This is a genomic window from Wolbachia endosymbiont (group A) of Pogonocherus hispidulus, assembly GCF_964028195.1.
Classification (GTDB): domain Bacteria; phylum Pseudomonadota; class Alphaproteobacteria; order Rickettsiales; family Anaplasmataceae; genus Wolbachia.
The window spans coordinates 922741-980411 of the sequence record NZ_OZ034750.1; the positions used below are offsets into that span (position 1 = coordinate 922741).

General features: G+C 35.4%; 51 protein-coding genes, 3 tRNA genes and 2 pseudogenes (1 of these 56 running past the window's edge). 20 read left to right on the forward strand and 36 right to left on the reverse strand.

Annotated features, from left to right (window positions below):
• Positions 1-54 precede the first annotated feature (54 nt).
• The 3 genes from iscX to rpsD form a co-directional block, all read right to left on the reverse strand.
• Positions 55-249, reverse strand: a complete 195-nt coding sequence (gene iscX, locus ABWU58_RS04360) for a Fe-S cluster assembly protein IscX (RefSeq protein ID WP_265025516.1) — start codon at positions 247-249, stop codon at positions 55-57.
• Positions 250-279: 30 nt separating this feature from the next.
• Positions 280-366 (reverse strand) — tRNA-Leu (locus ABWU58_RS04365).
• Positions 367-375: 9 nt separating this feature from the next.
• Complete coding sequence (rpsD, locus tag ABWU58_RS04370) at positions 376-990, reverse strand: 30S ribosomal protein S4 (protein WP_353282675.1); 615 nt, start codon at positions 988-990, stop codon at positions 376-378.
• A 105-nt stretch (positions 991-1095) separates the two neighbouring features.
• Between rpsD and tkt the strand changes: the two genes are divergently transcribed.
• The gene (gene tkt / locus ABWU58_RS04375; RefSeq protein ID WP_353282676.1) at positions 1096-3168 is read left to right on the forward strand and encodes a transketolase; all 2073 of its coding nucleotides are present in this window, start codon (positions 1096-1098) and stop codon (positions 3166-3168) included.
• A gap of 711 nt (positions 3169-3879) precedes the next feature.
• Here the strand turns inward: tkt and ABWU58_RS04380 are convergent.
• The gene (locus ABWU58_RS04380; RefSeq protein WP_353282677.1) at positions 3880-5499 is read right to left on the reverse strand and encodes a recombinase family protein; all 1620 of its coding nucleotides are present in this window, start codon (positions 5497-5499) and stop codon (positions 3880-3882) included.
• A gap of 312 nt (positions 5500-5811) precedes the next feature.
• Between ABWU58_RS04380 and ABWU58_RS04385 the strand changes: the two genes are divergently transcribed.
• Together ABWU58_RS04385 and ABWU58_RS04390 are read left to right on the forward strand one after the other, a co-directional pair.
• Entirely contained in the window at positions 5812-7008 is a 1197-nt protein-coding gene (locus ABWU58_RS04385; protein ID WP_353282678.1) for a hypothetical protein, read from the forward strand.
• On the forward strand, positions 6974-7660 hold the full coding sequence (locus ABWU58_RS04390) for a hypothetical protein (protein ID WP_353282679.1): 687 nt from the start codon (positions 6974-6976) through the stop codon (positions 7658-7660). Before ABWU58_RS04385 ends, ABWU58_RS04390 begins: the two co-directional genes overlap by 35 nt.
• 119 nt (positions 7661-7779) lie before the next feature.
• On the opposite strand, the gene ABWU58_RS04395 is transcribed toward ABWU58_RS04390, so the two are convergent.
• Positions 7780-8751, reverse strand: coding sequence for an IS110 family transposase (locus ABWU58_RS04395; protein ID WP_353282680.1), 972 nt, complete (start codon positions 8749-8751; stop codon positions 7780-7782).
• A gap of 251 nt (positions 8752-9002) precedes the next feature.
• On the opposite strand from ABWU58_RS04395, the gene ABWU58_RS04400 reads away from it, so the two are divergent.
• A complete protein-coding gene (locus ABWU58_RS04400) occupies positions 9003-9446 on the forward strand; it encodes a hypothetical protein (RefSeq protein WP_353282681.1) in 444 nt (147 codons plus the stop codon).
• 12 nt (positions 9447-9458) lie between these two features.
• Here the strand turns inward: ABWU58_RS04400 and ABWU58_RS04405 are convergent, their stop codons facing one another.
• From ABWU58_RS04405 to ABWU58_RS04415, 3 genes are all read right to left on the reverse strand, one after another.
• Complete coding sequence (locus tag ABWU58_RS04405) at positions 9459-11465, reverse strand: AAA family ATPase (protein ID WP_353282682.1); 2007 nt, start codon at positions 11463-11465, stop codon at positions 9459-9461.
• Positions 11466-11480: 15 nt separating this feature from the next.
• Positions 11481-12530 carry an AAA family ATPase gene (locus ABWU58_RS04410; protein WP_353282683.1) on the reverse strand — a complete coding sequence of 350 codons (1050 nt, stop codon included), beginning with the start codon at positions 12528-12530 and terminating at the stop codon, positions 11481-11483.
• A gap of 302 nt (positions 12531-12832) precedes the next feature.
• Complete coding sequence (locus ABWU58_RS04415) at positions 12833-13777, reverse strand: IS110 family transposase (RefSeq protein WP_264336326.1); 945 nt, start codon at positions 13775-13777, stop codon at positions 12833-12835.
• 221 nt (positions 13778-13998) lie between these two features.
• Between ABWU58_RS04415 and ABWU58_RS04420 the strand changes: the two are divergent.
• From ABWU58_RS04420 to ABWU58_RS04440, 5 genes and pseudogenes are all read left to right on the forward strand, one after another.
• Positions 13999-14373: pseudogene (locus tag ABWU58_RS04420) on the forward strand (phage tail protein); the annotation flags it as partial.
• 168 nt (positions 14374-14541) lie between these two features.
• Positions 14542-15261 carry an ankyrin repeat domain-containing protein gene (locus ABWU58_RS04425; protein WP_353282684.1) on the forward strand — a complete coding sequence of 240 codons (720 nt, stop codon included), beginning with the start codon at positions 14542-14544 and terminating at the stop codon, positions 15259-15261.
• Between the two features lie 25 nt (positions 15262-15286).
• Positions 15287-15775, forward strand: coding sequence for an ankyrin repeat domain-containing protein (locus tag ABWU58_RS04430; protein WP_353282685.1), 489 nt, complete (start codon positions 15287-15289; stop codon positions 15773-15775).
• Between the two features lie 155 nt (positions 15776-15930).
• On the forward strand, positions 15931-16164 hold the full coding sequence (locus ABWU58_RS04435; RefSeq protein WP_353282686.1) for a hypothetical protein: 234 nt from the start codon (positions 15931-15933) through the stop codon (positions 16162-16164).
• Entirely contained in the window at positions 16079-17701 is a 1623-nt protein-coding gene (locus tag ABWU58_RS04440) for a recombinase family protein (RefSeq protein ID WP_353282687.1), read from the forward strand. Before ABWU58_RS04435 ends, ABWU58_RS04440 begins: the two co-directional genes overlap by 86 nt.
• Positions 17702-18391: 690 nt before the next feature.
• Here ABWU58_RS04440 and ABWU58_RS04445 read toward each other — a convergent pair.
• From ABWU58_RS04445 to ABWU58_RS04455, 3 genes are all read right to left on the reverse strand, one after another.
• Complete coding sequence (locus ABWU58_RS04445) at positions 18392-19150, reverse strand: cytochrome c1 (RefSeq protein ID WP_353283721.1); 759 nt, start codon at positions 19148-19150, stop codon at positions 18392-18394.
• A 278-nt stretch (positions 19151-19428) separates the two neighbouring features.
• The gene (locus ABWU58_RS04450; RefSeq protein WP_353282688.1) at positions 19429-20652 is read right to left on the reverse strand and encodes a cytochrome b; all 1224 of its coding nucleotides are present in this window, start codon (positions 20650-20652) and stop codon (positions 19429-19431) included.
• Between the two features lie 87 nt (positions 20653-20739).
• A complete protein-coding gene (locus ABWU58_RS04455) occupies positions 20740-20964 on the reverse strand; it encodes a DnaJ domain-containing protein (RefSeq protein WP_265015797.1) in 225 nt (74 codons plus the stop codon).
• Positions 20965-21160: 196 nt separating this feature from the next.
• On the opposite strand from ABWU58_RS04455, the gene ABWU58_RS04460 reads away from it, so the two are divergent.
• Together ABWU58_RS04460 and hisS are read left to right on the forward strand one after the other, a co-directional pair.
• The gene (locus ABWU58_RS04460) at positions 21161-21733 is read left to right on the forward strand and encodes a NifU family protein (RefSeq protein ID WP_264731225.1); all 573 of its coding nucleotides are present in this window, start codon (positions 21161-21163) and stop codon (positions 21731-21733) included.
• A complete protein-coding gene (hisS, locus tag ABWU58_RS04465; protein WP_353282689.1) occupies positions 21730-22956 on the forward strand; it encodes a histidine--tRNA ligase in 1227 nt (408 codons plus the stop codon). The genes ABWU58_RS04460 and hisS overlap by 4 nt, the downstream gene beginning before the upstream one ends.
• A gap of 20 nt (positions 22957-22976) precedes the next feature.
• On the opposite strand, the gene surE is transcribed toward hisS, so the two are convergent.
• The 8 genes from surE to rseP all read right to left on the reverse strand — a co-directional run bounded on the left by surE (position 22977) and on the right by rseP (position 35228).
• Positions 22977-23729 carry a 5'/3'-nucleotidase SurE gene (surE, locus tag ABWU58_RS04470; protein WP_353282690.1) on the reverse strand — a complete coding sequence of 251 codons (753 nt, stop codon included), beginning with the start codon at positions 23727-23729 and terminating at the stop codon, positions 22977-22979.
• Positions 23730-24704: 975 nt separating this feature from the next.
• Positions 24705-26048 carry a signal recognition particle protein gene (gene ffh / locus ABWU58_RS04480; protein WP_353282691.1) on the reverse strand — a complete coding sequence of 448 codons (1344 nt, stop codon included), beginning with the start codon at positions 26046-26048 and terminating at the stop codon, positions 24705-24707.
• Positions 26033-27592 (reverse strand): proton-conducting transporter membrane subunit, encoded by a 1560-nt coding sequence (locus ABWU58_RS04485; protein WP_353282692.1) that lies wholly within the window; start codon positions 27590-27592, stop codon positions 26033-26035. Before ABWU58_RS04485 ends, ffh begins: the two co-directional genes overlap by 16 nt.
• 303 nt (positions 27593-27895) lie before the next feature.
• Positions 27896-30739 carry an FAD-dependent oxidoreductase gene (locus ABWU58_RS04490; RefSeq protein WP_353282693.1) on the reverse strand — a complete coding sequence of 948 codons (2844 nt, stop codon included), beginning with the start codon at positions 30737-30739 and terminating at the stop codon, positions 27896-27898.
• 29 nt (positions 30740-30768) lie between these two features.
• On the reverse strand, positions 30769-31209 hold the full coding sequence (fabZ, locus tag ABWU58_RS04495; protein ID WP_064125117.1) for a 3-hydroxyacyl-ACP dehydratase FabZ: 441 nt from the start codon (positions 31207-31209) through the stop codon (positions 30769-30771).
• Between the two features lie 4 nt (positions 31210-31213).
• Complete coding sequence (locus ABWU58_RS04500) at positions 31214-31765, reverse strand: OmpH family outer membrane protein (RefSeq protein WP_353282694.1); 552 nt, start codon at positions 31763-31765, stop codon at positions 31214-31216.
• On the reverse strand, positions 31766-34102 hold the full coding sequence (bamA, locus tag ABWU58_RS04505) for an outer membrane protein assembly factor BamA (protein ID WP_353282695.1): 2337 nt from the start codon (positions 34100-34102) through the stop codon (positions 31766-31768).
• A gap of 7 nt (positions 34103-34109) precedes the next feature.
• Entirely contained in the window at positions 34110-35228 is a 1119-nt protein-coding gene (gene rseP / locus ABWU58_RS04510; RefSeq protein WP_353282696.1) for an RIP metalloprotease RseP, read from the reverse strand.
• A 100-nt stretch (positions 35229-35328) separates the two neighbouring features.
• Here rseP and ABWU58_RS04515 point away from each other — a divergent pair, with 100 nt between their 5' ends.
• The gene (locus tag ABWU58_RS04515; protein ID WP_182158663.1) at positions 35329-35607 is read left to right on the forward strand and encodes a succinate dehydrogenase assembly factor 2; all 279 of its coding nucleotides are present in this window, start codon (positions 35329-35331) and stop codon (positions 35605-35607) included.
• Here ABWU58_RS04515 and ABWU58_RS04520 read toward each other — a convergent pair.
• The 3 genes from ABWU58_RS04520 to ABWU58_RS04530 all read right to left on the reverse strand — a co-directional run bounded on the left by ABWU58_RS04520 (position 35582) and on the right by ABWU58_RS04530 (position 37941).
• On the reverse strand, positions 35582-35908 hold the full coding sequence (locus tag ABWU58_RS04520; protein ID WP_182183710.1) for a cell division protein ZapA: 327 nt from the start codon (positions 35906-35908) through the stop codon (positions 35582-35584). The two genes, ABWU58_RS04515 and ABWU58_RS04520, sit on opposite strands and share 26 nt — an antisense overlap.
• Before the next feature lie 72 nt (positions 35909-35980).
• Positions 35981-36259, reverse strand: a complete 279-nt coding sequence (locus ABWU58_RS04525) for an HU family DNA-binding protein (RefSeq protein ID WP_010963035.1) — start codon at positions 36257-36259, stop codon at positions 35981-35983.
• A gap of 29 nt (positions 36260-36288) precedes the next feature.
• Entirely contained in the window at positions 36289-37941 is a 1653-nt protein-coding gene (locus tag ABWU58_RS04530) for a 30S ribosomal protein S1 (protein WP_353282697.1), read from the reverse strand.
• A 139-nt stretch (positions 37942-38080) separates the two neighbouring features.
• Here ABWU58_RS04530 and trmB point away from each other — a divergent pair, with 139 nt between their 5' ends.
• Complete coding sequence (gene trmB / locus ABWU58_RS04535; RefSeq protein WP_353282698.1) at positions 38081-38746, forward strand: tRNA (guanosine(46)-N7)-methyltransferase TrmB; 666 nt, start codon at positions 38081-38083, stop codon at positions 38744-38746.
• Between the two features lie 163 nt (positions 38747-38909).
• Here the strand turns inward: trmB and ABWU58_RS04540 are convergent, their stop codons facing one another.
• The 9 genes from ABWU58_RS04540 to ABWU58_RS04580 all read right to left on the reverse strand — a co-directional run bounded on the left by ABWU58_RS04540 (position 38910) and on the right by ABWU58_RS04580 (position 44955).
• Positions 38910-39035, reverse strand: a complete 126-nt coding sequence (locus ABWU58_RS04540) for a hypothetical protein (RefSeq protein WP_353282699.1) — start codon at positions 39033-39035, stop codon at positions 38910-38912.
• Between the two features lie 976 nt (positions 39036-40011).
• Positions 40012-40740, reverse strand: a complete 729-nt coding sequence (locus ABWU58_RS04545) for a putative folate metabolism gamma-glutamate ligase (RefSeq protein WP_353282700.1) — start codon at positions 40738-40740, stop codon at positions 40012-40014.
• A gap of 76 nt (positions 40741-40816) precedes the next feature.
• Entirely contained in the window at positions 40817-41320 is a 504-nt protein-coding gene (locus ABWU58_RS04550) for a dihydrofolate reductase (RefSeq protein WP_353282701.1), read from the reverse strand.
• A complete protein-coding gene (gene folP, locus ABWU58_RS04555) occupies positions 41317-42597 on the reverse strand; it encodes a dihydropteroate synthase (RefSeq protein WP_353282702.1) in 1281 nt (426 codons plus the stop codon). The genes ABWU58_RS04550 and folP overlap by 4 nt, the downstream gene beginning before the upstream one ends.
• Positions 42597-42995: a dihydroneopterin aldolase gene (locus ABWU58_RS04560; RefSeq protein WP_353283723.1), complete on the reverse strand. Its 399-nt coding sequence runs from the start codon at positions 42993-42995 to the stop codon at positions 42597-42599. The genes folP and ABWU58_RS04560 overlap by 1 nt, the downstream gene beginning before the upstream one ends.
• A 47-nt stretch (positions 42996-43042) precedes the next feature.
• The gene (locus tag ABWU58_RS04565) at positions 43043-43699 is read right to left on the reverse strand and encodes a CADD family putative folate metabolism protein (RefSeq protein ID WP_353282703.1); all 657 of its coding nucleotides are present in this window, start codon (positions 43697-43699) and stop codon (positions 43043-43045) included.
• A gap of 78 nt (positions 43700-43777) precedes the next feature.
• Positions 43778-43854, reverse strand: a tRNA-Ile gene (locus ABWU58_RS04570).
• A 42-nt stretch (positions 43855-43896) separates the two neighbouring features.
• Positions 43897-44220 (reverse strand): thioredoxin, encoded by a 324-nt coding sequence (gene trxA / locus ABWU58_RS04575; protein ID WP_353282704.1) that lies wholly within the window; start codon positions 44218-44220, stop codon positions 43897-43899.
• Positions 44221-44334: 114 nt separating this feature from the next.
• On the reverse strand, positions 44335-44955 hold the full coding sequence (locus tag ABWU58_RS04580) for a ribonuclease D (RefSeq protein WP_353282705.1): 621 nt from the start codon (positions 44953-44955) through the stop codon (positions 44335-44337).
• Positions 44956-45126: 171 nt separating this feature from the next.
• Between ABWU58_RS04580 and ABWU58_RS04585 the strand changes: the two genes are divergently transcribed.
• From ABWU58_RS04585 to ABWU58_RS04600, 3 genes are all read left to right on the forward strand, one after another.
• Positions 45127-45199: transfer RNA gene (locus tag ABWU58_RS04585), tRNA-Gly, on the forward strand.
• 956 nt (positions 45200-46155) lie between these two features.
• The gene (era, locus tag ABWU58_RS04595; protein ID WP_353282707.1) at positions 46156-47040 is read left to right on the forward strand and encodes a GTPase Era; all 885 of its coding nucleotides are present in this window, start codon (positions 46156-46158) and stop codon (positions 47038-47040) included.
• Positions 47033-47860 (forward strand): 3'-5' exonuclease, encoded by an 828-nt coding sequence (locus ABWU58_RS04600; RefSeq protein WP_353282708.1) that lies wholly within the window; start codon positions 47033-47035, stop codon positions 47858-47860. The genes era and ABWU58_RS04600 overlap by 8 nt, the downstream gene beginning before the upstream one ends.
• Positions 47861-47903: 43 nt before the next feature.
• Here ABWU58_RS04600 and ABWU58_RS04605 read toward each other — a convergent pair whose 3' ends face one another.
• Positions 47904-49211 (reverse strand): lipase family protein, encoded by a 1308-nt coding sequence (locus tag ABWU58_RS04605; RefSeq protein WP_353282709.1) that lies wholly within the window; start codon positions 49209-49211, stop codon positions 47904-47906.
• Positions 49212-49577: 366 nt separating this feature from the next.
• On the opposite strand from ABWU58_RS04605, the gene ABWU58_RS04610 reads away from it, so the two are divergent.
• Together ABWU58_RS04610 and ABWU58_RS08110 are read left to right on the forward strand one after the other, a co-directional pair.
• A complete protein-coding gene (locus ABWU58_RS04610) occupies positions 49578-51590 on the forward strand; it encodes a porin (protein ID WP_353282710.1) in 2013 nt (670 codons plus the stop codon).
• A 133-nt stretch (positions 51591-51723) separates the two neighbouring features.
• A complete protein-coding gene (locus tag ABWU58_RS08110) occupies positions 51724-51900 on the forward strand; it encodes a GIY-YIG nuclease family protein (protein ID WP_410542034.1) in 177 nt (58 codons plus the stop codon).
• A 253-nt stretch (positions 51901-52153) separates the two neighbouring features.
• Here ABWU58_RS08110 and ABWU58_RS04620 read toward each other — a convergent pair.
• A pseudogene (locus ABWU58_RS04620) lies at positions 52154-52584 on the reverse strand (transposase).
• Between the two features lie 1147 nt (positions 52585-53731).
• On the reverse strand, positions 53732-54868 hold the full coding sequence (locus ABWU58_RS04625) for a cysteine desulfurase family protein (RefSeq protein WP_353282711.1): 1137 nt from the start codon (positions 54866-54868) through the stop codon (positions 53732-53734).
• 155 nt (positions 54869-55023) lie between these two features.
• On the opposite strand from ABWU58_RS04625, the gene ABWU58_RS04630 reads away from it, so the two are divergent.
• Positions 55024-55722 carry an alpha/beta hydrolase gene (locus ABWU58_RS04630; RefSeq protein ID WP_264687881.1) on the forward strand — a complete coding sequence of 233 codons (699 nt, stop codon included), beginning with the start codon at positions 55024-55026 and terminating at the stop codon, positions 55720-55722.
• Between the two features lie 246 nt (positions 55723-55968).
• Here ABWU58_RS04630 and ABWU58_RS04640 read toward each other — a convergent pair whose 3' ends face one another.
• Positions 55969-56643, reverse strand: a complete 675-nt coding sequence (locus ABWU58_RS04640) for an ABC transporter ATP-binding protein (protein ID WP_353282712.1) — start codon at positions 56641-56643, stop codon at positions 55969-55971.
• Positions 56644-56665: 22 nt separating this feature from the next.
• Positions 56666-57118, reverse strand: coding sequence for a HesB/IscA family protein (locus ABWU58_RS04645; RefSeq protein ID WP_353282713.1), 453 nt, complete (start codon positions 57116-57118; stop codon positions 56666-56668).
• A 47-nt stretch (positions 57119-57165) separates the two neighbouring features.
• On the opposite strand from ABWU58_RS04645, the gene ABWU58_RS04650 reads away from it, so the two are divergent.
• On the forward strand, positions 57166-57671 hold the 5' portion of the coding sequence (locus ABWU58_RS04650; RefSeq protein ID WP_353282714.1) for a deoxyguanosinetriphosphate triphosphohydrolase. 676 nt of this gene lie beyond the right edge of the window; only the first 506 of its 1182 coding nucleotides appear in the window; the start codon lies at positions 57166-57168; the stop codon falls past the right edge of the window.

Here is a 57671-nt window from a genome sequence, read left to right on the forward strand (position 1 = left end):
AGCCATTCCAGCGTCACGCGCTAACTTTTAATAGCGATAGTTATTTCTTATTTGTTAAGATCTTTCCTCAATCCAAGCTGCTTGAATGGCTTCGAGTATTTTCTCGTTACAGCGTTTTTCATCATCATCAAATTCCTCTAAACTCAAGACCTTTTTTTTAAGCTCAGTGAATCTGATACTAATTATATTCTCATCTGAAAATTTTTCCTCCAGAGCTTCTACAATATCTTCTATATCAAGCCATTTCATACTTTTTTGTATTTATCTGCTAAGTTAAATTGGTGCCCATGGGGAGACTTGAACTCCCAAGGTCGCAAAACCCACGGATTTTAAGTCCGCTGCGTCTACCGATTCCGCCACATGGGCTTTTTTTACCTATCTAGAGTAAAACTCTACTACTAAATTGACTTCCATGTCCGCTGAATAAGGAACCTCAGAATATTGAGGCGACCTCAAATATTTCACTGAATGCTCTTTACTATCTGTCTCCAAATAATCCGGAGCCTTGCGCTCTTGTTTTTGTTCAGCCTCTACTACTACAGGGATTTTTGCTGCCCTTTCTCTTATTTTTATTATATCACCTGGTTTCACTCGATAACTTGATATGTTAACCACCTTATCATTAACTGTAACGTGCTTATGAGATATGAGCTGCTTCGCTGCATAAATTGTTGGCACAAGACTAGAGTGGTATAAAACAGAACTTAATCTCGATTCTAAGATACCGATAAAATTATCAGCCGTATAACCCTTTCTGTTATAAGCATCTAAAAATGTACGTCTGAGCTGCTTACTTGAAATCGCATAGTAAAACTTAAATTTCTTATGCGCAGCAAACTGCTTACCAAAGTCGGATAACTTCTTGAATCCAAGAATACCATGTTGACCAGGAGGGTATTTCCTTTTGTTTACTGGGTCTTTAGCTCTACCCCATAAATTTACACCAAGTCTACGGCTAATCCTATACTTTCTAGTGATAACAGTTGTCATATAAAAACTCTCACGATTCAACTCTAGATTATTAAGGATTTTAGCACTCAGTGTCAACTTGTTTTTGCTGGTATAATCTTTTATACTTCATTTTTAAGTTTTTCTATGAATCATCTACCTTTGGAATCTATGGCAAACGCCATCCGTTTTTTATCAATTGATGCAGTACAAAAAGCAAACTCTGGACACCCAGGTATGCCACTTGGCATGGCAGATGTTGCAACTGTCTTGTTTGCTAAATATCTGAATCATAATCCTGATGATTCTAAATGGTTCAATAGAGATCGCTTTGTTTTATCAAACGGTCATGGGTCAATGTTACTATATTCAATATTATATTTGACAGGTTATATTAGCATAGATGAGCTAAAAAACTTCAGGCAAATGGGATCCAAGACCCCAGGTCATCCAGAGTTTGGCTTGACTTCCGGGGTAGAGGCAACGACAGGCCCGCTCGGTAAGGGGTTTGCCGCTGCTGTTGGCATGGCACTTGCTGAATCGATTCTTAAAGAACAATTTGGAGATAGCTTAATTAATCACTACACTTACGTGATGCTAGGGGATGGCTGTCTTATGGAAGGAATAAGCCATGAAGCAGCATCACTTGCTGGACATCTTAAATTGAATAAATTAATAGCCCTTTTTGATGATAATGATATCTCTATAGATGGCGCTACTTGCCTTTCCTGTTCTGATGATGTAGAGAAACGCTTCTTAGCGTATGGATGGAATGTTGACAAAATTGATGGCCATGATTTTGATGCCATATCCCTTGCAATAGAGCAAGCAAAAAAGTCTGATAAACCTACAATGATCTGCTGCAAAACCATTATCGGAAAATTTTCAAGTCGTGCTAGCACATCCTCTGCTCACAGTGGTGCTTTTTCGGAGGAAGACATCAAACAGATGAGAAAAAAATTGAATTGGAACTACGAGCCATTTCATGTGCCAGAAGATGTGAAAAATGCCTGGAAGAAAACTGTTGAGAGAGCAAAACAAAACTACACGATGTCATTCCAGCGCGTGACGCTGGAATCCAGGAAAGAAGAAAAAGAATGGATCCCAGTGTCAAGCACTGGGATGACAAGAGAGAGTACTGGGATGACAAAGAGTGGGACTGGGATGACAGAGGAGTTTCAAAGAAGACTCAATAAGCGTTTGCCGGATAATATCGCTGGTGTTTTAGCTGACCTGAAGAAACAAATATGTGAGCTAATGCCAAACGAAGCTACACGTTCTTCTTTCGGCATGGTAATGGAACTTTTAACACAACATATGCCGGAATTAATCGGCGGTTCTGCTGATCTTACTGGGTCAAATTGCACTAAATATAAGCACATGCAGGTAATAGATAGCAATAATTATAATGGCTCTTATGTCCACTATGGAGTGAGAGAACACGCTATGGCAGCATGTATGAATGGTATGGCACTTCACGGCGCGATTCTTCCTTATGGTGGCACTTTTTTGGTATTTTCCGACTACTGTCGTCCTGCTATACGTCTTTCAGCTCTGATGAAACAGCAGGTTATGTATGTCATGACTCACGACTCAATTGGAGTGGGAGAAGATGGCCCAACTCACCAACCAATAGAGCATTTAGCTTCTTTGCGTGCTATACCAAATCTATATGTTTTTAGACCAGCCGATGCAGTTGAAACTCTGGAGTGTGTTAGCATTGCACTCGAAAAGAAAGAATCTCCAGCACTGTTTGCGCTCTCAAGGCAAAACGTAAGTTACATGCATTCTGATATCGATCAATCTGCTAATCTATCGAAGTTTGGTGCATATATTTTGTGTGAATGTTCAAAAGAATTAAAAGTGACAATATTTGCTACCGGATCTGAAGTTGAAATTGCAGTTAAAGCAAGGGAGAAATTGCAGGAAAAAGGTATAGGTACAAGGGTTGTTTCTATGCCATGCTGGAGGCTTTTTGACGAGCAAAGTGATGAATATAAAGCGGCGATATTAAATAATGACAGCATTAAAGTTGCAATTGAAGCCGGAAGTGAAATGGGTTGGCATAAATACATAGGTTCAAACGGTATATTTATTGGCATGAAAAGCTTCGGAGAATCAGCACCTTATAAAGCACTCTATGAGCATTTTAATATCAGCGCTGATCATGTAGTAAAATGTGTGTGTGAATTTTATCATTCCACTGTATATATTCAATAGAAACCACTTGACAAACTCTGCCAGCCCCTTTATCATGATACTGAAGGTATTCAGTTATCTTCATCTGTGCAGATTAAACAGCAAGAAAACAACGTAGTTGGCGTCTTATTTTTAATTTTTTGCACTATGTGCACCTTATGTCTTCACAATACTTCTAGGTTTTTACCTATATAAGCTGAAACGCGCTTATAAGTCGTTTAAGACAGTATAGTACGCCAATTTGCAGGATTAGAGAGTGACAACTAGCTAACACGGGATTTCTTTGCCTTTTTTTCTGCTTAGTAAATTTCTTAAACACTTGCGGTGTAGGTTAGTTGCAAGTTAAAAGCAGCTAAATCGCTCTTAATCAAGCGTTTTAGAATAAAAAAAACGCCGATATTTTAGTACATAGTAAATAGCCAACCACCACGGGGCTTCTTTTGCCTTTTTTTTCATTTGGTAAATTTCTTAAATATTTATGGCTAAACGACAATCGTCATCCCGCTGCTTGTTATAAGCTCGTCATCCCGCTACTTGTTAGCGGGATCTAGAGATACCGCGAATGAATCGCGGTATGACGGTTCGCGGTGGCATGATCTCGTCATCCCGCTACTTGTTAGCGGCTAAGAGATACCGTGGCGGTATGACGTAGGACTGCTGTCATTCCAGTGCTCCTTTTTTTGTCATCCCAGTGCGTGACACTGGGATCTAGCCTTTATTATTTGGTTAAAATTAAGTCTTCTGGATCCCAGTGTCTGTACAACTAGTACAACATTGCATAATTCTATTATGGCTATTTTGATCAAAATTTGCAAGACTTTTTATGCGGAATACTATATACAAGTGATTGTGATTGATTTCAATTTGATGAATCAACATTCTAATAATATTTTGTTTAGTCTGCCAATCCACTTGATCAAGCTTTGATTCAACACTTGAGGAAAAGTTTTTCAAGCTATCTGTAACAAGGCTCAATTCTTGTTGTAATTTCTCTTGATCAAGTACTTTTTCTTTTTCCTCCTCAATTTCTTTCAAATGCTGTTTCATTGTTGTAATTCTTGGCTCAAATTCTTCTTGGCTTATAAACCCTTTGGCATAGCTATCAATAAATTTTTTGATACTTAATCTTAGCTTACTTTCTTGCTTTTCACGTGTTTGATTATGTAAAGGTTTTTTGCTCTCTGACAATCTGCGTTGATATTCATTTGCAATCCTATCTGGCTCTTTTAATATACTCTTAACTTCTTCCCATATAACTGTATCGAGTACATCAGTACGTATTGATTTATTGTCACATACTCTGTTGCCATTAAACCTGGAGCCAGAACACCGGTAGTAAGAATAACGTTGATTTCTACTATATGCACCACAATAAGTATATTGGCAGCGCTGACATACTGTTAAACTCCGCAACAAAAACGTTTCTTTTCTTTCCCGTACTCTTGCTCTTTGTCTATTTTCAGTTAGCTGTACTTGCACTGAATCAAATAAATTATCACTGATTATTTTTGGCACTGAAACATAAATCCAGTTCTCTTTATCATTACTAAAATGACCATTTTTGAGTTTACCACAAGTTCCTTTTTTTGATTTCCTTACTTGTGGCTTCGAGCATGCCTTAGTTTTACCATAAGCTGCTCGTCCTATATAAGCAGGATTTCTTAACATTTTCCAGATAGTACTTCTTTTCCAACGTTCTTTTCCTGTTTGTGTTATTACCGGTATCTCACTAAGTCTACGTACAACTTCATTGATGCTTACTCTTTCTTGACCAACCCAATTAAATATTTTGTGCACTACATCTGCTTCTTCTTGATTAATTTCAAACTGAGCACTTCCTTCACCTACATGTTTTGCTATGTAGCGATAACCATAAGGTGCATTACTCATTACGCTTATACGGCCAGTTTTAGCTGCATGGAGTTTTCCTCTGCGATTACGTTCCATAATCTTTGCACGTTCATACTCTGCTACTAATCCTTGAATTCCTAAAAACATATTAGATTCTGGGTTATCCTCAAATTTATGATTTAAGAAAATAACCTCTGACCCTGCTTTTCTAAACTCTTCGAGTAAGAGCGCTTGGTATGCAGATTTACGTGATAGCCGATCAGGTGAATGAATATATATCTTATCAATCCTACCTTCTGCTACTCTATCACGTAAATTTTCTAAGCCAGGACGTTCTAAGTTTGATCCACTGTAGCCATTATCAACAAACCTGTGCTCATCTAATAACTCATGTCCATCACTACCAATGCGACGCTCCAACTCTACAATCTGACTCTCTATTGTATTCTCCTGTGCCTGTTGTCTTGATGAAACTCTTGCATACAAGCTTACCGTTACCATTTTCTTCTACCTCCTTTATTTTATATTTCAATAATTGTTCATAAGCATTTGCCAAATATGTACCCGCCAATCTGTGAGGTTCATAACGGCAATAAATAGTTAAATCCCCTTTTTGCATGTTTTTCTTCCTGTGAATTTTTTTATAGGTTAGGAGACTTCTATTAAACTAAACCAATGCACACCTTATTTAAGAAAGCTATCTAGTTTACACAAATTCTCCCTAATTAAATATACAAGATTTGAAAAAATTATGTCCAAAAAATCTTTGCTTGAATTGTCATATTATGTATAATATAGCTTATTTTATGTAATATGAATGTTCATCCAAGCCATGAATTTTGGGAAAGCGATTTAGAAGTTCCTGTTAACCTTTTATTAGATCGTTTTCAGGATTCTAATATACGTCAATCTTGGTTAGATTCCCTTTCTGGTAAACAACTGAGCATCATTTTTCAGCATTGCTTTAAAAATCATTTAAATGGACACCTTTTTCAGGACGGAGATTATGACGATAGATCCACTCAACAAAAACGTAAGATACTTACCGGTTACTCTGACTCTCTTTTTAACTATTATCTCATTAGCCACTTTGATCGTACAAAACTTGAAGCTACAGTTAGTGAAGTAGCAAGATTTGCCCTCACTCAAGAGTTAATGAGATCGTACCTGATAAAAAATAATACTAAGTATGATAAAAGATCCTTATTGTTTTTACTGTTTCACATAAATTGTGAACTTCTAAAATCTGTCTATCACTTTGATAAAGTACAAAAGAAAGGTTTCGTATCATTTGCTCTACAGAAATCACCAAGACAAATAAATACTTCATTTAAGGAATTTATGTCACAAGAAGCCGTAGAGCAGATACTTAAGGATGATGACCAGTTGCAGGGTTTTTTCCATCATCAAGATCGGATATATATGTTTGTACGTCGAGGAAGTGACATGGATTTACTGCTTAATTCAAACAAAGTTGTTCATGGTCATAAACCTGAGTGGATGATTTTAGATTTTTTGCTTGATGGTACAAAGGTTAATCTCTGTGCTAAAAATACTAATAAAGCTGTGGAAATAGCAAATAGCATTGTAAGTTGCTATTTCGACTGCGAATGTACTTTTGTAAATATACAAGATAAGAACTTTCCACTACAAGTGCATAAATTTCTTCAAGCATGTATAGAGGGTTCTGACCCTAATATTTGTATATTTGAGTTAAATTTTAAGTCAGATTATTTTAAAAATAGTAATACATATCTTACTTTGAGTGTAAAGCCGTATGATCCTATTGCACCAGAATTACATATTTTAAAGCCATCTGTTGGCAATATACTACAATCTATTCAATCAGCTAAAGTAATGTTCCAAAACAAAAAGGTAACATTTTCTTTCAAAATAAGTGGGGAAGTTTATTATTCAGAGCATCCACTCAATAAAAAAGAAAGAGAGGACCTGAAGAAACATATGGAACAATCTTATGGTCTTAAAATCCTTTCACGAGCAAATTGCTGATCTTTTAAGTTCAAATAGTTCTTGGGTTAATCCAAGTCAAAATCACATTAAAGCAGCAAGATACTTATTTGATCTTGGATTGATAAAAATGCAAGAAAGGTACTATATTGTTTGCTCTCGTGAAGAAGATCATCTTGATTGGCCAAATGTAATTGATCCAAGTTGTAGCAATGAGATTTTTATTAATCCAGACTTTGATGAAGCATGTGATGATGCTATTTGTGAAAACTGTTCTCGTCATATTTTGCCTAATACTTATAAAAAACAGAGATTTCATCTCTTATCCATATACTTAAATATAGAGAAAATCATAAACTGGTTTGAAACAAAGTTGAATGATTCAAGACTTATGTGGGAAAAAGTAGAAAAAGGAGTTTATTATATTTGTAATCAAGGTCGCATTGTAAATCTAATAATCCTTGATTTTTGTACTGATGCGATATTTTTAACTATAGATAAACTTAGAGTCCATCCGACAGTTCTCATCACTCTAAAAAAAGATATACCTAATCTATTGTTGAGCCTATATGTAGTGCCAATGGTAGAACTGTTTTGTCAGCTTAAGACTTTAACTGAGATATTTCAAGAGGCAGCTAAAAGAGCAGTTGTGTTAAAAGTCAATAGAAAAATGAAAAATATCAAAGAAATTTAGCCCGTTAAATATAATGTGCTCTTCAATGTATTTTTACATAATATAAGCTATAACTCTTAATTGATGTAGCTGTGTATAAGTACTTATAGTTTATGTGGGCGTACTTATCCACAGCTACACTAACTTACTAGAGAAGTAGACTTAGGGCTATATTCCTCAGTGAACACTCTACCGTCTCTTACCAAGGAGTTAGCAAGTAAAAGTAACTTTCTCATAGCAGCGGTAGAAGCAACTTTATATGGTTTTTTATATTGATTATACAACCTATCAAAAAAAGTTTTTATGTAAGAATTCCATTCCCGCGCACTAAGAATACACATATACAAAACTGTTCTAATTTGTGACCTACCGCCTTGAATACACCTTTTTCCTTTACTAAAACCACTGTCTCGATTAAAAGGTGCAACCCCGGCAAGGCTGGATATTTGCTTTTCTTGAAGCGTCCCTAGTTCTGGTAGATAACAAATCATAGTAATAGCTGTGATTTTACTTGCACCTGGTATACTAGTTATTGATATGTATTTTCTTTTAAGCTCTTGACTTTGATCAATCAACTCCATCATCTCATCTTCTAAGGCTTGGATTTGATTTTGTAAAATGGCAAGTAGCTCTTCCATTTGTTTTATTATGGATATATCAGTTACCTGGTAAGCTTGGGTTTTTTGTATTTTTGCTATTTCTACAAGTTGATTTCTACGAGATAGCTTTTGCCTCAAACAATCAACATTACTAACTTTTAAAGGAGTAACACGCATATCTGTATTATTAATATAACGTGAGATGATACTACAGTCTATTTTATCGGTTTTAGTAGCAACGCCAAGGCTTTTTGCATAATCTCTAACCCATCTAGGTTGAATAACATATACCTCAAAACCATTGCTTAGTAAAGTATAGGCACATAATTTTTCATATCCACCTGTTGCTTCAAGACCAACTTTGCTTACATTATGCAAACGTAAAAAGTCGAGTATTTGATCAATAGCTTGCACGTTATTTTCAAATACTTTATGATATCCAAGTGGATGGATATGAATATCAAGTTTAGCTTTGCTAACATCAATGCCAGCAATAATATTTGATGAATTCATAATTCCTCCGTAAATGTTGATAAACAATATATACTGTATTTTCCACCCTTATATACGAGTCTAAAAACTCAATCAGTTGTTCGGAACTTCAGTATAAACCAGAGAAGAAAACCTTGCTATACTACGGTCCTTATGACCAAGACTGGACACGGTTCCTCTTCTCTGTATGTCTTTACATTACTACTTTGTAGTACTTATAAAAACCTATTTTTAACATATAAGGAGTACCAGAGGTAGTAGAAAATACTTCTTTGCAAGTTTTACCAGCTTCGTATATTTCGCTTAAACGTATTGAACCAATTGTACCAACAAAGCTTTTGGAGTTACAGGTAGTTAAAGGTATGGTATATGTTAATAGTATTGAAGTTATAAATAAAAAAGCTGCATCATGTCTTAATATTTTTCGAATATTATTTAGGCAATTTTTATATGACTGTGAGAAAGAATTACCACCTGAAAAACATACACTTCTCAATATTAATCAGTTAGAAAAACTCTTGGGACTTAGTTTAGAAGCAGATTTAGAACATCAAATCAGAAGACCATTAAATAAAATGCAAAGAACAATCAAAGCTACACTTGCTGAGAAATTAGGATTAAGTATTGAACGTGATGATGTAATACAAACCCTTGGTTGGCAAAGATCATCATATGGTTATCGTATTAACCCTTTTACTTTGACTATAAAAAAATAGAATTTCCTGATTTTAAAAATTTTCAGCTCCATGAGTAAATTTTCCAACTCCACGTGCAAATGGTCCTGTTTTTACATCAAGCCATTTATCTTCTTTTGAACCATTAACCATTCCTTTAACTATTTGCTTTGCTTGTAAAAGCTCTTGAACTATACGCTCTAGTCTATCCCTTCCCATACTATGAAAAACTTCAGGCAATCTATGTCGTTGTTTATGTATTCCTGCACTTCCTGTATGAGTAAATGGATGTCCTGAACTAGCAGCTCGCGCAATTGAATCAATAAGATATATTTTAAGATCTTTATCGCTAATATTTTGAGCTTTTAATTGTTCAGTAATGTCTTCCAATAGCCCTGTTTCTTCATTTCTTAGGTAAGTACGTATGGTACGATCAGCTAGGCCGTTTGCTTTAACAACTGCTCCATAAAATAAGGCATTTTGTCTTGGAATTTTTCCAACTGACCTAAAAATCATTGGTTTAGTCATATCCTCAACAGGCCAAAAAGCAAAAGAACACCTGACTCCATTTACGAGAGCAGAAGTACCTCGAATAGCATCTCGTGCTTGCTCTACTGTTGATATAGGCTTTTCTCCCTTCAGCTTTCTCATATGATGTGCAGTAATTATTGAAGCTCCAGTGCTACATGCTAAATCAGATAATAAACACATGAGATAATCCCCTACTGCTGGATCAGCATTTAAATCTGCATGAATGAAAGAAGCAAGGGGATCAAATATAATGAGCTTCAAATCTTTTATCTTGCTCAGCTGTTTCACTACAGACTCAAATTCTGGAGATATTTCTACAACTTTACCGCGAACATTCTTAAGTATGGTAAAAGATCCTCCTATATTTGGCAGTGGTACAATAAATAGCCTATCTTTATATTTTAATCTCTCGCATTTTGGATCAAGTCGTTCTAAGCGACGATGTATTTCATTTGTATCATCTTCTGCAGAAAATACCACAACAGATCCGTGTTCAGTAACAAGTTGGCCAAATCCGCATACCTGATCTATGCTAGCTGCAACCTTGAGGGCTAGGTCAAGAAGAAGCATACCTTTGCCTGTATCTCCCATTGCAGCCAAAATAGAGGTTACACCCAAAGGAAATAATCCTTCAACCAAGAATCTTTGCTTTGGTACTGGACCTACAAAACGCTCTACACTCCAGCTGAAAATATCAAGTGGTGGTTTAATAATTATTTTTCTTGAGTTTTTTTCGATAAATTCTTCAATATTTATTCCCTCTAACAGACAATCAGCAGCATCCCAACTCCTTGGTTTATCCGATAGAATCTTAAGCGTAGCAAGTGATGCAACACCAAGTTCTAAAAGTTTCTTTTCAGCGTTTTTAGCATATTTATTACCTGCTTCATCATTGTCTGGCCAAATGATAATATGTTTACCTTTTAGCGGAGTCCAATCTGTTTTATCAATAGGCGCATTTGCTCCAAACATTGCTGTTGTTGCAGTTATTCCTTTCTCTATAAGTGCTTCTGCGCACTTTTCTCCTTCAACCAGAATAACCTTATCGGACTTTAAAATACCTGGAATATTATAGAGTGGCCTTATCTCCGGCTCTTTGAATCTTTGTTTTTTAACATCAAATGGTTTAAATTGTTTTCTCTCTAAAGGAGGATCATAACGGTAGACTATTACAATCAATTGGTTATTTTCATCGTAGTAGTTCCAACTACAAGTCAGGTATTGTTCTAGATCTCTAATATTATTTTTTTCTTTGATGCCAAGCCATTCACTTATTGAGAGCATTACTTCAGGAAATTCTGTTTTCGCATTCTTCCCGTGTACTGTTGCCCAAAGGTCAATAATGTCACCACCTTCTCCTGTTGCAAAATCTTTCCATAATCCGGCTCTTTCACCTGTTAACTCTATTACAGTGCTTTTGCCTTTGTTACCCTGTACATCACCTACATAAAACTTATCGCCACGAAATGTTCCTCTTGGTAGTAGGTGAAAAAGACAAGATCTGATGTTTTGCAGAAGCTGAGTTTTCACGTTTTTGCAGACAAATTAAGCCGTAGCTATAACTTTAGAGTTCTGCCAGCGCCCATTTACTCTGCTAATGAATTTTGCTGGTATTGATTTACCATTTCTTAGCTCATATACTACTTGCAAGACATTTGCACGTTTATTTGGTTGAAACATTACCATACCAGATGTATAAAAGCTTCTTAAAGCATTAGCACCAATTAAAGCTTGAAAAGGACTTTTTGCTAATGTAGCTGTGGATACTTTTCTGGTATGACGTGTGATAATTATTCCAGCTGTAGGATTAATCACAGAACGTAGTCTTTCTATTCTGCTTTGCAGGCCAGAAAATATATTTTCATAGTCAAGAGAATCCAAAACGATAAGGTCTATCATTTTGATATCAAACTTTTCTTTTATAATATCTTTTATTCTCTCTATACCTTCATCATTTAAAGTTAATCTCATCTTTGTAGTAACAATCAAGTTTTCTTCTGCTAGATTTGGCAGCCTTTGATTAGTTATGATTTGTTGTATGCGTTCCCTGATGTAATTGTACTCCATCTCATTTTGCAGATAGATTATTTTTAGTGGCCTTGCTGATTTCATCTTAAGAAACGACACTCCTGCTGCAAGATGTGCAAGCAAAGAGAGAAGAAAATAACTTTTGCCAACCTTTGGAGTACCACCAATAACTAAAAGACCACCTGGAGTGAGAATTCGTGGAGCTATTATATCTTCTGGTATTGGCGATTGATCACTTAAGTACTGCTTTACAGAAAATATTTTTTCTTCTCTTTTCCCCCCCTTTTTTTCTCCACTCTTTGATTTCTTATTGAGCCACTTCCTAGCAGAATATATATCACCTTTAATTAAAACCCAAAGATCAATAATATCACCGCCAGTCCCTTCAGTAAAATTACGCCAATCACCAGCTTCTTTACCTACTATTTTAACTGTAATTGTATTTCCATTTAAGTCTCCAATATAAGTTTTTTCTCGGTAAAACTCACCATTTGGAAGTAGGCAAGAAACACACTCCTTGATATTATCAATCAATAACATCTTTAACTCTTTTTGCTTTTTAGACATAAAATTCCCATACATATTTTTCATACGTGTAAAGTTGAGATTAGCTAGCTCACAATCAACTATGTTTTTTAAAATTTTTTGAATTTAGTTTCATTACAACTTTTGTTTGTAATTTTGTTTTTTATTCGAGTAAAAAGTGCATTTTTGACAATAAAAACCCTAACTTAATCATAGAAAAATTTTGTATCAAACAACAGTTACTGCTTAGATCTTATGGTTAACGAATATGTGTATAAATACTTTAAATGTGTGTAGACGTATTTATCCACATATTCGTTAACCTATTTTCTATGCAGATTTTTTTAATTCACATTGACTGCTTCTTTAAGCCTCGCATTGGCAATTACTATGATTTTACGCATTAGAGCTGTCATAGCCACCATCTTCTTTTTACCTTTACCAACAAGCCTTGAATAGAAGGCACCAAGCGCAGACTTAGACCTTGAAGCAGACATCGCAGCTGTAAAAAGCTTTTCACGAACGTTGCTTCTGCCACCACTTATTCTGCGATAACCAATAGTTTTACCACTTTCTTTCGGATGAGGTGCAACTCCAGCAAGACTTGCAATTTCTCCCCTACTTACATAACCAAGTTCTGGCATTAGACACAGAAAATCTTGAGATAATTTTGCACCTATTCCTGGAACTGTTTTAAGGATTTTTTGGCGCTTTTGTAACTCTGGATTCTCATCAATAATTTTTTGTATGGTATTGTTGAGCTCATCTATCTGGCTATTAAAGAATTCAATAGTTTTCTGACAGCTTTCTTTTATATGGTCGTTTTCAGGTGCTGCAAGCCTAGATTTCTCTTGAGCTCTCATTTTTGTAATGTCATCACGACGTTGACAAAGTGCAACTAAGGTTGTTTGTTCTTTTGACATAGGTGCAAATAGAGATAGAGTACTATAGCGTTCAAACCCATACTGAGCAAGGGCTCTTGCATCTGATTGATCAGACTTTGCTAAAGTTCCATGAGATAGAACAAAGCTTTTTACTTTGCGAGTATTAGCTCGATGTACAGCAATATCTTTATCAACAAGAAAATGTGCTAAGCCAAGCTCATATTTTCCAGTGTTTTCCAGAGTTACTAAAGAATTAGGTAAGATATTTGAAAAATCTTGAAACAATTGTTGCCAGCCAGCAGTATCATTGTCGAATTCGACAGCGTTCTTCTGTTTGTGAACTGCAACAACATTTTTAAATTTTCCGATATCAATGCCAATAAAATTTTGATAAGATGTAATCATAATAACCTCGATTAGTTTTAATTAATTTAAGATTGTAAACGGGTGCATACATATGTCCCATGCAACTATTCAAACGTATCGAGAGATGGGCTAGTGTACCTTGATCCGAACGGTTATAATACCAACAGTTGGTCGGTCGCACACGCCCGTGATAACTCTATTCCTATAGTGAGTAGGGTTATCTTCCCTCTTATCTCCTTTATATCATATTTTTAACTTACAATAGTTGGGATTTAGGAGAAATAAATGCGTGCTTTCCAGTTAGTAGTGTAGAGGAAAGAGGGAATAAATTTGTATTGGGAAGCGATAAACTTTCATGGCAACATTGGAATTTAAAACACAAGCCAATTTTAGAAAGGTTTAGCGTTGCCCATCATTATAAAGCGGAAAACTATACTGATCAGAAGATTACAAAATATGTTTTAGCAGAACACAATGTTTACTATAAAAACGATTTAGATACAGAGCAAAAAGACTCAATACACGAGTTAGAAAAGCACATTTTAGTATTTTACCCGGGAGTATTGAAGTGGCACGAACATCGATATTTGCACAGAAGTTGGAAAAATAGTCAAGTAATATGTCTAATAAGTTAAGTACTTATACTTAGATCCTCATATATTATATTAATAACAGGTTAAAGTATATGAAATAAAAAGAAAAAGACTTGCTTTCTTATGCTAAAAAGGACATGACTTGAATAGCAGCAGGTAAACATAAGAAATTTATCTGGCGCTAGAAAAGCTAATTTTGTGAGGTATGAAATGAGTTTTAGCAAGGAATCTTTTAGTAAGTTTTTTAAAGAAGTATCAAGTAACGGATTTAAAGATATTAATAAAAGAGATGAAAAAGGAGAAACAGTATTGCACCAAGCAGTAGAAATCTCCAATTACAAAACAGTGAGGTTATTAATAAAAAAAGGAGCAGATGTTAATGCAAGAGATAAAAATGGTTATACACCTCTGCACTGTGCAGTATTCGCAAAAAGTTTAGAAAATGTAAAAGTGCTGCTAAGGTCAGGAGCGGAAATAAATGCCACTCAATATGTTAGTGGATGTACGCCACTGCACTCTGCGTGCAAAATAGGAGGAGCAGGAGTTGAAATAATAAAAGAGCTAGTAAAAGCAGGAGCTGAAGTTAATCAACTGAATAAGTATGGTGCAACACCAATGTACTATATCTGGGAAAGTGAAAAGTACTGTCTGTGTGATAGCAAAGAGAGTGAAAAGGCGAGTAAATTTCTGAGAGAAAAAGGTGGAATAACAAAAAGTAGAGAACTGACCTGCTATGGAATAGAGGGACTAGTGGGAAAAATAGCAGACATGTTGAATGGGAGCTACTTACCGGAGTTAAAAATAATAGAGATAGGAGAAATAAGGAAGAAAGATAAGTCACTAATAGAGGAAGAATGTAAAAATTTGGCAAGCAAGATAATGAGCCAAGTGAACGAAATGATAGATGAGGTGGTGAGAAAGAAGGCTTAGGTTTAAAGAAAAGGTGAGGTGGATTATGTTAAAGCTTGGTAAGAAAGAGGCATTTAATAAGTCAGCAAAAGAATTATTAGAGAACTCATATAAAAATATTTATGCAAGAGACGAGAATGGAAGAACAGTTCTACATTATGCAGTAGACGCAAAAACAGTGAGGTTATTAGTTGAAAAAGGAGTAGATGTGAATGCAGCAGATGTAGGAGGACATACAGCACTGCACCTAGCAGTAACGGAGAAACGCCTAGAAACCATGAGAGAATTGATAAAATCAGGAGCGAATGTAAATGCGGAAGAATATGGAAATAAATGCACGCCGCTGCACCTTGCATGTATGGTAGGTAAAAAAGAAATAGTGGAGGAGTTAGTAAAAGCAGGGGCTGAAATAGAGCAAGAAGATAAATTTGGAATGACAGCGATGGATTATGCAAAAAATAGCAAAGATGTAACTGAAGTATTGAAGAAAGAGGTGGACAGAATTGAAAAGTTATTTGAAAAGCGAAGGCAGTAAAGGAAAGAAGTAGATGAAAGGCTGAAATAGAAGATAAAGGGAGTCTTCAATACCAAATTGAATGGATGTAGAAAGCTAATAATTGGTCTTTTTCGCAAGGGTTGATGGAAAAAGGGAGTAGGCAAAGCTCCTAGGAACATTTACAGGAGAAAAACATGCGAGAAAGAACGTTTACTATTCATCGTCATTATGAACCAAGCAAGTTATCAGATAAGTATTTATCAGATGCTTACGGAATACTACTAAAACGATTGATGGAAAGAAAGAAAAAGGAATTTTTAAATAAAAAAGAGGTGGAAAAGAATGACAACAGTGGCCTTATATGCAAGAGTTTCATCGAGGAAACAAGAACAGAACAATACGATAGAGAGCCAAGTTGTAGAGCTTGAGCGTAGAATTGCTACAGATGGGCATAAGTTATTGAATGAGAATAAATTTAAGGACAATGGCTTTAGTGGGTGGAATTTAAAAAGAGAAGGTTTAGATGAATTACGAGATAAAGTAGGAGAAGGTGAAGTGGATAAAATTTACATTCATTCACCTGATCGATTATCAAGGAAATCTTCGCACCAGATGATATTACTTGAAGAGTTTGAGAAAGAGGGAGCAGAAGTAATATTCCTAAACTATAAGACTGAAAATAACCCAGAGTCAAAATTACTATTAGGAGTACAAGGATTAATCTCAGAATACGAATGTGCAAAGATAATGGAAAGAAGTCGAAGGGGAAAGCTCCATGCAGCAAGGAAAGGATGTGTAAGTGTAATGGGAAACGCACCTTATGGATACCGCTATATAAAACATATAATAAGAGAAGAAGCAAAATTTAAAATTGATGAAGAAGAGGCAAAAGTAGTACGTAAGCTGTTTGAGTGGGTAGGTCAAGAAAGAGTGAGCTTAAAAGAAACTACAAGAAGGCTAAAAGAGATGTGTATTACTGCTCCAAAGGGCAGAAGAAATTGGCATGCAGGTACAGTGTGTAGAATGTTGAGGAATCCAGCATACAAAGGACAAGCAGCATTTGGTAAAACGAGTGTAGGTCCAATAAAAAAGGAAATGAGAGCAGTATGGAAGGTGAGGAAAAAAAGCTATTCCGTTTATCAAACTGAGAAAAAGAATTGGATTCATATAGAAATACCAAATATAGTTGAAGAGGAGTTATTTGATATAGTACAAAAGCAGCTATTTGAAAATAAAAAAAGAGCAAGAATGCAGCAAAGTGGAAGAAAATACTTATTACAAGGATTAATGGTATGTCAGTGTTGTAAATACACTTATTATGGAATGAGTAATGTGAAGGGAGGAAGAAGTTACTATCGATGTCCTGGAACAGATGCTAACCGTTTTGGTGGAAATAGGGTATGTAGCAGCAAATCAATACGCGTGGATATACTAGAAGAGGTAGTATGGGAAGAAGTAAAGATGGTACTCAAAGAACCAGAGGCAATGACAAAGGTTAGGCTTGAAAAACACGAGAATAAGCAAGCAAAGGATGAGATTGAAAAACGTGCAGATAAAATAGAACAAGGTATCGAAAGATTAGCTTATGTATATGCGCGAGGACATATAACGAAGGAAAAGTATGATGCAGAAGTTGAAGCAATGGAAAAGGAGTTAAAAGGAATCAGAGAGCAAAAGGAAGAAGTGAGTGATGAAAAGAGGCTAAAGAAGGAATTAGATTTTATCACAAGTAGCATAGAAAGTTTTTCCTCTGAGATTGAATCAGAACTTAATCAAGCAGACTATGAAACTAAACTTGATATAATAAGAAAATTAGTTCAACGCATTGAAATTGATGATGATAACGTACATATAGTGTTTCGATTGAAAGAACTTGCTCTAGAAAGGCAAAAAAAAAGTGTTCAACATTGTATCGAGATTCCAGTGTCAAGCACTGGGATGACAAAAAAAGGAGTACTGGAATGACAGCAGTCCTACGTCATACCGCGATTCATTCGCGGTATCTCAGCCGCTAACTGTTCTCCCTCGTCATACCGTCACGGTATCTCTAGATCCCGCTAACAAGCAGCGGGATGACGATTGTCGTTTAGCTATAAATATTAAGGAATTTACCAAATGAAAAAAAAGGCAAAAGAAGCCCCGTGGTTGGCTAGTTACTTACATTATACTTTCAAGTATGGCGTTTTTTTATTCTAAACGTTTAATAACCGCGATCCAGTTGCTTTTAAGCCGCAACTAATCTAAATTATAAACATTAAGAAATTTACTAAACAGAAAAAAAGGCAAAAGAAACCCTAGGGTAGCTAGTTATTCACTATCCATTTTTTAAGTTGGCGTTTTTTTATGTTTTAAACGCTTTATAAGCGCGTTTCAGCTTATGTAGGTAGAAATTTTATAAAGACATAAGGTGCACATAATGCAAAAAATTAAACATGATACGCCAGATACGTGAGTTTTTTTGTCATTTAATCTGTACAGAGAAGATAAATAAATAGCTTCAGTTTCATGATAAGGGGACTGGCGAAGCTTGTCAAGCAAGTTTTTTCGTTTCTATGTTGTCAGCTACTTGCATGACACCTCTGGGCACTGCCGTCATAAAGGAACCAGTGTTAGCTACTTGGATGACAACCATTGTATTTGAGGCAAAATTGACTATCACTTCTTTTTATAGAGCTTGCTCCAAATTCTATTGTTAGTTAATACAAAAAACACTGTTAAAATTATAAAATACGCCACTACTTTTAATCCAAGTTTATGCCGGCGCTCTAATTCTGGCTCTGCTGTCCATTGTAAAAAATTTATCACATCATACGCCATATTTTCAACTGTGGCTTGTCTTGCACCATCATATTCCACCATTCCTTCAGAAAGTGGGGGCGCCATAGCTAACCTGCCTGTTGGAAAATACGAATTAAAATATAAATCATTTTCATCGTGCTCGCCGTTTTGATAGCCTGTTAACAGTGAATAGACATAATTTGCACCATCATGCCTTGCTTTAATAATTAACGATAAGTCTGGTGGAACTGCACCATTATTGCTTGCTGCAGCTGCTTCTTTTGTATCAAAAGGTGCAATAAAATAATCCGAAGGTATTCCAGGTCTATCGAACATTTCACCCAAATCATTCGGACCATCTTTAACTTGGTAAGAAGCTGCAATCTGTTTTATATCTTCTTCAGAAAAACCAACATCTTGCAAATTACGAAATGCTATCCTATTCATTGAATGACAAGCAGCACAGACTTCTTTATACACTTTATAGCCTCGTTGAATTGACTCTCTATCGAAAGATCCGGTAATTCCATCAAATTTCCAGTCCATTTTTTTATTTGGTGATGGCTTGAATTCTTCTGCAGATGTAAAACTAGATAGGAATAGCATGCAGAAGATTGCAAATACATTAGATCCCATGCATAACCACTGTTTTAGTAAATTTCGAATTGATGTCATGCAAGTAGCTGACACTGGAATCCAGCTTATTTCATCACTGACATTATGGTTATCGTGCACTCCTAGAATCTGTTGTCCATTGCATGATTTGTAAGTATTTTTATATCTGGATCCCAGTGTCAAGCACTGGGATGACAACGGAAGATAGTGGAATGACACTGTGTGTTGTATACAACGTTCATACAGTTGTGAAGCTGGGATGACAGAGAATTTTGTAAGAGATCTGCTTTGAGTTGACATCACCTCATCTCCGGCACAGAATCACTTAAGGTTTTTGGTGGTTCTTTTGGCTTTTCATACTTACTAAGCAGTGGTAAAATTATCACAAAGTATGCAAAGTAATAAAGAGTGGATAGCCTACTCATAGTGATGTAAGGCTCTTTCACCTCTTGTCCTCCAAGCCAGGCAAGAAGTGCAAAATTTATTGCAAAAACCCAAAAAAATCTTTTGAACACTGGGCGATAAGCACCACTTTTAACTTTTGATCTATCAAGCCAAGGTAACAAAAACCACACTAAAATAGACGCAAACATGGTAAGCACACCAGTAAGTTTCTCTGGAATCGAACGTAGCATTGCATAAAAAGGTAAAAAATACCACTCTGGCACTATATGCACCGGAGTGACCATAGAATCAGCTTCTATATAATTGTCTGGATGTCCAAGATAATTAGGAGCATAGAAAACAAATGCAAACAAAACTACAAAAAACAGACCAAAAGTTATGCAATCCTTGACTATATAATAAGGATAGAGAGGAATGGTATCCTTATCTGATTTTACCTCCACTCCACTTGGGTTACCAGAGCCAAACCTATGCAGAGCTATCACATGAAGCATAGCTAAAGCAATAATAACAAAAGGCAGAAGATAATGCAGAGCGAAAAAACGGTTAAGTGTTGGGTTATCCACTGAAAAACCACCCCATAACCATATAACTATTTTATTGCCAATTAAAGGTATAGCAGAAAATAAGTTGGTTATAACTGTTGCACCCCAGAAACTCATTTGTCCCCAGGGAAGAACATATCCCATAAAGGCAGTTGCCATCATTGCAAAAAATATAAATATACCAACAAACCACACCATCTCTCGTGGCCTCTTGTAAGATCCGTAATATAACCCACGCATTATATGAACATAGACTACCATAAAGAAGAGCGATGCCCCGACAGCATGAGTGTAGCGTATCAGCCATCCATAGTTCACGTCACGCATTATGCGCTCTACACTATTAAACGCATAATCAACATGTGGAGTATAGTGCATAGCAAGAAATATGCCTGTTATTATTTGTAAAATCAGCGCTATACCAGCCAAAGAGCCAAAGTTCCAAGCATAATTTAAGTTTTTTGGCACCTGATAAGAAGCAATGTGTTTCAAAAAAGAAAATATAGGCAATCTATATTCTATCCATCCTAATATGCCTTTTTCCTCTTCTATCGTTGTTTTTTTTTTCTGCATAACTTAAAGCTTTCTCTACCTTTAACTCATTTTATTGTAGCAACTTATCCTTTATGCACAATAAAAAGTTTAAAGCGATATTAATTACTACCTCTTCAGCAATCTATCACGTGCTGCGTTTAATTTTTGTGCAAAATATTCCGAGCCTCCCTTATCTGGGTGAACTAATTTCATTAAATTTTGATATGCTTTATTGATTTCATTTTGACTTGCCTCAGGATTCAGCCCCAGTATCTTTAATGCTTCATCTTTGGACATGTTGTCACCAGTGTAATTTTCAGTATAACTTCTACTGCTATTAAATTCGTTCAAAAACTTACTCAATATAGAGTTCATCATGAAACTTATGTTATTTTTTTTTGTCAGGAAAAGAAAAAATACAACAACGCTAGGCAAAATAAATATAATTACTATGAATACTAAAAAAAGAAAAAAGATGAATGACATGTATATTTTTTTATCATTTTATGATTAAATAGTAACAATTATAATTGTCATGGTAAATAACATGTTCATCCAGATTGAAGAAACACCAAATCCAAACACACTGAAATTTCTCCCTGGATTTGCAATTCTAAACGAAGGAGAAACGGCTGATTTTTCAAATGCAGATGAAATAAAAAACTCCAAGTTAGCAGCAAATCTTTTTCAAATAGAACATGTGGTAAGAGTGTTTTTTGGTCATGATTTTATTTCAGTAACAAAATTGGGTGGAATTAATTGGGATACATTAAAAGTAGAAATTTTAACTACAATCATGGATCACTTTACTTCAGGTGGGAAAGCACTAGATAAAGAAGGAGTAAATGATAATAATATACCGGATGAAGAATTTTTTGATAAAAATGATATAGAAATTGTAAATAGAATAAAAGAATTGATGGAAAGTTATATCAAACCTGCAGTTGCTCAAGATGGTGGCGATATCAAATTTCGTGGCTATAAAGACGGGATAGTTTATGTTGAGCTACAAGGAGCTTGCTCTGGATGCCCAAGTGCTGCAATTACTTTAAAGCAAGGAGTGCAGAATATGCTGAGCTACCACATACCAGAGGTTGCAGGTATAGAGACCACACTATGACTAATCAAACGGTTAGAGGAACAAAAGATCTCCTGTTTGATGAATGGTACAAGTTTAAACACATAGAGCAAACAGCAAGCAGAATCTCAAGTCTATATGGCTTTTTGCCTGCTCAAACTCCGATATTTGAATATACGGAAGTTTTCACAAAGACTTTAGGTGATAGCTCAGACATCATCACTAAAGAGATGTACACCTTTAATGATAAAGGGGGAAAGAGCATAACTTTACGTCCTGAGTTCACTGCAGCAGTTGTCAGGCTACTCATTGAAAAAAAACTGCAAACGCCGATAAAATTATTTTCAACAGGGCCTGCATTTCGCTATGAAAGACCGCAAAAGGGAAGACAAAGGCAATTTCATCAGATAAATTTTGAGGTTTTTGGCATAGAAGATCCAAAAGCTGATATTGAATTGATATCACTCGCTCGGCACTTACTAACTGAATTTGGCATCAATAAAAATGTAAAGCTGGAAATCAACTCTTTAGGTGATAGTGAAACAATAACTAAGTATAGAGAAGCTTTGATCTTATACTTTACAAAGTATCAAAACGATCTATCAGAAGATAGCAAAAATAGGTTGATCAAAAATCCACTCAGAATACTGGATTCTAAGGATGAGAAAGATAGATTAATAATTTCTGATGCGCCTAAAATCAGTGATCACTATACAAAAGAATCTTCATATTTCTTTGACCAGGTGTTAAATGGACTGCAAGCTCTTGGCATACCTTACACTGTAAATAGCAAATTAGTTCGAGGTCTAGACTATTATTGTCACACAGTATTTGAATTTGTCACAGAAGATTTAGGTGCACAAGGGGCAGTTTTTGCCGGTGGAAGATACGATAATCTAGTATCTTCAGTAGGTGGAAAACACACTCCAGCGATAGGATTTGCAGGAGGTATTGAACGCATAATGGAGTTAATCAATTATTCTCCGAAAGAAGAGCGACCTATTTACCTAATTCCGATCGGCAGAGAGGCTGATGAACATGCTCTAACACTTGCGAATGAATTGCGCAGAAATGGTTTATATGTAGTCTACGAATATAGCGGAGCACTTAAAAACCGAATGAAAAAAGCAAATCAAGCAAATGCTAAAGCTGCTTTAATCTTTGGCGATGAAGAATTGAGTAGTAAAACTTTAAAGATTAAAAACATGGATACAGGTGAAGAAAAAATAATTGCTCGCGATAACACAATAGAAAACATCAATTAGGAGCAATGCAAATGTTTTTCTTAGTCAGCTATAGAAGAAAATTCGTCTGCACAAGAATTTTTCATAGCATTCAATGTATCATAATCTGTAAAATCTAATTTTACTGGTGTGATAGTAATAAATCCTTCTTTTATTTTATTTACACTACCACTGCCTGAGTGCTCTCGAGACCAATTTAAGCTAAAAGAGCCATTCGAATTTTCAGTAAAAGTTAAATCCCCATCAATGTTATATTCACCTTGTTCAGCAAATTCTACTCCTTTTACTTTTTCCGTAGCAGGAAAATTTACACTCATTACTATGTTTTTAGGCCAACCAACCTTAACTAGCTTGGCAATAACCTTTGGTGCAAAAACCTTTGTATTGTGCCAGTCTATTTTATCATGATAAACTTGGCTCAGCGCAATAGAAGGTATAGACCTTGCAGCACCTTCCATTACAGCACCAATTGTTCCTGAATAACAAATATCGTCCCCGACATTTGATCCAATATTTACTCCGGACAATATTAAGTCTGGTTTTTTATTCATAACTTTATTTAGCGCAATAATGACACAATCTGCAGGAGTACCAGACACACTAAATTCCCTTTCACTATGTTGGTTTATTCCAATAGATTGTTTCACTGGATAATCAAGAGATCTTGCAGCCCCGCTTCTATCAGTATCTGGTGCCACTATCCATATTTCTGATGCAAAATTCCGTGCAATCTCTTTGAGTAATTTTATTCCTTCACTTCCAAAGCCATCATCGTTTGTTATCAATATTATCATATACAATACTCAGCTATACAGTTCCAAATTATGTAAATCACTGACTGTAAATAAACTCATAAGGCTTTAGGCTTCTTTGCATAACTACGAACTGTAACAAAGAACCTGCTGTAAATCAATAGATTTCTTGCACAGGCCATAACTGTCATTACAATAGAAACGAAAAAACCTACTTGACAAACTTCGCCAGTCCTCTTACCATGGTAGTGGAGTTATTCATTTAGCTTCAATCTGTGCAGATTAAAACGACAAAAAAGTATTATAATTGGCGTCTTATATTCGATTTTTTGCACTATGTGCACCCTATGTCTTCACAACATTTTTAGGTTTTTACCTATACAAGCTGAAACGGGCTTATAAAGCGTTTAAGACAGTAGAGAACGCCAGTTTGCAGGATTAGAGAGTAAGCACTATCTAACACGGGACTTTTTTGCCTTTTTTTCTGCTTAGTAAATTTCTTAAACATTTATGACTAAAGGTTAGTTGCAATAAAAAGCAACTGAGTGGCGGTTATTAAACGTTTAAAACATAAAAAAACGCCAATGTTTTTAAATAGATATTGACCGGGGCTTCTTTTGCCTTTTTTTTCATTTGGTAAATTTCTTAAATATTTATAGCTAAACGACAACCGTCATCCCGCTGCTTGTTAGCGGGATCTAGAGATACCGCGAATGAATCGCGGTATGACGTAGAGCTCGCGTTAGCTATACTTTTATGCTTACCAACTTTAAAATTCCTGGATCCCAGTGTCTGGGCACTGGGATGACACCCCACTGGTGGCCCACACTACAATGTTCGTACAGTTATGAAATGAATCGCGGTATGACGTGTTGCTTGGGTCAGCTATAGTATTTCTTAAAATTAATAATAAATTTCTTGGCTAGCAAGAAGCTGTAAATTTTTTTGCAAGACCTAAGCCACTTTTGATATAGCTAAAGGTTTACTGACAATCGCCTCATTCCACTACCTGCTGACTTACTTTCTGCTTAGCATATCCATCAAATCAGATTCTTTGAGTTTACTATGGTCAACTTTACTGAACTTATTTACCACAGAGCTCATTTGATTATACTGCTTAATCAAAAGATTAACGTCAGTTACACTTGTTCCGGACCCCTTAGAAATTCTAAGTCTTCTTTTGCCATTTAAAATATCTGGATTTTGCCTTTCTTTTTCAGTCATTGAGTTTATGATGGCTATATATTTTTTCACTTTATTGTCATCTGGCACACTGCTACTTAGCTTTTTTGTGAATGAACCAGGAATGAATTTCATTATGTTGCTAATACCATCCATTTTATTGAGAGTTTTTAACATTCCCACTAGGTCGTTTAGGTCAAATTTACCCTTTTTTACTTTCTTTTGTAACTTATCAATTTCTTCCTGACCAACAATCTCAGCAGCTTTTTCAACCAATGAGACAACATCACCCATGCTAAGTATCCTTTTTGCAATTCTATCGGGGTAAAAATCATCGAGGTCACTTAATTTTTCACCACAAGCAATAAATTTAATTGGACAATTGGCGATCATTTTCATAGAAAGAGCAGCACCACCACGTGCATCACCATCAACACGGGTAAGAATAATGCCGGTTACACCTATTACCTCATTGAATGATTTGGCAATGTTGACCGCATCCTGGCCTATCATTGCGTCGGCTACTAAAATAACTTCTACAGGTAAAGCTATTTCCTTTACGGCTTTCAACTCATTCATCATATTATTGTCAATATGAAGCCTGCCTGCGGTGTCTAGTATTAATACATCATAATTATCGTTCTTTGCTGCTGCCAGTGCCCTTTTTGTAATTGCAATAGGACCCTCATTTATTACTATAGATAAAGTTTGTACGTCTATCTGTTTACCCAGCACCTCAAGTTGTTTCTGGGCAGCCGGCCTATAAATGTCTAAAGAGGCAAGCATCACTTTTTTCTTTTGCTTTTTTAGCTTTAAAGCAAGCTTTCCTGAGGTAGTTGTTTTACCTGCACCTTGTAAGCCCGCCATCATAATCACAGCAGGGGATTTAACTGCTAGATTTAAGTCACTTTTCTCTGATCCGAGAACTGCAACTAAATTATCCTGCACAATTTTAATTATCATTTGTGCTGGAGAAACACTTTTTATGACTTTTTCCCCAATCACTTTATCTTTAATGTCGTTGATGAATTTTTTTGCAACTTCAAGTGAAACGTCAGCTTCAATTAAAGCTATACGTATTTCACGCATGGCAAGATTAAAATCATCTTCAGAAATGATTGACTTTCCTCTTAGCTTACTAAATACAGAATTTAAACTTTCAGTTAACGATTTAAACATAATAGCATTAGTAGAATACTCATTAAAAAGAGAGAAGAAGCTGAAACAAAACTCACTGAGTTATAACCCAGCACTTCTTTAAGTTTAGTAATATTATTAAAGTATAAACCAGTAAGTGGATTAGTCAAGTTTTGCACTACATTGGCAGACATTTCTCTCACTTTAAAGATCAGCTGATTGAACAGCAAGATAATATAGGGTATGAAAGCTCTAAAAGTCCAATCAACATCCATTTTAAAATTTATTCTCGGGTAAAATAACTTGCGTAAAGGAATGAACAATAAAGTGGTACATAATAACAAATTAAATTGTGACAAAATATTTTTTGTGTTGTACACAAAATCGAAAATCGAAGGTTTATTGTAAATAGGTAAGTAAGGATTGCCAGCGATTACGCATATAAATGCTAAAATAATCATAGTCATTTTGCCTCCCCCCTCTGCTAAAGGTTTTGACTTACTTTTTGCAATAAACAAGTAATAAAGAAACTTTAGCCCCACGCTTAAATGAAGCAGCAAATTTAGAACCTTATATAAATTTTTATACCCTTTTAAGGCAACAGTGTTCATTTCAATTTCAGCTGTGATATATGATTTACTGATAAATCCAGCGGTTCCAGGAAATGCAGCCATTGTAAGTATTGCGATTATAGCACACATGCCTTCCACTGACATCAGTTTACCTACTCCATTAAAACTAATTGTTTTTGTTTGTGAAATAATTGAATTGCTGACCACAAACAATAATGATTGATAAACAAGAGAGAAGATTATATGCAGTATCAAAATTGGTATTGCCTTTTCTGAAGGGCTGAGTAAACCTCCTGCAATAATCAGCAAGCCCATTTGTCCTACAATATTATAGCATAAAAATCTACGAATATTTTGCTCAAGAGAAGCAAATATAATGCTGTAAATTGCAGTGATGGCGCCTACAAGCGCTAATATTTCAGTACAATCTTGCCATAGGTTATAAGTGTGTAAAAGCATCACTAAAAAAGAGACTTTAGTGGTAAATAAAGAGAGATATGTAGTGCCATGTAGCGATGCAGCAGGATATGCATCAACAACCCAAAACGAAAAAGGGAAACAAGCGCAGTTTATCAATAAACCTAAAATTATCAGGTTAGTACTTTGCAGTGCCAATCCTGCTGTTAATATAACTCCAACAAAAAAGTGTACACAAGCGTATCTTATTGCAGGCCCACTATCTTTACAGCCAGCTGCAATAATAAAAAATGCACTGATAGTCATTAATTCACAGAATATTATAACCAGTATTATCTGTTCAGATAATATTGCACATAGCGAACTAATAGTGTAAGCAGCAAAAGATAGCATCTCTGAAAAAGTCAAATTTTGTGCTGGTAGAACAGCCAAAAATGCAACTGGTAAAAAAGATATTAGTATGATACGAAAAGATAAATCAAAATCCAGAATTGGGAGAGACCAATTTACTGCAATGCTCAAATTTTCAGGTAATTTTAGGACTATAACTATTAATATAGTCAGTAGGAGTAACAGTGACGATTTACAAAGTTGCACAATAATTTAAACCAATATGGTTTATGCTATCTCAATATATGAATAAAATCAATTTGCATATTAACCACTAATTAAACTAATTATCATATAATTATATCAGAGTTTAGAGGGTTATAGAGAAACCGGTCAGATTAGGTTTTTAATCTAATCTGACCAATAGCTTTAATAGTGAGGTAAGCTTTAATATAGCATTCTTAATTCATAATGCTACACTCGTGCATAATTTATTTTTAATTTGTGCACGAGCGTTAGTAAATTATTTACTTTTTGAAATAAAATTTGGCATCATTTTAATATCCAGACCTAGTAGACTTCAGTAGGGCATCCAGTTGGGCCCATAAGAATTATTTGCTCGCCTTCTCTTAAGTGTCTGCATAAACCAGTGGAACCGCCGATTTCCAGCACAATAGTGGAAATAATTCCTTTTTTTTTGTCTACTTCAGTGCCGGTTACGGCTATACCTTCCATAGCAAGGTTTGTATTATTGGTTTTTCTGCTATTGGTTTCAAAATTTTGCAACCTAAAGAATTGTCCAGGTTTAAAATTCTTTGCCGCAAGTGGTGCTTTGATCACTATTTCCACAACTTTGTCTGTTAAATATTGAACTTTTATAACCTTTGCAGTGAATTGCTCTTTGATTTTATTGAAAAATTCTTTGTTAGCCAGATCTTCAACGCTTGACCACGCATTTTTTCTCTGGATCTCAGTGTCAGCTACTTGGATGACATCCTTTTTGGTGAAAGTTGCTCTTATATTACAACATTCATACAGTTGTGCACATGACTCCGAGATTCTAGCTGGAGTGACAGAAACGAAGCTATTAACTCTATTCAAAAGCTGGGAAATAATAGGGTAGCCGTTTTTAGCACTTGCCATAGCTTTCACGACGCTGCCGCTATACGAAGGATGAAGATCACCAAAAAAGCTGATTGTTTTATTGCCTTGCTTATACACTAATATTCTATCTTTATTTTGCATTTTAGGAGAGAATATTGGATCTATTTCTTTTCCTGATGAATTCAAATGAGTAAAATACCCATTACTTAATTTAAAATGCTTTTTATCTTCTGTTGCAATAACCGTATTTGGCTCAGTACCTGCTGCTATAAAAATAGAACGTGCTTTTATACGTTTGATTTCGCCGGATTTTGTGTCTATCAGTTTTATTGATTCAGCATGGTTATATTTATCCGTCACAACTTCAACTGGCTCTAAGTTTTCAATAAAGTAAATCCCTTCTGACAGCGCATTTTGCACCTCTTCGCTATTTAATCGATAACTTGGTGAATCTTTTAGCTCTTTTCTATATACAATTTTCACTCCCCCCAAGCTCTGCATTAACTCTAATATTTTTATTTCTCTACTCTCTTTTTTTGCTAACTCTTGCTCTGTTCGGATCAACTTTGCGTGCGATATAAATTCATTCGCAATTTCATGTTCTTCTTCTGTCCAATCTTTTTCAACATAGTCTTTTCCATATTTACCAACCAATACCTCGTAACGAAGAAGAAATTTTTCTACTTGAATTGGATAATACGCTAAAGCTTCAGTGGCAGTGTCAATCGCAGTAAGCCCCGCACCTATGACAACTATCGGCATACGAACTTGCAGATTTGCTATAGAATCAAATTTAAGAGCGCCAGTCAGTTGTAACGACATAAGAAAGTCAGATGCCATACGCACTCCACGAGCTAGTATATTCTTTATTTTGATCATTCGTGGCTTGCCAGAGCCAAGCGCTAAAGCGATGTGATCAAAACCCAAGTTGAACGCGTCATCAACATTAATCGTGCCACCAAAACGAATGCCTCCATAAAGTGCGAAATTCTCACGTCTTTCCAGCAGTAATCTAATAATCTTTAAGTAATTCTTATCCCACCGAGAAGTAATGCCATATTCTGCCACCCCACCAAACCCATCTGCCATGCGTTCACTCAATTTTTCGTGTTTGAAATCTTTAATTAGTTGGAAATTATCGATCAAAGGCTCAATTTTTAATCCATCAATGGCGATAACGTTATGCCCATCATTCAACAAATGATGAGCTAAATTAAAACCAGCAGGACCAAGGCCTACAACTAGAACGTTTTTTCCGGTGTTTTCTCTTGGCAATGAACGCTGAAAATTTAAAGGATTCCAACGGCTGAGCAGAGAATATATTTCAAATCCGTACGGTAAACTAAGCACATCATCCAAAATCCTTGTTTCAATCATTGGCACATTCACGGGTTCTTGTTTCTGATATATGCACGAGTTCATGCAGTCATTGCATATTCTGTGCCCAGTAGCCGCACATAATGGGTTATCTATCATCACAATTGCAAGGCTTGCTATGCTGTAACCTTCGCTTTTCACCAGATTCATTTCTGATATTTTCTGTTCTAGTGGGCAGCCATGCAGCTCAACTTTTAGTGGGGATTGTTTAAAAGTATTGTCGTTATTAATTAGCCCCTTTGAGCAGCTGTCCTTATTTTGCTTATGACAGAATATGCAGTAGTGAGCGTTATCTAATGCTTTATTCAAACTCACCTTTTTGCTTGTTAGATCAAAACCATATCGTCTTTTTACTTCATTTGAATACAGCACTTCAACTTTGTCCACTTCTTTTTTAGAAAATGGCATGAGGTTTTCGTGGTCGATTTTTTTATGAATACTGAATAATATACTCTGTTTATTTTTTACTCTCCACACTGCATATTGTGCCGCAAGTTCTATTTCTTCTTTGTGATTTTCTTTATCTTCAAACCAATGCATCACCTGCTCGGCAAAATTTTTTTCTGTTGTTGGCAAAGTGAGAAAATGACTTAGTTTGTTAGTAATATCTATATTCGCCACATTAATGTATTTCTTCAATGCGTAGCGTTGGACAAATAACCTTTTGCATTTATATATCACAGCAAAATCATTGTGTTTTTTCTTTAGCTCTTCTATTTCTTTTTCAATGTTGAAAAGTTTTGCAATGAACTCGTCAAATAAATATGAGAGGTCTATTATTAACTGGCTACCACCAATCTGATTTTTCCTTGCTTCAATTAATGAACAAAACAAGCTTTCATCACATGATTTAATATAATTCAAAAATGTCTCATCCAATTTTATTAATCCACTGCGAGTATATAAATTTGAAAATGAGATATTAAGCTGCATTATACAGTATGCACACTGTTTTTTGTATATTACGTATTTTGTAGCATAGCTAAAATCGTTGCTTCTGCAACCTTTTCTTCACCAACATACGCAATACACTCAAATTTACATGCACTTAAACGTGCGTTTTTAACATTAGCTTGCAGAATCAGTGTGTCCCCTGGAGTGACTGGCTTTCTGAATTTTGCATTTTCAATAGACATAAAGTAAATAGCTTTGTTTTCTATTGTACCTTGACTTTCTTTACCAAGAACACATATAGCAGATGCTTGAGCTAGAGATTCAATTATCAAGACTCCTGGCATTATTGGATGACCAGGGAAATGACCAATAAAAAATGGCTCATTGAAAGTCACATTTTTGATTGCTTTTATACTTTTACCAGGATCACACTCTATAACCCTATCTACTAAGAGAAACGGATAAGAATGTGGTAGTATTTTTATAATATCACTGATATTAAATTGCATAAGCCTACTCAATGCCTTTTAAAGCAAATTCAGGTATTTCCTTGTTTATATTGTTTAATACCATATCCGATAAATCAACTTCATCCATAGAGTATAAAACTTGGTTCTTTTTTGAAATAAATAGTACCAAATCTATGTTGTCTTTTTCTGCCGTTTTTTTAGCAACTTCTTTTATCTTGTTAAAAACACTCTCTACTGCATCTCTATAACTTTCTTCTAAATACAACATTTTTTTAGCGTAAGCATCTCTAGCATTTACAGTATGCTTATTAAACTGTTCTGTCTTTTCCTTTTTTGCTTCTTCTGACAAAAGTTCAAATTCTTCTTTTGATGGTTTGAATTTTTCTAACTCATTTTCAAATTCTTGTTGTAATTTAGAATTTTGCTCTTTTATTTGTTGTTGTATGTTTTGCAGAGCAAGGGACTCATTGATAACTTTATCACTATCAATAATGGCAGCCTTTGTGTTCTGAGGTTGATATCCTACAAACTTATACCCCACACATAAGGAAATAATTAAGGCAATAACTGATATAAATAACTGTATATATTTCATTCAAATCCCCGCTTCAATAGAAAATTTAACATTTGGTGATGGTATTATATCATAAGATTCCTTTACTAAAGGAAACCCGAAATCCAATCTAAGTCTACCAAAAGGAGAAAGCATTGAAAAGCCAAAACCTGGTGACACTCTCACAAGCTTGCTATCGTAGTATTTCCCTTCATACTTCTTATTTTTATCATCTAAGCCGAAAAGTGTTGCATAGTCAACAAATAGTGAGCCTTTGATACCAGCATAGTCATATAGTTTTGGTAGAGGAAAATCCACTTGCTGTATTAGATTAAAATAAGTTTTGCCTCCCAATGAGCTTTTATTTTTGTCTTCTGCTCTTGGTCCAATGCCGGAAAGGTCAAACCCTCTAATCTCATTACCCCCTTTAAAAAAGTGCTGGCCAATGTTTAGATTTTCATCAGTATAAGAAAAAATATGACCTGCCGCCATCTTAAAGCGTAGCGTTATATCATCGTCAATTTTGCTTAATATAGGATGCGTATAAAAAGATAAGAATTCAGATTTTAGGAAATTCACATTTCCTCCTAATCCTGAAATATCCTGACTTAAGCGCAGTAAATACCCTTCTTTTGGAGTATAGAGGTTATCCAGTTTATTATATGCCAACGTGTATCCCACTGATGAAATCTGATGTTCACCTTTTCGGTCCAGTATTATTTCAGAGATATCGGTGTCTTGTCCACCCTTATTATCCATGTGTATATGATTATACTTATAAGAATAGCGAAGGGAATTAGTTAAGTTCTCTGTGACTTTATATGATAATTTTGTAAAAAATCCCATATCGCAACTATCAAAAGTAGTGTTTGGTTTATCTTGTTTTTCGTAAAATACGCCTACACTTAGTGATGTATCAGAATCATTAAAATTATTTTCAACAAACTCTAAATCAGTAGAAAATACGTATTGACTTTTTTCGAGAGCAAAAGAGAGCTCTTTTCCAGTACCAAATAAATTACGGTCTTTGAGGTCAATTTTAATCAATGCTCCACCAGGAAGAGACACACCTCCTCCCAAATACAACGAAGTAGTGTTTTTTTCTTTAACATTTAAGTCAAGATTTACTGCATCATCATTAACTGCGTAACTATTTACTTTCACTGTTTCAAAAAAATCACTACTCATTAGTTTTTTACGTGATTTTTGAATCTCAGATATATTGTACGCATCACCTTCTGCTATACTTAGCTTACTTCTGATTACTTTATCTAAAGTGCGATCGTTACCATCAATTGTAATTTGATTTATATAAATCTTTTTACCCGGCAGCACTCTGTAGGTTACATCTACAACATTGTCACGTTGTACATACTCTGGATTAACTTTTGCAAATATATATCCTTTCTCATTTAAATACTTGTTTATTTTTTCTACTGTATTATTAATTTTAACTCTATTAAATACCTTATCGTTTTCCTCTGTTATAAAGTCCAATATTTCTTCTTTTAGGCTCAAATCCTGAATTTCAGTTTCAATATTAACCTCATTATTTCCAAACAAATATTGCTGTCCTTCGTCAATCAAAAAAGTCAACTCTATCTGATTGTTATTATCAATCTCAACAATCGGTTGAATATTATTTTGAATATATCCTTTAGATGAATAAAAACGATCGAGCAATTCTGTGTTAATCAATAAATATTGTGGTGAATAATGATTTCCGCCTTTAAAAATGGCTCTAAATAACTTACTAAATATGTCATTACTATGCACTTTAATAGCTTGCTCTAGCTCATTTTCAGAAAAGTTTTTGTTACCTATAAATCTTATATCCTTAATTTTAGAGGTTTTACCTTCTTTTATTTTAAAAATTAGATTGACCCTATTACTATCAAGCTTATTCAGCTCATATTCAATTTTAACACCAACCTTACCGTTATTTCTATAAGTAGTGATTAAATTCATTAAATCGTTTTGCAATTTTGTTTCAGTGAAAATAGTTAGCGATTTTGACTGAATTACATTATTTAGCAGCTCTTTGCTGTTAAATAATTTATTACCCTTTAATATTATCTTGTTAATTAGTGGATTTTCTTGAATTTCTACTACTAAATTTTTTTTATCATCGATATAAGCGTTAACACTAGCAAACAACTTTGTTTTATATAAACCTTTTATAATCGAATCTATATCATCGTCGTCTACATAGCTACCAGGTTCTAACTTTATATAAAACCCTATTGTTTGATTGCTTACTCGCTCATTGCCAATGCATTTGATATCTTTTATCTGTACTTTTTCCTTGTTTTCTAAAGCAACAAGTAGAGCGGGAAAGGAGATAAAAATTACTATTAGTATGTAAAATAGCTTTTTCATATTTATTTTAAAAAAGACTCCTAATATCATTCGAAATTGCAATTGCCATCAGCAAGAACAAAATGAAAGCACCAAAGGTAGCCTCATATTTTTGATATTTCAAACTTAAATCTCTACGTATAACTGCTTCTATAATATAACGAAATAAATGCCCACCATCCAGTAGCGGAATTGGTAGCAAGTTAATCGCAGCTAAATTAGCTGAAATAATTGCCATGAGATACACAACCATAATAAATCCTTTTTTGGCTGATTGCCCTGAATATTTTGCAATTTTTATTGGTCCACCTATTTCACTTGCACTTCTCTTACCAACGATAATTTGAAAGATAGCTTTGATCGTTAAGCACATAGTGTGGTAAGTTTCACTTACTGATAAGCTCACAGCCCCAAGAAAAGATGACTGCTTTAATGTATTGACTGAAATAATCCCTATAGTTTCTCTTTCTATTATGTTGCCAAAAACATCTCTACTCTCAATTGTCAATGGAGTCAGGCTAGTTCTACGCTCCTCATTATTTCTGCTATATTTAATTTCCATTCTCGTCTTGGGGTTCGACATTATCACACGTGAAATATCTTCAAAGTATTTTATTTTATGCTCATTGATTTGTGTAATAGTGTCACCTGGTAATAGGCCAGCTTGTTTGGCTGCACTTCCTTCAATTACATCCCTAATCACCGGTGGAGTGCGGTAATAACCTGCCGTGCTAAAAAATATTGTAAAAGCTATAACAGCAAGTATCATATTTGCAAAAGGTCCTGCAAAAACCACTGCTGCTTTTTTATACCGCGGTTTTGTATGAAATGAATACAACTTTTCTTCTTCAGTTAATTCTTTTTGATCAGCTGGGACACTCGCTGCATTAGTATCCCCTAACATTTTAACATAACCACCCAGTGGAACAGCACTTAATTTCCATCTAGTTCCAGACTTATCGTTAAAACCAAAAATTTCAGGACCAAAACCTATAGAAAAAGATTCAACTTTAACTTTGCATGCTTTAGCAACAATATAATGCCCATATTCATGCACGAATACTATGACAGAAATTATTAAAGAAAATGATAAAAAACAATATATTCCATCGCCAAACTGATGAATGAAATTCGAAATTAACTCCACCTGTATATTTAGATCTTAACAAAATGTTAAGTATATTAAAACGCGCCTCGCTTGACAAGTATTTAGTTTAACTTTTAAATTAAAAAAAAGTTTAATTGTAATGACAGATACCTCACTACTCAGAAGAAAATTGATGTATAGAAGCTGGCATAGGGGTTGCAAAGAAACCGATATACTTTTAGGGCATTTCGCATTGAAATATCTTGATAAATTTTCCTTGAGCGAACTAATCGAATACGAAAAAATAGTTGATCTTGATGATTACGAATTATATTGTTACATAACTCGTAAGACAAACCTCCCTCCTGGCTTAAATAGTCAGATAGTCAATTTAATTGCTTGCTTTATTGAAGCTAATCCTTTATGCACTCAAGATTAGTGATAATCTTATTTACCTTATCTAGTACCTCAATATATTCTATTCTTTTCTCGTTTCTATACTTTTCGCGCTCTTGATTTGCTTCATCCAACCGCTTTGTTAATTCTAAAATTTTATCCTCAAGAATTAGTGCTGCAAGTAAGAAATTTAATGCATCCGAACCCTTGCCTCCAGTTTTTTGAGATACAGAACCAACTAGCTTGTCAAAACTATTAGCAAGGCGTAATAAATGGCTCTTCTTCCCACTTTCGCAAGATATTTTATATGTGTTATTACGTATAACTATTTCTACTACTTGCATATGGTGCTAAAAATTTCTATCGTACAGTATAAACTCAAACCCCTACTTTCATCTTATTTATGGTATAAATTTTTATTCATTTATCAAATCAGATAATTTTTTACTGCTACGAAAATATGTTTTAAAGTATTGATTCTTTGTAAACTTCTGTAACATTAAATGGCTTGTTTCTTTCAAGTTATAACTTCTAACTGAAAAAGAACCAAACCCCCTAATTTCAACTCTATTATGATGTTTCAATGTGCTTGAAAGTATCCCAAAAAATCTATCAACTATAGCTGCTATAACAATCTTATCTAAAAAAGGATGTCTTTTTGCTACCCTCGCTATTATATCAGACTTTGTTGCCATTTATATGAAGCCAAAATAAGTAAACCTTATCACTTAGCAGATAATACTATGTTATATTCTTCAACACCCAATACTTCAACTTCTATTTTTTCTGATATAGAGAACTTTTTATTTTCCGGTAAATGCTCTTGATCTATTAGAAGGGTTACATCGTTCTCAACTTCAACGACTAGTCCATTATCTTCTCTCTTACCTACAATAACCTGTATTTTATCGCCTACCTTAACTTTCTTTATCAGTTCTTCAAGAGGATCATACTCTATTTGTTTTATTCCAAGATAAATTCTTGCCCGATTCACGTTAGCCCTTATTACTTTTGCTTCTATTTTATCACCTAAATTATACTTCTTTATCTCATCTGAGCTATTTTTAGACCGACTTAAATCTTTCACATATATTGTCCCTTCTACGTTCTCATCTATTTCAGAATCATTGAAAGCAACAGATACATATGAGCCAGTATTATTCTTCACTTCACCAGAAACAATAGAACCAGGAGGATATTTATTGATAAATACTTGCCAAGGGTTGTCTACACACCTTTTCATGCTTAAACTCATCCTACTCTTAGCAATGTCAATACTGAGAATTTTTACATATACTTCTTGTCCCCTTGTTACGAGACTACTAACTGGTAAACTACTCTTAACCCAAGTTATTTCTGACGAGTGCACTAAACCTTCAATTCCAGGTCTAAGCTCAACAAACAATCCATAATCTTCTATGCTTGTTACATAACCCTTATGCACACTATCAATTGGATACTTTGACTCTGCATCTTGCCAAGGGCTATCTTCTAGCTGCTTCACACCCAAAGAAATTTTAGCATTTTCCTTATCTATTTTTATAATTTTAACTTTTATAATCTGGCCACAAGCAAAAACTGCAGATGGATGACTTACTCTACTCCAAGAGATATCTGTAATATGTAGCAATCCATCTATAACTCCCACTGCATCTGATTCATGAATACCGACAAATACACCGTAATGAGTGATGCTTTTTATTTTTCCTTCTATTATATCGCCTTCATTTAAAGATTCTAAAAATTTAATTTTTTCACCAGCGTGCAATTTTTCTAACACCAGCTTTCTTGACACTACAATATTACCTTGCTTCTTATCCATTTTAAGCACGATGAACTTTTGTTCAGTTTCAATAAGGTGCTTCGCGTCTTTTACTTGCTTCAAATCCACATGACTCAGCGGTAAAAAAGCGCTTATTCCGTCACCAAGATCAACAATAAAACCACATTTAATTGAGCGTTTAATAACTCCGCTTACTTCAGCTCTTGTAACTGTATCTTCTTCCAACTTACTCCATTTCTCGTCTCTAATTGCTTTTTCACGGCTAAGAACAACATTACCATGATAATCTTCAATTCTTTCCACATAAACTCTAATTTTCGAGCCAATAATGATCTCATCATTACAACCGAGTTCCTTGATCAGAATTCTCCCGTCAGACTTTAAACCAATATCAACCACAACGTCGTTAGGGTTTATTCTTGTAATTACACCTTCTACCACATCTCCTTCTTTAATTTTGTTAACAAAAGAATCTTCAAACAAGGCATTATCTTGATCCTCAAATTGGCCTTGACATATCTCTTCTATAAACTTGTTTGATGATAGCTTTCTGATAGTAACCGGTAGATTTACAACTGGATTATTATTATTCATACCTTTAATTTAAACTTTATTAGAACTCATATATTATATAATATTAACAATTATTGACAAGTAATTTTTCGTTAATTCATTTCGAGAATTGTTTAAGCTATGTAAAATGTAGTGAGAAAATTATATATGTATCAAGAATATGCTATTTAAGAATAGCAAGTGGACTAGATCGTTCTCCAGAAGGTCCAGGCTAAAACCGGATGTTGATGAAATATTGGAAAGATATTCTATTCAAAACAGCAAGGAATCTATAGAGAAGATCGTAAATTCACAAAAAAGAATATGGGTAGAAATAGGCTTTGGCAACGGTGAAAATATGCTTTACCAGGTGCTCAATGAACCTGATCTATTATTTATAGGATGTGAGCCCTACTTAAAGGGGGTTTCTCGCTTGCTAACAAACATAGAAATACAAAACATAAAAAACATTTTAATATGGACAGAAGATGCAAGAGAATTGATTGCAAATTTTCCTGACAATAGTGTTGAAAGATTCTTTATCCTCTTTCCAGATCCATGGCCAAAAAGAAGTCACAATAAAAGACGATTAATTAATACGGAATTTTTAAATTTATTAGCAAAAAAAATACTTATAACAGGGGAAATATTCATTGCAACCGATTATCAGGACTATGCAGAGTGGATAGCATCACATATAAAGCAGTGTAACTCTTTAATCTATAGGGAAGACGATTTCACAAGTTATACTCTTACAAAATACCACAGAAGAGCGCTCAAAGATCAGCGTAAAGTGAGGTTCTTTAAAGTAAGTGTTATTAATAATTTGCAGACTATGGATCAATAGAGTTTTTGCATATCTCTTTTACGTTAACTATAGATTAAAAATAATAAAAAAAGAGGGAGAAATAGAGTAAATTCCTTTAACTACTTCTCCTTATGAAGGAATAGACTTCTTGCATAACCCAAACTAAGTAGAAAAAAGGTATCATCCGAGTAGCTCTCCTTTGTCATCCGAGTAGCTGAATACTTGGATCCAGCCTTTCCATCCAAGACGGCAGTGCCCAGACACTGGAATCCAGAAAAAAGAATGGTGTCATTCCAGTGCCTTGACTACTTGGATCCAGGTTGTTCACAAGCAAACTAGCATAGAAAGTGGTTACAACATTTTCGATGAGATTATATGGAAAACTGGATTCCAGTGTCAAGCACTGGAATGACACCCTACTTAACCGTCATACCGCGATTCATTCGCGGTATCTCAGCCGCTAACACGTAGCGGGATGACGAGGCTTATCGTCATGCCACCGCGAACCGTCATACCGCGATTCATTCGCGGTATCTCTTAGCCGCTAACAAGTAGCGGGATGACGAGGCTTATCGTCATACCGCCACGAACCATCATACCGCCACGAACCGTCATACCGCGATTCATTCGCGGTATCTCAGCCGCTAACACGTAGCGGGATCTATACCGCCGCGGCGCTAACAAGTAGCGGAATACTTAACCGTCATACCTTAACATAGATCCCGCTAACAAGTAGCGGGATGACGAATTACTTAACCATCATCTACACCGTCATACCGTGATTTATTCACGGTATCTCTTAGCCGCTAACAAGCAGCGGGATGACAGCAATCCTACGTCATGCCGCCGCGAACCGTCATACCGTCACGGTATCTCTAGATCCCGCTAACAAGTAGCGGGATGACGATTGTCGTTTAGCCATAAATATTTAAGAAATTTACCAAATGAAAAAAAAGGCAAAAGAAGCCCCGTGGTGCTGGTTTTGACTCTCTAATACTTTAAATTGGCGCTGTAATAATGTTCTAACGCTTAAATTAAGCGCGATTTGGCTGAATATAGAAAAAATAAAAAAGACATGCAGCCGCTATAATTTTATGTAATCCGCCAAAAAATACCCTAAGTTTTTTACTGAATTTTGTCATTGAGCCTGCAGGTCAAAAACAAGTTTTGAGTCATAAATACCCTTAATACTACAATAAGGGGGCTGGCGAAGGGTGTCAAGTAAGTTTTTTCGTTTCTATTCCCAATAAAAGTTCGTTATATGGTTATGCAAGAAGTCTAATAGCAAATTTTTAAGTTCCTCTTTAACTCTTTAACCAACGGGTTCCCATGAGGAGAGGAGAATAAAGATCTTCTTCCATAGATATCTTAACACTTTTTTCTTCTTCTACAGTTGGCGGACGAGTAAGAAAGTGAACCTTTGATGCACCACTAATTATTGCCATTGGTGTTTGCTCCGCCCCTTCTCCCATAACTAAAACAGCAGACGTTGCCAGCGCATCAAGAAGATTGACTTGTGTTACTTGCAGTGATTGATTATAAAGATCTGGCTTGCCTATATAGGAATAAAGTGGTTCAAATCCACACCAACCAAGAGCAACGCCCGTAACCCCACGACGCATAGGTGTTACATTACTATCTGTAATCAAAATACCAAGATGTTTTATGCAGTGTTTTGTCTTGAGATAGTTCCATATTGATAGAGCTGTTTTCTGAACATCCTTTGGGTATAAAATATACATTTCATTACCATTTGATTCATCAATGCCAGCAGATGGAATTAAGATATTATCTTTAATCGTTAAACAGATACTGTGAGCCATATCAACAATTGCATCAGCTTCTCTTTTGATTAGCTCTTCTTTAGAACAAGCAGTTTTGCAAACCACTTGTTTTTGACAAATGGAAATGATTTTCGATGTGATAGCAAGAATAACTTCCTCTTTTAGCAACTCTGAAACATAGCAATCAAGAACTTGCTCTAATACTTCTCCACATTCAATGCGGTGGGTATAAATTGCTTTAACATACATACTATTACATCAAAAAGTTTCTCATAAAAGCCCTCTTGCCTGTTGTTTCAGTTGGCATAATTTACAGTTAAGAGACTTAATGAGCTTCACAATTTTTTCTTCCATCTTTATCACGTGTTAACCTACATATAGTATAATCTTTTGTTTGAGCAAGAGCGGTTTTATACCATCCATCAAGAAGTGTTAAGTTGAAATATACATCACCTTTATAAAGTCTGTGAATTTCTGTTATGATAAACTCTGAGATTAGATCATACTTCAAAAAAAGGTGCGCTATTTGTGCTCCACCAATCATGAAGACTTTAGAACTACTTTGGATTGACAAAAACTCTTGCATAGAAGAAACAATAGTGCATTCTATGCCTTTATTAAAACAAGGACTTAATTTATTACGAGAAAAAACAATAGGCTTTAATATGTTTTGTGGTATTGTTTCAAATGTTTTTCTTCCCATCACAATAACTTGTTTGTCAGTCACCTGACGAAAATGATCTAGCTCACTTGGATAATGCCAGGGCAATCTATTATTTATTCCAATTACCCCCTTGGGATCAACAGCCATAATTCCGATAACTATCATTCCTGTAAAGCAGCTTGAGCTACAAAAAATCGCATGTGATCACGCACATTATGCACTCGAAGGAAATCAACCTTGTTGTGCAATGCAGATGATAAAGCAATTGTTTCTAAATCTCGGTTAAAGATAGGTTCTGTAGAAAAAGAAGAAATAAATGACTTTCTAGAATGACCAACCAGAACTTTGCAGCCAAAACTTTGCAATGCTTCTATATTGCGTAAAAGCCAGATATTCTGATATAGAGATTTTCCAAAACCAATACCAGGATCAATAATTATCGAGCTTTGATCAAAACCTAGAGCTAGTAATCTATTGATGTTCCTTTCTGCCCAATGGTTTATGGTACTAACCGAATCAATGTCACCTGGAATAATGTTATCCTTATGTGGTGGTATGGAGAGCGAATGCATAATAACGATGCCACATCCACTACTAGCAATTGCTTTTAAAGTATTGTCATCTAGATCTCCTTTAACATCGTTTATCCAAGTAATGTTATAATGCTCCAAAACATTCAAAATAACATCTGGCCAGAAACTATCAATGCCGACTTTAATGTCACCAACTTTCATATATTGATTAAGGTCATCAAGCACTGGTTTTAAGCGTGCATATTCTGCTTTTGGAGTTTGTATTGAGGAGCCAGGTCTTGTTGATTGAGCACCAAGTTCAACTATGCTCGCACCATCTGATAACAGCCGCAGTGTCTGCTTGGTTGCTTGATATGCATCATAATAAAGACCACCATCTGAAAATGAATCAGGAGTAATATTGACAATACCTACAAGCTCTGGTGAAAGCGTAAAACTCCTTAAAAAGCAATCCTTAATGTTAGGGTTAACAGTACCAAACGTTTTGTTAACTACTGCCATGGGGCTCAGCATTGCCATCAAGTGAAGCAAAAATGGTCTGTTTATCAATTCTGGGTGAGGAATCTTAAGGTAGGGTGTGTCAAGTGTCAGGTCATCCCATAACAAAATATCCAAATCAATAACGCGAGGTGCCCATTTTTCATAGACCTGCAGGCGGCCAATGTCACACTCAATTTGTTTAAGGCCCTTTAACAGCTCTTCAGGAGAAGAAGAACAACTTCCATACACAACCATATTTAGAAATGGCTTGTCCCACCCAGGTGGAGCATCATTTGGTAAAACAGCCTTAGTCTCCAGAATAATTGAAGATTTTAAATTTTTAAAATAGCGCTCCTTTAGTAACTGAGCAGCCTTTTGTAAATGGGAAAAGCGATTCCCTATATTTGAGCCAATAGAAATATAGATCATTAGTTATCTTCCTGTTCTTGCAGTGCATTACAATAGGTAAAAAAGACGCCTCCATGCGCATTAGGAACGGGTGGTGCAACTTTGTGAGTAGTCACTCTTATGGAAGAAATAGTATGTTTTTTTTGCACCAAAAGATTATTAATGGCTCTGTATATATCATGGGTTAAGTGCTCGATTAAATTGAATTGCTTGCTCTGAACAAGAGATTGAATATTTTGTACTATCTCTAGATAGCAGACAGTATCTTCAAGCCGGTCAGTTATAAGCCCTAAAGGAGGAGATTTAAAAATAAAATCAACATCAATACTAACTAATTGGGAATGAGACTTCTCTTCTGCACTATAGCCTAAATGAACCCAAAGCCGTAAGTCAGATATAAGAAGATTACATGCAGACATTGCATTCCAACACCACTGAGTTTTAATTCTCAAGCTACTTACAACTACTAACACACGCTAGCATTCATCATTCCATCAAGAAAACCCCACAAGAGCTTTGCTCCCTTTTGAGCACCCTGCATAACTTTATCTTGCTCTTTTTCATCTAGATCTTCAATAAGATTTGCACACTCCTCAGAATGCCATTCATCAGCATGCATATGAACCGTAAAAAATTGAAGAGAACGCTCATCACTTATTGAATAGTGTTTTTTTAAACCTTCAATTTTAGACTTAGAAACCTCTGGAGTTTGACGTTCATAAGCATAAAGTGCACCCAAACCGGAAGCAAAGTCTGATCGTACAATATCAAAGTAACCATCAACTAACTTCTGTGTCTCTTTAATCTGTGCATCCTTATGGAGATCAGACCGTGTTACACCAAGCCCTTCAGCAAAACGTTTCCATAACTCTGGGTGATTTTCATCACCTTGTTCTTCTTCTATTAAATTACCAAGCAAAACCTGTCGCATTTTTAGATCTGGGCACAAAAAATGTATACCACTGATATAACGAGGAAACGCAGCAACGTGGTGATAATATTCTTTAGCATAGGTTTGTAAAGCTTGCAAGCTTAAGCTTCCTGTATTCCATGATTGGTAGAATGGATGATTTAGTAAGTGCAACTCATCTAACTTATTATTCAAAGATTTAGTAAATTCCATTATTTCCTCTATTATATCAACATATAATTCATATACTATAGTTTTCTCATTGTTACGATCATGCTAAGATCAACACAATGGTGGGATTGGTAGGACTCGAACCTACGACCAATTCGTTATGAGCGAACTGCTCTAACCGACTGAGCTACAATCCCTTTTATCAATATTTATAATACACACAAAAGCAAATTTGTCTATTAGCTTATTTCACTATCAACCCAACTTAGCAAATCATTTGTTGCACCAATTTTGCGTGCAATTTCCTTACCATCTTGAAATATGATTAAAGTGGGTATAGATTGCACTCCATACTTACTTGGCACTTCAGTCCCTTCATCTATGTCGAACTTGCAGATCTTAATCTTGCCTTTTCTGTCTTTAGCCAACTGTTCAATACGCGGCATTAGACTTTTACATGGCCCACACCATTCTGCCCAAAAGTCTATCAGAACAAACCCTTTATAGTCAGTGACTTCAGATTTGAAATTTTGATCATTTACCGTTGTAATATCATCACTCATAAAATACCTAAATTTTTGTAAAATATAGCGCATCAATCAACAGTTAATCAACTAAATTCTTCTGAAAAATTGCCCTAAAGTGTCTTGCACAAACAAAAAACTTCTCACAAATGATTATATCTGATGATTAAAGATATCCACGTTTTCCCAACCCATTAAATCCAACTCAATGCGAGTAGGAAGAAATTCAAAGCACTTTTGGGCCAATTCTTTTCTATTTTCACGTTCCAACATTAAATCTAGCTTTTCCTTTATCTTATGGAGATACAAAACATCAGATGCAGCATAACTTTTTTGTTTGTCTGTCAAATTTTCATTTCCCCAATCAGAAGATTGCTGCTGCTTATTTAGTTTGGTATCAAGCAGCTCTAAGCACAACTCTTTTAAGCTATGATTATCTGTGTAGGTGCGAACCAAACGTGAAGCTATTTTCGTGCAATAGCACGGAAGTGCCCAAGTTTCCAAGTAATAACGTATTATGCTTACATCAAACCGTGCAAAGTGGAATATTTTAGTTATATTTTTATCCTCTAATATTTTTCTCAAATTTGGCGCTGTATAATCGTTCTTAAGTTGCACTAAGTGAGCGTTGCCATCATTAAAAGAGAGCTGCACAAGGCATAATCTATCTCTGCTATGAAGTAGCCCCATTGCCTCGGTATCAACAGCTATAGACCTTATATCATTTGGTATTGAGCTAGCTGGCAAGTCATCTTTATATAAAAATATTCCCATAAAGCTTGTGCCACAATTAAAAGTTCATGATAATCAAAAATGAGCCTTAAGTATACGAAAAGATCATAGAAGGAACCACGCAAATTTATGGGCTCTCACATTTTTCGTGTACACGGGGTTTACAAATCGCTGTATATGCCTATAATTAAGTAAATTTAGGTTAATTTAATTGCGGGAGTAGCTCAGTTGGTAGAGCGCAACCTTGCCAAGGTTGAGGTCGAGGGTTCGAACCCCTTCTCCCGCTCTTTACTTTCAAAATCATTTCGTCAAAAATCCCTTGACAAACTCCGCCAGCCCCCTTATCATGAAACTGAAGGTATTCAGTTATCTTCATCTGTGCAGATTAAACAGCAAGAAAACAACGTAGTTGGCGTCTTATTTTTAATTTTTTGCACTATGTGCACCTTATGTCTTCACAACATTTCTGGGTTTTTACCTATATAAGCTGAAACGCGCTTATAAGTCGTTTAAGACAGTATAGTACGCCAATTTGCAGGATTAGAGAGTGACAACTAGCTAACACGGGGTTTCTTTTGCCTTTTTTTCTGCTTAGTAAATTTCTTAAACATTTAAACTAAGGTGAGTTGCATTTAAAAGCAGCTAAATTGCAGTGTTTAAGACTTAAAAAACGCCAAATACTGAAAATAAACAATGACCAGGGCTTCTTTTGCCTTTTTTTTCGTTTGGTAAATTTCTTAATGTTTGTAGCTAAATGACAACCGTCATCCCGCTACTTGTTAGCGGGATCTATGCTAAGAGATACCGCGAATGAATCGCGGTATGACGGTCTGCGGCGGTATGACGGTTCGTGGTGGCATGACGATAAGCTCGTCATCCCGCTACTTGTTAGCGGGATCTATGCTAAGAGATACCGCGAATGAATCGCGGTATGACGGTCTGCGGCAGTATGACGGTTAAGCAATTCGTCATCCCGCTACGTGTTAGCGGGATCTATGCTGGGATACCGCGGCGGTATGACGTAGGATTGCTGTCATCCCGCTGCTTGTTAGCGGGATCTATGTGAGATACCGTGAATAAATCACGGTATGACAGTTCGCAGCGGTATGACGTAGGATTGCTGTCATTCCGCTACGTGTTAGCGGGATCTAGAGATACCGTGACGGTATGACGTAGGGGTTGCCGAGAACTTGTCATTCCAGTGCTTGACACTGGTATCCAGTTTTCTTTATAATTTCCTTTGTGAAAGAACAAAAGTGCTTATTTGTAACCATAGCTGGCTTACCAAATGCTGGGAAGTCTACATTAATTAACAGCATCATAGGCAAGAAAATTGCAATTGTTACCCCTAAAGTGCAAACAACAAGGACGCAAATAAGGGGTGTTGCAACATGCAACAACACACAAATTGTCTTTACTGACTCCCCAGGAATTTTCTCAGCAGAAACAAAACTTGAAAAAGCTTTAGTCAAGTCTGCATGGTCAGCAATCAAGGGTGATGACATCACTTTGTTACTTGTTGATGTAAGCAATTATTTGAAAAATATAGAAAGAATTAAGACTATATTTATGCGACTGCAGCGCACAAAAGGCAGATGCATTTTGGTTATCAATAAAACTGATTTGGTAAAAAGGCCTGAATTAAAGATGGCGCATGAGCATCTGAATTTGCTTTATAAATTTGAAAAAGTTTTTACGATATCAGCATTAAAGAATGATGGACTTCCTGATTTGGTGAATTACTTGTCTGAAGTTGCACCGGTGAGCCCTTGGTTTTATGAAGAAGATCAAATAACCGATTCCTCGACAAATTTTTTATCAGCAGAAATTACGAGAGAAAAATTATTCTTGAACTTGCGTGAAGAATTGCCATACTCTACAGCTGTTATAACTGAACAATTTGAGGAAAAAAAAGATAAGAGTTTAGTCATAAAACAGATCATATTCGTGTTGAAAGATAGTCATAAAAAAATAGTGCTAGGGAAAGATGGCAGTAATATTAAAAAAATTAATATCGAAGCACGTGTTGAACTAGAAAAATTATTTGAGTGCAAGGTACACCTCTTTTTATTTGTAAAAGTGCGACCTTGGATCGACCGTCCTGAGGAATATATAGGCAATGCTTAATTCTTTGTTAGTATTTGATATTGAAACTATACCGGATATAAATTCCTGCAAGAATTTGCTGGATATTGATGACAATAGCAGTGTGGAAGAGAAAAGGGATGCATTAACAAAATACCACCTAGAAATAACAAACGGGCAGAACTCTTTTCTGCGTCAGCCCTTCCACCGGGTTGTAGTTATCAGTTTTTTACTTTGTAATATAAGCTGCCAGAGCGGTTACGAAGTGTTCACACTGCAAGAAATAAGATCTGGAGGCACACTAAATTCCAGTGAAAAGGAGCTGGTGAAGGGATTTTTTAACTATATGTCGGAAAAAAGACCGAGATTAGTCTCATTTAATGGGCGCACTTTTGATATACCAGTGCTGAAGTATCGTGCTATGGTCCATGGCATTCAAGCGGAATATTTTCATAAAGCTGGCGATAAGTGGAATAGTTACAATCAGAGATATAGTAGTGATTGGCATTGTGATTTGCTTGAATCTCTCTCTGATTTTGGAGCTTCTGCGAGAGTAAAAATGAACGAAGTTTGTGCAGCATTTAACCTTCCTGGCAAGATTGGAGTTGATGGGTCACAAGTTATGGGCTTATACGATAGCGGCAAGATACAAGAGATTCGAGATTATTGTGAAACAGATGTGATTAACACTTATTTGATTTACTTGAGGTTCATGCATCATCAGGGAAAGATTACTACTGAAAGTTACAACAAAAGCGTGGAAGAGCTGCTTTTAGAGTGCGAAAAAAAAGAACATCTAAAAAAATTTAAAGAGGAATGGAAAATAACTTGTGGTGGAAACTTTTATATTGAATTTAAATGAATAGATATTATGGAGCAATCTAATAATTGCTCCATAATGGCAGCTATCTGCCCATTGCAATAGATGAGGAATTTTCATGTGCTACTTGCTCAACTTCCAATACCTCAAATTTATCATTTTGGTATTCTTTTTTCACTTTCTCAAAGAAGTTTGACCCACCAAAAATATAATTTACCGCATTGGCAGCGTAATATTGAGCATTACCTAAAACTGCAGAGTTAATTTGACTTAATGCCCTAACGGGATAGTAAAAGAGAGATACGTTATTATTTGACTTGAAATCACTTTCATCCATTACTTTAACAGCTTCATGATAACCATCTATTTTATGAAAAGAATATCCTTCCGGTGCTGATATTCTTAATTGTGCACCTACATGAGCATAACCAAAAAGACCAGGTGATACTGCTGGCACTGGATCTTGTCTATGTTGAGTTACTCTAATGGTTTTTTCTTGAAGAACGTCATTATAAAATTTACTAGCAGTAAGGTCAAAAACTCTTGGATCACCAAAAGTTGCAACATGAATATCTTCAGCTCTTTCTGTTTTATTAAGACATAAAGCAGCTATCTTAGCAATAGCTCCTCCCATACTGTGACCTGTGAGATTGATTTCAAAATCTTTGATTTCTGATCCTTGTTTTTCAGCATGAGATTTCAAAATGCGATAAAGATCAGGCCATGAATCCGTAAACGAATTATAAAAACCACGATGAATTCTTCCACCGTCAGGTAAAAGTTCTGAAGTAGTAAAAGATGCACTTAGATCAGTGATTACATCATTTAAGCCCCATAAGCCATGTTTTAAGCGAGTACCATGGTAAGCTATTGTTATTTCTTTACCTTTTATGAAAACATGACCAGCATCTTTTTCAAAGCTATTACCAAATGGAATGATTTCATAACCTTCTTTAGTAAGTTCAGCTCTAGTTTTATACATTTTTTCAGGGGATGGAATAATTTCATAACCTTCCGTAGTAACTTCAAATCCAGTTTTGTATACTTCTTCAGCTAAGGTGTTGCATCTTTTTTCACTTAACTTATTGTCGTCATCACCATAGCTTATTTTAGAGAAATTACTCATTTCTAATAATTTCTCTTTATTAAACCCTGCAATTTCTACAATACTTTCATCTATCTGGTGAGAAGAAGGTAAAGAATGTATTTCATTTGGGTCGCGAGGGTTTATAAATTCATAATCTTCAATGATCTCAAACTCATCATCATATTCTTCCATCTTGCATTTGCCGTTATCTGCTAAGATGGAGCTTGATTGTTCTAATTGTGAATCTATACTACTTGCACTAGTATCTGTGGTGCTAAACCAATTGCGTAAAAAACTAAAATCCATAACTACCTCAATCTACTATCAGCTAAACAATTTATTTAACTATAATGTAGATTGATATTATTGTCAATAGTATTTTTCATAATTTATTTTTTTAACATAGCTATAGTTTCTTTTCCTTTCAATTACTATTGTTAGAATAAAAAAATTTTACTTCCATAGAATAAATAGTAGAGTTATAATGCACTAACAAGCGAACTTCTGTACTAAATTTTGGTTAATATACACGTTGAGCGTATTAAGAAAGTTGCTTTTAAGGTATTGCATTTTACTTTTGTTTTCGTTATAAGGTTGCTTTAAGTTGAATTTTCAACATTTTTATACTATTTACATTTAAGATATGATTTCGAAATTTTTTGGGGGCACTTCATGAAAAAATCTATTTATACTAGAACTGCTCTAGCTTCTCTATTAACTTTATATTCTTTCAGCGGCTTTGCAGCTGACTTTCCTGATGAGAGTATGAAGGAAATAAAAAAGCAAGAGAGCACAAAAACTTCTGGAAAAACAGAAGTTATGAAAACATCAAATAAAAAACTGAAAGAAAAGATGGACAGAATATGTAATGCTGATCCAAGAAAAAAAGCTGAAGAGCTTAAGAAAAAGGAGGAGATGAGATTAGCAGCCGAGCAGAAGAAAAAAGAGGAGATCAGGCTAGCAAATGAGAAAAAAGCAAAGCTTATAGAGGATTCAAAAGCAAAAGCTCTAAACGCTAAGAATTCTAATATAGAAAAAGGTAAAGTTTCAAAAACTAAGGCTTCTAAAACTAAGAATGCTAAAGTTGAAGCTAAAGATGTAAAGAAGGATGTAAAAGTTGTTAACAAAAATACAGAGAAAAAAGTTAAGGCAAATCCTGTTGTCTCAGTTGGTGGAGTTGATATTATCGACACTAATCAAGGGCAAAGTAATTTAAGAATAACTTTTGGCGGTGTTGTTGATGCTCAAGGTTATGGTAAAGCAGGGCCAAGTGGCACAGATTATAAACGATACGACGTTATGCCTGGCAAATCTATAAATTATTATGAGGATGCTACGGATAAGGTAAAAGGAGCAAATCCAGTATTCCCTGAGGGAATAGGAAATATTGGTGATTACAGCAACGATATGGGTATGATTGCTGACGCGATATTGCACCTCAGAGCAGAAAATAAGAATGAAGATTTAGGTCTTCTTTATGGTGCTGATGTGCAATTTCACGTTCCAGTGACCGAAGGTAAGGGAGCATCACAAGGTGTTTATGCTGCAAAAGGCAGAAGTGCGCATGTGTTTATTAACTCAAAATATGGTGACGTGAAGCTTGGTTACCAATTTGGTCCTGAAGCTCTGATGAGACTTGATGCAACAAGAATTGCGACTGTTGACGGAGCTGCAGATAGTGACTGGTTCAGAAAAGTGAACTTAGAAGGAAGCGCTGCAGGCTTTCCATTTTATGTAACACCACGTCTTTACACTGAAAGTTTTTCGAGTGAAAGTGAAAAACTCTCCTTCCGTATGGCAGGGAAATATAACAAAGGCGTTATGACTACACTGCCATTTAGAGTTGCTTACTACTCACCAAATTATATGGGCGCAAGGTTTGGCATCAGTTACTCACCTCGTTATAATAGTAGTTTGTTTACTGTAAAAGAAACAATTCCTTTTGAGGAGGATAAAAATAATACTAAGGTGCTAAAGCATAAAGAAGAGATAAAGCATGTCGGTCCAGACTATGAGCACATAGTAAGTGCTGGTGCATCATATGAATATGACTTTGATAAATATAATGTAAAAGTTAAAACTTCTGCAGTTGGTGAGTATGGTCAAGCGAAAAAACCAAATAAAGATAAGCATGTTTATGATGAATATGTAGAGTACAATGACCTTATGGGTGTTAATTTGGGTGTAAGCGCTGATTATAAGATTAATGAAGACCAAGGCGTAAAATTTGCCGCTTCTTTTGCATATTTGGGTAAATCTGGCCAACCGAAGGGTATTAAAAAATTAGTTGGTGATACCTATAAGGAAATTGATGGTAAAGGTACTACTGATGATGACAAGAGAGTGGAAGGACTGAAAGCTCAATTTGGTAAAGATAGTATAGATACCATGTATTGGACTGTAGGAGCTGGTTATCAACATGAGAATATCTACACAAGTTTGACGTACTTTGGTAGCAGAATGAATGATGGAGATATGCTTCATGATGGTGCACTTGGCGTTCAATATGATCTTTCTCCTGCATGCAGTAAGAGCAAATTTGTTCCTTACGCAGCTCTTCATTATTTTATGACTAACGAGAAACAAAACGCAAATCATAAGATTACAAAAGCAGGTAGTACCACAGAAGAGGCACCTTCTAACCAAGGAATTCTCCTTCTTACTGGTGTGAAGTTTTCTTTCTAACTAGCCAGTACACACCACAGTTAACTGTGGTGTATTCTTGTCTGTTGATGTTCAGTGTTTATTTGTCGATCAAATAAACATATGGTGTCCTCTCTCCTGTCATCCCAGTGCGTGACACTGGGATCTAAGTTATATGCAAAATTATTACGTTTACATACTTGCAAGCAAGAATAATCGAACTTTATATACAGGTATAACATCAAATCTGATTAAACGAATCTGGGAACATAAGAGTAAAGTTATTTCTGGCTTTACATCAAAATACAATGTACATAAATTAGTTCATTTTGAAGAATTTCAAGATATATAAATTCAGCTTTTAATAGAGAAAAACTTTTAAAAAGTTGGAAAAGAAAATGGAAGACTGATTTGATCGAAAAGGAAAATCTAAGTTGGATAGATTTATATGATAACATAGTCAGGTAAAATTAGATCCCAGATACTGTCTCTCATGTCAAACAATTAATTTACAATTAAATGGCTGATTGTTTTTAAGAATACCAAAAAAGACATGCATCAGTCTTCTCATCAAGGCTAAAACTACGACTTTTGGACACTTTCCTTTACTCGTTAAACGCTGACAAAATTTTTGAAAATGATGATTGTACTACTATAGCTGGCATATAAAGAGCTTTTCGAATACGCTCAGATCCTATTTTACATATTCGGCTTCTTCTACTTATTGACGATCCAGATTGATGATGTTCTGGCGGCAAAAGCTGTTAGCATGACTAAAATTATCAACTGACGGCATTTCTGCGATAACAGCAACAGCAGTAAGATATCCTATGCCTTTTACAGTTTTGAGGTTTTCTATCATATTTTTTAGGTATGGATAGTGATTAATATGCTCATCAATTTCTTTTTCCAGGATAGCAATTTGTGCATCTATTGTTGAAATTACTTCGGATCTAGCGTTTTTGCAGCTGGAGTGCATATTTTTATTTTCCAAACGGTTCATCTGTTGCAACTTGTCGTCTTTAAGTGATTGCATGCAACGATAAAGCTCTCTTAAATGCCTAACTTCAGGGAAAATAGGTTTCCAAAGAGCAGGTTTATTAGCGATACAAAATCTATAGCTGCATCTGATTTATCGGTTTTGTTTCTGAGCAGTTCACTTTTGCCAAAAGCCTTCTGGATTTACTACACTTACGTTATGTCCCAAGTCGTGCATAAAAGTAGCCAAATCTTCACCATACCAGCTAGTTGCTTCAAGACAAAGATGAATAAGGTTTGCTCCATGTCCATTGCACCACACTACAAGTTTTGTAAAGCCATCTTCAAAAGACTTTGTGCCGTTTCTTATCGTTTATTAGCAAACAAACATCAAATTTCTTTTTAGAAATATCTACACCTAAAATAGCATTTACTTGCATAAAACTGCCTCCAAGACTATAAATAAATTGAGAGTTCTTGTAAATACGGGATATAATTCCAAAGATACTGTTCAGTCTTCTAACTCTATGGGAGGGGAGCAAAATCTGGGATTCAGCCTTATTGGCATTAGTGTCAAGTTGGCTTCACCCTCCCTGTGAGATATTTTAGCTCTAATACCTCACATCATAAAGATACAAGTGTCACGCACTGGGATGACAAAAAAAGGAGCGCTGACCATTTTCGGTCTCTTAAGTTGCTTTAGCTACAAACATTAAGAAATTTACCAAACGAAAAAAAAGGCAAAAGAAGCCCCGTGGTTGGCTAATTACTTACATTATACTTTCAAGTATGGCGTTTTTTTATTCTAAACACTTAATAACCGCGATTCAGCTGCTTTTAAATGCAACTAACCTAAATTATAAACGTTAAGAAATTTACTAAACAGAAAAAAAGGCAAAAGAAACCCTAGGGTAGCTAGTTATTCACTATCCATTTTTTAAGTTGGCGTTTTTTAATGTTTTAAATGCTTTATAAGCGTATTTCAGCTTGTATAGGTAAAAACCTAGAAATTTGATAAAGACATAAGGTGCACATAGTGCAAAAAATTAAACATGAGACGCCAAATACGTTGAGTTTTTTTGTCATTTAATCTGTACAGAGAAGATAAATAAATAGCTTCACTGTTATGATAAGGGGGCTGGCGAAACTTGTAAAGTAATTTTTTACATCTAATTTATAGCTCCCTGCATGGTACCACGTATTATCTATACCAAGGTGTTCTGCTTGTAGATATTATACCAACAATCCACTATTTTTTTTATGTCTTGTGGTTTAGTTTCTGGACCTATACTGATTCTAATTGAACACTCTGCTTGCTCTTTTGTTGCCCCCATTGCAAGCAAAACATGGGAAGGTTCAACTTTTCCAGAAGAACATGCAGAACCATTACTAACTGCAATATGATTCAAGTCAAAATGCATGAGCTGCACATCACTCTTTACTCCTGGCATATAAATAAAACTTGTGTTTGGCAGCCTCTTAGAGTTTTTACCGAAGATTCTTATGTCACTGGCAAGATTTAATAATTCACACTCTAATTGATCACGTAGCTCCTTTACTTCATCCATTTTTGATAGAAGGTCTGGAATATTTTGCAGTGCAGCAGAAAGGCCTGCAATCGCAACAATATTTTCCGTGCCACCACGAAATCCCTTCTCTTGTCCACCACCTATTATAATAGGTTCTATCGCAAGTTCTTTATTGAATATTAAAACTCCACTGCCTGCTACACCGCCAAATTTATGGGCGGATAAAGTGAGTAAATCCACTCCTAAATCTTCCATATTAACTTTAATTTTTCCAACACTTTGAGCAGTGTCAGTGTGGCAAATTGCTCCAAATTTGTGTGCTATTTCAGCTATTTCCTTAACAGGCTGAATAACTCCGGTTTCGTTATTTGCCATCATAACTGAAACTATTGCTTTGTTTCCTTTAAGTTCGCTTAGAATTTTTTCTAGCTCTAAAAAGTCAACAATGCCCTCCTGATTAACGGGTATTATATATGGATTACATGCAGAATTAAGAATTGAAGGATGCTCTATAGCTGAAATTACATGCAGATAGCCTGCTATTCCTCTCATAACAAGGTTATTCGCTTCAGTCGCACCAGACGTAAAAACTATTTCTTTATCACTTGGAACACCAATAGCATCACGTATGTTATCTCTTGCATCCTGAAGAATCTTCCTCGCTTCTTGTCCTCTTTTATGTAGTGATGATGGATTAAGCGTTTGTTTTAACAAGACCTCAAATATACTTTTTTTTACATTCTCACTAATTGGAGCAGTTGCATTGTAATCAGCATATACGCAACCACTATTTTCTAAAGAGAATGGACTCATCTGTCACTTAAATAAGTTTACCATCAACTATAGCCATAACTATGTACGTTAGCTTTAACACGATAAAAAATTTATTGCAAAAACAGCGAAATTAATACATAATTAATAATTCATGTCATCAATACCTGTCAAGCAGGTTTTTATTAGGAGTTACCGTGGTAGAAGTTTTTTTGAATAATGCAACAAGAAAGATAGAAGGTGAATACCACCAAAGCAAAGATGCCAACGCGCCGGTTGTGCTGGTTTTACATCATCACCCTCAATATGGTGGTAATATGGGTAGTAAAATTGTACATGGTATATATACGTCTTTTATCGATAACAATTTTTCTGCATTGAAAATTAACTTTCGTGGTGTGGGAAAATCTACCGGAACTTTTGATAAGGGTATAGGAGAATTAACTGACGCTGCGGTAGCTATTGATTGGCTTCAGGAACATAATCCTAGCAACGTTCCAATTTGGATCGCTGGTTTTTCTTTTGGAGCATGGGTGGCTATGCAGCTAACAATGCGCCGCCCTGAGATAGTGGGTTTTATTGCTCTTTCTCTTCCGGTAACTAAGTACGATTTTTCTTTTCTTTCTCCCTGTCCAGTTTCTGGGCTTATAATACAAAGCAGTAATGATACAATCTCAGAAGAAAGCGATGTAACAGAATTAGCAAAAAGGTTGATAAATTCAGTAAAAAGTGATCACATGAAATACCATATAATAGACGATACTAATCACTTTCTAAGGGATAAAGAAGAGGAAGTGACTCAAATCGTAGATGGTTATATAAAACTGCGCTTAAACAGTGCAGCTATTTCTTCTCAAAAGGTCAAAAAAGAGGTAAGGGTAAAAGAATATGCTTAATCTTTACAAACAAGAGAAATGAGTGTAGTAATATAAATGAAAAGGTTTTGTTATGTTTAAAAAGCTATTATTTTTTGTTTTAGCTGTGTTTATGTTATCGGGGTGTTCCCTAAGTAAACAGCGTAAGTTAAAAAGTCCGTGTATAAAAAGCAATGAAAGCGTTTCATGCGAGTTGTACTCTGTTAATGATCATTGGTTAGATAAGTATAAGGCATAGGTAGTTTTAAATTGTGCTATTTTTCCTATTCACAACTTCACTAATGATCGATCTCTCAATTGGAAAATGCAGTCTGCCTTTTCTGCAAGGAGATGATTGTGCGTTACTATAAGCATAGAGCTGTTATTTTCCTTTACGTATGAATGTAGCAGTAAAAACACGTTAAAAGAATTTGTTGGATCTAAATTTCCTGTTGGCTCATCTGCAAGTAAAAGCTTTGGAGAATTTACAATGCTTCTTGCAATTGCAACTCTCTGCCTTTCCCCACCCGAAACTTCAGATACCATGCTACTTGCTTTGTTTTCCAGACCAAATTTTTCCAACATTGCTTGCGAATTTTTTTTTGCTTCAGCTTTGCTTTTTCCTGCAATGAGTTGAGGAAGCATAATATTTTCCAACACCGATAACTCTTGTAACAAATAGTGAAATTGATAAACAAAACTAAGGAAATTTCTTCTTACATGGGTTTTATGCTTATTACTGGCTTGTGTGCAATTTATTCCATCTATCGTAACTATACCTGAAGTTGGCTTGTCCAACAAGCCTGCGATTTGCAATATAGTTGTTTTTCCTGCACCTGAATTGCCAATCAGCGCTACTACTTGCCCTCTTGTGACACTTAGGTTGATGTCTTTTACAACAGCAGAATTGCCCTTGAAGCTTTTATCTACAGAAGTTAGTTCTAGAGCTACATTACCACCCATGTTTAAAAGACCCAGAAGGCATCTAAATTTTGGAAACCGAAAAACTGTTACCACAACCACATTGAGACTTAGCAAGGGTATTCTTTATTTGAAAACCAGAACCACTGAGATCCTCAGTATAATCTATAACTGAGTTATTTAAAAATTTTGCTGAACAATTATCAACCATTAATACAGGATTGCCATTTTCATCATTAATTACTATATCTTTACCTTTTTTGCTGAAACTGGAGTGGCTTCTATAGTCCTCGCTTTCTTCATAGTCATCAAATTCATCATCGTAATCATCATCTTCATCATCCAAAGATAGATTTTTATTCATTTGATCCATAAGAAAATTGTATTTGAAGCCAGAACATCCACCGCCTGAAACTGCAACCCGCAAAACGGAACTCTTATCCCCTTCCTGCTCTGCAAGAAAGTGGATTTTTTTTAGTGCATTATCAGTTAAGTTGATGTTGTAATTTGTTGACATAGTAACCACCGTTTATTATTGATAATTTATTATAGTAGAAATTTTACATGTCAAACAATAATTTTCTATTAAGTTATGCATGTTTCCCAAGCAAAACAAAAGGGAGATACTTCAAAGAGCCAGAAGATGAGAATCGCAGCTGCTTTCAGCGTGATAGGGATCGCATTGTTCACTCTAATGCGTTTAGGAAATTGGGGTACAAAACACAAGTTTTTATCAATTACGAGCACGATTACTATCGCACTCGGCTGACTCATAGCCTTGAAGTTGCACAAATTGCAAGATCCATCGCACGCAGGCTCAGCTTAGATGAGGACATCACTGAATGCATAGCGCTTGCACATGACCTTGGTCATCCCCCATTTGGTCACACAGGTGAGGATGCTCTAGTTCAAGTTGATAGTGAGAAGTATGAGTTTGATCATAATGTTCAAGCTATAAGGATTTTAACTTATCTTGAACAAAAACATGCTGATTTTGATGGTATGAATCTAAGTTGGGAGGTGGTTGAAGGGGTTGCAAAACATAATGGTCCCTTGCTTGGTCAGAATGC

What these genes read in the sequence shown, in the direction of transcription:
- ABWU58_RS04430 (WP_353282685.1), top strand. Translation starts at nt 15,287, where the DNA reads ATGTTAAAGCTTGGTAAGAAAGAGGCATTTAATAAGTCAGCAAAAGAA.
- ABWU58_RS04560 (WP_353283723.1), bottom strand. Translation starts at nt 42,995, where the DNA reads ATGTCTGCATGTAATCTTCTTATATCTGACTTACGGCTTTGGGTTCAT.
- ABWU58_RS04600 (WP_353282708.1), top strand. Translation starts at nt 47,033, where the DNA reads ATGCTTAATTCTTTGTTAGTATTTGATATTGAAACTATACCGGATATA.
- bamA (WP_353282695.1), bottom strand. Translation starts at nt 34,102, where the DNA reads ATGAAAAAGCTATTTTACATACTAATAGTAATTTTTATCTCCTTTCCC.
- iscX (WP_265025516.1), bottom strand. Translation starts at nt 249, where the DNA reads ATGAAATGGCTTGATATAGAAGATATTGTAGAAGCTCTGGAGGAAAAA.
- ABWU58_RS04380 (WP_353282677.1), bottom strand. Translation starts at nt 5,499, where the DNA reads ATGGTAACGGTAAGCTTGTATGCAAGAGTTTCATCAAGACAACAGGCA.
- ABWU58_RS04550 (WP_353282701.1), bottom strand. Translation starts at nt 41,320, where the DNA reads ATGATAGTTATCGGAATTATGGCTGTTGATCCCAAGGGGGTAATTGGA.
- ABWU58_RS04520 (WP_182183710.1), bottom strand. Translation starts at nt 35,908, where the DNA reads ATGCAAGTAGTAGAAATAGTTATACGTAATAACACATATAAAATATCT.
- ABWU58_RS04515 (WP_182158663.1), top strand. Translation starts at nt 35,329, where the DNA reads ATGACAGATACCTCACTACTCAGAAGAAAATTGATGTATAGAAGCTGG.
- ABWU58_RS04490 (WP_353282693.1), bottom strand. Translation starts at nt 30,739, where the DNA reads ATGCAGCTTAATATCTCATTTTCAAATTTATATACTCGCAGTGGATTA.
- surE (WP_353282690.1), bottom strand. Translation starts at nt 23,729, where the DNA reads ATGATAATATTGATAACAAACGATGATGGCTTTGGAAGTGAAGGAATA.
- ABWU58_RS04440 (WP_353282687.1), top strand. Translation starts at nt 16,079, where the DNA reads ATGACAACAGTGGCCTTATATGCAAGAGTTTCATCGAGGAAACAAGAA.
- ABWU58_RS04525 (WP_010963035.1), bottom strand. Translation starts at nt 36,259, where the DNA reads ATGGCAACAAAGTCTGATATAATAGCGAGGGTAGCAAAAAGACATCCT.
- ABWU58_RS04385 (WP_353282678.1), top strand. Translation starts at nt 5,812, where the DNA reads ATGAATGTTCATCCAAGCCATGAATTTTGGGAAAGCGATTTAGAAGTT.
- ABWU58_RS04435 (WP_353282686.1), top strand. Translation starts at nt 15,931, where the DNA reads ATGCGAGAAAGAACGTTTACTATTCATCGTCATTATGAACCAAGCAAG.
- ABWU58_RS04445 (WP_353283721.1), bottom strand. Translation starts at nt 19,150, where the DNA reads ATGGGATCTAATGTATTTGCAATCTTCTGCATGCTATTCCTATCTAGT.
- ffh (WP_353282691.1), bottom strand. Translation starts at nt 26,048, where the DNA reads ATGTTTAAATCGTTAACTGAAAGTTTAAATTCTGTATTTAGTAAGCTA.
- fabZ (WP_064125117.1), bottom strand. Translation starts at nt 31,209, where the DNA reads ATGCAATTTAATATCAGTGATATTATAAAAATACTACCACATTCTTAT.
- ABWU58_RS04410 (WP_353282683.1), bottom strand. Translation starts at nt 12,530, where the DNA reads ATGTCTAAAAAGCAAAAAGAGTTAAAGATGTTATTGATTGATAATATC.
- ABWU58_RS04425 (WP_353282684.1), top strand. Translation starts at nt 14,542, where the DNA reads ATGAGTTTTAGCAAGGAATCTTTTAGTAAGTTTTTTAAAGAAGTATCA.
- ABWU58_RS04640 (WP_353282712.1), bottom strand. Translation starts at nt 56,643, where the DNA reads ATGGGTGGTAATGTAGCTCTAGAACTAACTTCTGTAGATAAAAGCTTC.
- trmB (WP_353282698.1), top strand. Translation starts at nt 38,081, where the DNA reads ATGCTATTTAAGAATAGCAAGTGGACTAGATCGTTCTCCAGAAGGTCC.
- ABWU58_RS04395 (WP_353282680.1), bottom strand. Translation starts at nt 8,751, where the DNA reads ATGAATTCATCAAATATTATTGCTGGCATTGATGTTAGCAAAGCTAAA.
- ABWU58_RS04565 (WP_353282703.1), bottom strand. Translation starts at nt 43,699, where the DNA reads ATGGAATTTACTAAATCTTTGAATAATAAGTTAGATGAGTTGCACTTA.
- ABWU58_RS04545 (WP_353282700.1), bottom strand. Translation starts at nt 40,740, where the DNA reads ATGTATGTTAAAGCAATTTATACCCACCGCATTGAATGTGGAGAAGTA.
- ABWU58_RS04460 (WP_264731225.1), top strand. Translation starts at nt 21,161, where the DNA reads ATGTTCATCCAGATTGAAGAAACACCAAATCCAAACACACTGAAATTT.
- ABWU58_RS04390 (WP_353282679.1), top strand. Translation starts at nt 6,974, where the DNA reads ATGGTCTTAAAATCCTTTCACGAGCAAATTGCTGATCTTTTAAGTTCA.
- ABWU58_RS04580 (WP_353282705.1), bottom strand. Translation starts at nt 44,955, where the DNA reads ATGGGAATATTTTTATATAAAGATGACTTGCCAGCTAGCTCAATACCA.
- ABWU58_RS04645 (WP_353282713.1), bottom strand. Translation starts at nt 57,118, where the DNA reads ATGTCAACAAATTACAACATCAACTTAACTGATAATGCACTAAAAAAA.
- rpsD (WP_353282675.1), bottom strand. Translation starts at nt 990, where the DNA reads ATGACAACTGTTATCACTAGAAAGTATAGGATTAGCCGTAGACTTGGT.
- folP (WP_353282702.1), bottom strand. Translation starts at nt 42,597, where the DNA reads ATGATCTATATTTCTATTGGCTCAAATATAGGGAATCGCTTTTCCCAT.
- ABWU58_RS04625 (WP_353282711.1), bottom strand. Translation starts at nt 54,868, where the DNA reads ATGAGTCCATTCTCTTTAGAAAATAGTGGTTGCGTATATGCTGATTAC.
- ABWU58_RS04605 (WP_353282709.1), bottom strand. Translation starts at nt 49,211, where the DNA reads ATGGATTTTAGTTTTTTACGCAATTGGTTTAGCACCACAGATACTAGT.
- trxA (WP_353282704.1), bottom strand. Translation starts at nt 44,220, where the DNA reads ATGAGTGATGATATTACAACGGTAAATGATCAAAATTTCAAATCTGAA.
- ABWU58_RS04415 (WP_264336326.1), bottom strand. Translation starts at nt 13,777, where the DNA reads ATGATTACATCTTATCAAAATTTTATTGGCATTGATATCGGAAAATTT.
- ABWU58_RS08110 (WP_410542034.1), top strand. Translation starts at nt 51,724, where the DNA reads ATGCAAAATTATTACGTTTACATACTTGCAAGCAAGAATAATCGAACT.
- ABWU58_RS04610 (WP_353282710.1), top strand. Translation starts at nt 49,578, where the DNA reads ATGAAAAAATCTATTTATACTAGAACTGCTCTAGCTTCTCTATTAACT.
- ABWU58_RS04450 (WP_353282688.1), bottom strand. Translation starts at nt 20,652, where the DNA reads ATGCAGAAAAAAAAAACAACGATAGAAGAGGAAAAAGGCATATTAGGA.
- hisS (WP_353282689.1), top strand. Translation starts at nt 21,730, where the DNA reads ATGACTAATCAAACGGTTAGAGGAACAAAAGATCTCCTGTTTGATGAA.
- tkt (WP_353282676.1), top strand. Translation starts at nt 1,096, where the DNA reads ATGAATCATCTACCTTTGGAATCTATGGCAAACGCCATCCGTTTTTTA.
- ABWU58_RS04530 (WP_353282697.1), bottom strand. Translation starts at nt 37,941, where the DNA reads ATGAATAATAATAATCCAGTTGTAAATCTACCGGTTACTATCAGAAAG.
- ABWU58_RS04500 (WP_353282694.1), bottom strand. Translation starts at nt 31,765, where the DNA reads ATGAAATATATACAGTTATTTATATCAGTTATTGCCTTAATTATTTCC.